Raw genomic sequence first — 57671 nt, 5'->3', positions numbered from 1 at the left:
TAATGCCGTAATTGAAAACAATCCACATATTTTTGATAAAAAATTGTGGAGTGATAAAGGACATGGTGAAAATATCCGTGTGATCACGTGTTTAAATGACGATGATGAAGCGGAACGTGTTGTTAAAGATCTCATCACGCATAAATTGATGAATGGTAAAAATTGGAAAGACTATGCGATTTTATATCGTGGTAATTTCCAAGCACGCGTATTAGAAACGCAGCTCCGTCAAATGCAAATCCCTTATAAATTATCAGGTGGGCAATCATTCTTTGCTCGTGCTGAGATTAAAGATGTGATGAGCTATTTACGTCTCATTATTAATCCTGAAGATGATAGTGCTTTCTTACGAATTATTAATACACCGAAGCGTGCAATTGGGCCTGTCACCTTAGAGAAACTGGGACTATTTGCACAAGAAAATACCTTATCGTTATTAACAGCTTCTTCAGATCAACGATTGTCGATGGTATTGCCTAAGAAAGCTGCCACTCAATTACATGAGTTTGCTGACTTTATAGCAACATTTACCCGTGAATTGTTAGACGATGATGAGCCTGTACCTAAAGTTCGTCAAATGATTAACGAAGCAGGCTACATCGATTACGTGCGTGAGCAAGCAGTAACACCTGCTCAAGAAAAAACCAAAATCGATAATATTGAGAGCCTCTATACCAGTATCCAAAATCTGATTAATCGTACTGATGATGTCGATGAAAAGAATATTGAAAGTGTGATTCGTAAACTGGTATTGCTCGATATGTTAGAGCAGCAGCAAGAAGAAGAGGACACGGATAAAGTGAACTTATTGACGCTACATGCTGCAAAAGGATTGGAATTTCCTTATGTGTATATGATTGGCTTGGAAGAAGAGCTATTACCACATAAAAACTCGATTGCTTCAGAAACCATCGAAGAAGAACGCCGTTTAATGTATGTGGGCATTACCCGTGCTCGACAAGGGCTTACCTTGACACTTGCTGAGCAGCGTAAAAACGGTGGTCAAATGCGTCAAATGACCCCAAGCCGTTTCTTAGACGAATTACCACAAGATGATCTAGAGTGGCATGGTCGTAAAAAGAAACTCGCACCGAATGTTGATCCGAAAGAGCAAGCTCAGCAATATCTCGCAAATTTAAAAGCATTATTGAAACGTTAAGAAATAGTAAGTAGGAAGTTGTAATGAAAGTTCAAGTTAAAGTATTAGATGCTCGTTTAGGTCAAGAATGGGCGTTGCCTTCTTATGCCACAACGGGTTCAGCAGGTTTAGATTTACGTGCCTGTTTAGATACTGCAATTGATATTGCGGCTGGTGAAACGGTCTTAGTCAAAACAGGTTTAGCAATCTATATCGAAGATCCAAACTTTGCAGGTTTAATTTTACCGCGTTCAGGTCTTGGTCATAAACATGGTATTGTATTAGGAAACTTGGTCGGTTTGATTGATTCCGATTATCAAGGTGAATTGATGATTTCTGTTTGGAATCGTGGGCAAAATACATTCCGATTAGAACCAGGCGAACGTTTGGCTCAATACGTTTTAGTTCCTGTGGTACAAGCTGAATTTGAACAAGTGCAAGAATTTGTTGCGACTGAACGTGGTGCAGGTGGTTTTGGACATACAGGTCAACACTAATACTGCTTTCATTATCAATTTAAATGCAATGCTTTGCTTAAAAGCATTGCATTTTTGATATTGATTGTTCTTTGGATTTGTATTAAAAAGCAGCTGACAAATTATTTTAATTTTTTTGAACAAGGGTTAACTAATTTCTTAATAGTTCTGTTTTTTTTGAATCAGCTAATGATTATAAAAATAGGGGTTCACTGTGAATACAAAATATACATTTCCTCTGAGTATTTTTCGTGCTTATGATATTCGCGGAAAATTAAATCATTTAACACCTCATGTAATTCATTCAATTGGCTATGCTTTAGCACAACAATATAAAAATGCAGGACAATATCAAGTCGTTATTGGGTATGACGCACGTCTAACGAGTCCGACTTATGCCAATATTATTCAACAGATTTTTCAAACACAGGGTTTAACAGTCACCAACATTGGATGTTGCTCATCGCCCATGATGTACTATATCGCGCGTGATTTTGGTGGGAACGGAATTATGGTAACTGCAAGCCATAATCCTAAATCTGATAATGGAATTAAATGGATTTTACAAGGAGAACCACCTAGCCCTGAGATTATTCAACAGGTCGGTTTAGCAGCTCAATTTGCGTTAGAAACAATTGAAAAGAATAGTGATCTACAAGAATTATCGCATCATATTATTCCTGAATTTTGTTTAAAATATCAACAATCCTTATTGAGTGATATTCAGCTAAAACGCCCTTTAAAAGTTGCATTAGATGGTTTACATGGTGCAGCAGGTCGTTGTGCAAAGTTGGTTTTAGAAAAGTTAGGTTGTCAGGTTATCGCTTTACGTTGTGAAGCCAATGGGAATTTTCCTGATCATGCACCTGATCCCTCACATGCAAAACATTTAAAACAGTTGCAAGCGGCTATTCTTTCGGAAAAAGCAGATATTGGTATTGCCTTGGATGGTGATGGTGATCGAGTCGTTATTGTGGATGAGCTTGCCCATATTATTAGTCCAGACCGCTTATTGTCTTTATTCGCACAAATTTGTTTAAAACAGCATCCTCAAAAAGAAATCGTATTTGATGTGAAATGTTCACAAATGGTGGCTGAGACGGTACAAAAACTTCATGGCCAAGCCAAAATGATTCGTACAGGAAGTAGTTTCTTGCGCGCATATTTATCTCAATCAAAAGGCAATGCCGTATTTGGGGGAGAGTATGCGGGTCATTATGTATTTAATGATGGCCGTGGTTTTGGTTATGACGATGGTCTATATGCGGCGTTAAGAGTCATGGAATACCTGACTCAATCAGACGAAGCAAACCTTTCTGCATTATTAGCAATTTACCCTGAACGTTATTGTATTGAAGATACCTATATCAGTACCCATGATATAAACCCTAAACAAGTTTTAAATGATATTGAAATTCAAAGTCATCGTTTAGGCGCTCGTTTAAGTAAAATAGATGGTGTAAGACTTGATTTTGATGATGGTTTTGGCATTATTCGAGCATCTAATACGGGTGAGTATTTCACAGTTCGTTTTGATGCAGATAATCCAAGCCGATTAAGTGAAATCCGCCAAGAATTTGTTTCTATGATGCAAGAGCAATATCCGCAAATTGCACAAGAACTCGCACAAGCTTAATAAGGAGACACGCATGCCACATGAGCATATCGGCATTGATAAAGCAAAAATTTTGATTGAAGCTTTGCCGTATATTCAACGTTTTGCAGGTAAAACGTTGGTTGTAAAATATGGTGGCAATGCAATGACTGATCCAGAGCTTGAAAGCTCATTTGCACGTGACATTGTGCTATTAAAAACAGTGGGCTTAAATCCAATTGTTGTACATGGTGGTGGTCCGCAAGTTGACTCTTTATTAAAACGTTTAGGACAAGAGTCTGATCGTATTGATGGGATGCGTGTCACTGACCAAGCCACGATGGAAGTGGTAGAAATGGTGTTGGGTGGTAGTGTCAATAAATCGATTGTTAATCTGATTAACCAACATGGTGGTCGTGCAATTGGTTTAACAGGTAAAGATGGTAATTTACTTCGTGCCCGTAAATTGCTTATGGAAAAACAAGAAGCTGATGGCTCAATTTCTCAAATTGATTTGGGTATGGTCGGTGAAGTGACAGGCGTTAAAACCGATGTGTTGGAAATGTTTACCCAAGGTGATTTTATTCCTGTGATCGCACCATTAGGTGTGGATGAAGAAGGGAATACTTATAATATCAATGCTGATCTTGTCGCTGGAAAAGTTGCAGAAGCATTAGGTGCTGAAAAACTTATTCTATTAACCAATATCACAGGCGTATTAGATGAAAATAAAAACTTATTAACTGGATTAAGTACGCAAGAAGTAGATCGTTTAATTGAAACAGGCGTTATCTACGGTGGCATGATTCCTAAAGTGGGTTGTGCGCTGGATGCAGTGAAAGGTGGGGTCGTGAGTGCACATATTGTAGATGGTCGAGTACCCCATGCAACATTATTAGAGATTTTTACTGACCACGGGGTTGGAACGCTGATTACCAATCGTGCGAAGCACTAAAGATTAAAAAAGACCTCATGAAGGTCTTTTTTTTCGTCATGATCTGTTCACGTTATAGTCATTTCAATGTCATTTAATCGATTTAAGGTAACTCTAGACATAAGGAGCTTTCATTATGCTAGAAAAATTAAATCATTATCGTCAGACATTAACTTCACCTTTACGCCAAAAACCATCACAAAATCAATTTCGTTTTGGGTGGGTGGACAATCTAAAAGAATTACAAGAAGTACAACGTTTTAGAGCAAATCAATTCTCTCATCAATTTGGTATCTCTTTTGAAGATGGTCTCGATCAAGATCTCTATGACTTTGGTTGTGAGCATGCTGTATTACGTGAGAAATGGACTGGTGAAATTGTTGCCTATACACGCCTTAAATTATTTCAGGGGCATGAGATTGGGCAAAGCTATAGCGCTAAAGAGTTTGATGTTGTTCCTAACCTTTCGCATTTGCCAAGTATTCTAGAAATAGGTCGTACCTGCGTACATCCACAATTCCGTTCTGGAAAAGCCTTATCAATGCTCTGGTTAAATTTGGTGCCAAAGGTGTTGTGGTCAATGCGTGCTAAGTACCTTATGGGATGTGTCAGTATTCATCTTGAAGATAATTTAGCGCGTGCCTATTACACTCATCGTCAGATTCAGCAATTGGGTGATCACCAAATTATTGATATTCGTTCAAAACGTGCATTCGAACCTGAGAGACCAGAATATAGCTTCCCACAAGATGAACGGATGCCAAAATTATTTGATACATATCTAGGTATGCAATCTAAGCTCTCTAAACAAGCATTTTATGATGAAGATTTCAAATGTTTAGATTATTTTGTTTTCTTAGAAATTAACAAAATTGCCACTTCTTTTGTCATGAATAAAATGGTGCAGCGATAGTTATATCATTGTTAGTCTAATACTGAGCACATATTGAGATTTACAAGATATCTAAACTTCATGCACAATAGGCTTAGATGTTAGATAGTTAGAAGATATGTGCCAGCTATTAGGAATGAATTGCGCTACACCAACAGATATTACTTTTTCCTTTCGTGGATTTTCTCAACGAGCTGGCGTTACGTCTGATCATTGTGATGGCTTTGGTATCGCATTTTTTGAAGACAAAGCATGTCGGTTATTTGTTGATAATCAATCTGCAGTTGAATCACCAATTGCAGATTTAGTTCGTAATTATCCTATTAAATCTCGTAATGTGATTGCACATATCCGAAAAGCAACACAAGGCAAAATTACGCTAGAAAACTCACATCCATTTCTACGTGAGTTATGGGGGCGGCATTGGATTTTTGCGCATAACGGTGATCTACACGATTTTAATCCTCAGCTTAGTGGTCGCTTTGAACCGGTCGGTAATACAGACAGTGAACGTGCTTTTTGTTATTTATTAGATCAAATGGTTGAAGCGTTTGGATATACAGAACCGTGTATAGAGAAAGTTTTTTCTCTGTTAGAACGGATTTCACCTGAAATTGCTGAACATGGCACCTTTAATTTTTGCCTATCCAATGGGCAAGCATTATTTAGTTATGCGACAACTAAACTGCATTGGTTAGTAAGAGAATATCCATTTCAACCTGCGCATTTAATTGATTTAGACGTCAAAGTAGATTTTAGCGAGGTAACGACACCTGAAGATCGTGTTGCTGGGCGAATTCAAACATGAGGTGCGACAGTTTGAAAAGTCTTATGATAATCAACAAGCTGAGCAAATTTCTCTAATGGTGTAAGCCAATCTAACGCTTTTCTAGGACGAGTATTCAGTGACATGGCAACTTGATTTAAATAATGCTGATCTGCCTGATTTAAATCAATCCCTTTAGGTAAATATTGCCTAATTAAACCATTCATATTTTCGCATGTGCCTTTTTGCCAGGGTGAATGTGGGTCACAGAAATATACATCTATGCCTAAATCTTCTTCAAGTATTTTATGTTCTGCCATCTCGCGTCCACGGTCATAGGTCAACGTTTTACGCAGTTCTGCAGGTAAATATTTCAGAGCTTCAGTTAAAGCCTTGCGCACTGATTCTGCCTTTGCATCAGGTAATGTTGCCAAGATACAGAGCCGTGTATTTCGTTCAATAAGTGTTGCTATCGAACTTTTATTGTCTTTACCTTTAATTAAATCAGCTTCCCAATGACCCGGTATTTTTCTTTCTTGAACTTCGGCTGGGCGCTCATGAATAGTTTTAATATCCTGTAATATAGAATCTTTTTTAGGTTCACCGTTAGCTTTTCGCTTTTTATTTTCATGACGCAGACAGGATAATAAGTCTTTTTTCAACTCACCCTTTGGTAATGCTCGTATAGTTGAGTAAATCGTTGTATGGCTTACATTCATTGTTTGATCCAAATCAGGAAATGTCTTTAAACGCTTCGATATTTGCTGAGGAGACCATAAACAACGGATCGCTTCAACAATAAATCTCCAGAGAATTGAGTCGATTTTGAGTTTTCTGTGACCACGTCTACGTCTAGCGAAGGTGTTATCAGAAGCATATCGAGCTTGATAAACGTCATTGATGCTATTTCTTTTAAGTTCACGATAGATCGTACTAGGATGTCTTTTAATAAGTTCAGCAAATTTTCTGGGTGAAAAGCCTTCTTTTCTTGACTCAAGCATTAATGCAGTACGATCTTCAAAGTTAAGATGATGGTATGACAATTTTATATACTCCATAAACCCTTTAAATTAATTAGGTGGTTTATGTCGCACTTCAAGTTTTACTCTGCCCTGTTATCACGACTGAACCGCTCACACATAATGAATCATGGACTGCATATCAGCCAGGCGAAATGATTTTATTTCAGCATGGGAAACCTATTAAATATGCACTCACACGTGTTGAACGTTTAATTCGAGAAGCAGACAATCCACTGTTAAAACGAATCACCAAAGCAGATCAATATTAATTAGGTATAATCAAAATTAATACATGATATATACCTTTTTTATAATATAAATTCCTTAACTTTTTATATTTAAATTCCATTTTGAGTTTGGTTTTAAAATTGGTTAAAAAATACTTGAGTATTTTGATTGGGTAAAATATTTAAATAAATATAAAACAATAAGTTAATTTATTTTATTGAAAATATTTAAAATCTGACAAAAATACTGTGTTTTTATTTAATTACTTAGTCGATATTATGTCCTTATTCAATAAAGCACATTGGTTTTAGGAATCGATATGGGCATGAAATGGTCTACCGAATATAATACAGGAATAGAGGTAATCGATGATCAGCATCGACGTATTCTGGATTATATTAATGAAATCGCTGATTTAAAATATTCCCATGATCGTGTAAAAATGAAAAGTGTATTAGATAATATTATTGACTATACACAATCACATTTTACCTTTGAAGAAAGTTTACAAGAAGAAGCAAACTATAAGTATCGTGTACCTCACAAGCGTGTGCATGACTTATTTATTAAAAAAATAGAAGCTTATCGCGAGCGCTTTGAACTGGGTCATGAAATTGATAAAGAATTGCATGAAGCTCTCTCTAAATGGTTAATTAATCATATTCGCCATGATGATGCAGATTATGTTGGTGCAGTAAGAGAAAATATGATTGGCATTATTAAAGAAAATGAAAAGAAAAAAGGCAAGAATTGGTTTTCACGGTTCTTTGCTTAACAATAAAATAATAACAATAAGACCTCTTATAGTAGAAAAATAATAAGGTGAAGATGAGTAAAAAATAAGAGGTTAGATTTACATAATAATAACTAGGCGCGGCAGGTCATCTCTATGGTGATTTGCCTTTTTCTTTGGGCATCTTTTGTTTTGATTTTCAGACGTGACAAAGGCAAAATAGATTGAATATTTCATTGTAAGCTCCATAAAGAAGCACAATGAGTTCTAAGCTTTTTAAGGAATGCAGTATGCAGGACACAACTCTGTCACGCTGGCTTACACCAGTGATGGCGTTTTGCTTATCTTTTGTCATGATTAGCACATTAGCACCAACAGTGGGTATTCAAATTGATCGTCAATTTGATTTTTGGTTATTGTGGCTAGGAACCATGCTTTTATTAGCACTACCGATTGGTTTTCTTGAAATTGCCTTAGCGAAACGTTCACAGATGACCGCTTTACAAGCACTTTCTACTTTAACGCGTGATGCTGATGCTTCCCCGAAATGGCGTTTAGTAGGTTGGTTCGCTGTTGTTTTTGTTCCTTTCTTTGCAGGCAGTATGATAAATACCTCTGCTCACATTGTGACTGAGCAGCTTGGATTAGATCTTGCTGTTCAAATCCTTTTCGCTGTTTTTGCCGTTATAGCGCTTGGTTTATCTTTTATACCGCGCCAATTTTTAATTGGACTTACAACAATTGGAGTCATTGCTGCTTTCATTGGTGCAAATGTGATGGGCACTCAGTTAACGACTTGGCACTGGACAGGTATTGAGTTTAAAGAGTGGGGCAATGCTACAGTGCTCGCTTTAGTCGCAAGTGGTCTAGGTCTAGGATTGTATTGGCAAAGTAGCTTAGCGACAGTGAAAAAACAACAAGCGGTCACAAGTTCAGTCTTTCCGATCTGGGTCGCGCAGCTTATTGCTGTCATTGCATTTGGTTTCTTCTCTACCCAAGCGCAACTTCCAGCATTAGCGTGGGTTTTTGCTGCGATAATGTCCGCTGCATTATTGATTCAATGTGCTAAAGAGCAGTTAGCACAACGCCAACTTGCAATCATTATTCAATGGGGCATTATTCTCGCGGCAATTGCAGTTTGGGCTGTGCCACAAGTTGACCAAATTTTTAATACTCTATTGATGATTTGGGGATTAGTGATTTGTTTAATTTATGCCGTTTTTGCAGGCTGGGTTATGAAGATTAGCCATCTTCGTAAGGCCATGGGCTTTAGTAACGAATTATTTTATAACGTATGGCGTATTGCGGTACGTTTAGTTTTACCGCTTTCAATTTTGATTGCGATTGTCGCAGTTATTGGGCAAGTTTTATAATGGAACAGAAACAGGTTTGGGTTGCATTTGCGACACCTGAACAGCAATTTATGATTGCCGTTCCATTCAATGAAGGAATGACTGCACAACAAGCGATTGATGCAAGTGGTTTGGCAGAACAGGTAAAACTTCCAGAGCTTTTAAATCTTGGTGTATTTGGTAGCAAGATTGAGGTAGATACTGTTTTGCAAGTGGGTGATCGAGTAGAGATTTATCGTCCATTGACGATTAATCCTAAAGATATTCGACGCAAGCGTGCCGCAAAGAACCCCGTTGGACGTTTTATTAAGGGTAATCGTTTCAGACCATCAAGTTCATAAATAAAACCCCTCACGAATGATTCGGTGAGGGGTTTCTTTTTTTTGGAAACTATTTATAGTGGTGGCGCAGTCAGAATCGCTTCTTTTGATGCTGGTAAACCAGGTTGTGATTCGGGAATCGTATCTAAACCTTCTAGACGTTCTACATTGCCATTCGCATCGAAATAAACTTTTAAGTGTTGACCACGCACTGCCGGTATTTTTGCTTTTTTAGCATAAGTACCTGGTGTGTAGTTGTAGATATAGTCCCAACGTAATGGATTTAATGGATCTGTAACAGTTGGACTACCCAGTAAGAAACGGACTTGCTGAAAGCTCATGCCGACTTGTACTTGTGATGCTTGTGCTTTAGTTAATGGTGTTCCCTGTGGAATATCGACTTTATAAACACCAAAGACTGAACAACCGCTAAGTACTGAAGTGACGAATAACGCCAGCATGATTTTTTGCATTTTGCTACACTATCCTGATAAATGATGATGCATTTGGTTCAAGGATAGATCATACTGCATCTAAACTCTATTGCCTATTCCAACTTAAGATTTGTTGAGAGACCTTTTTAAATGCCTATTTCCAATCAAGACTTACGCAAAGCTGGACTTAAAGTCACCCTTCCTCGTATTAAGATTTTGGAATTGTTAGAAAATTCAAAACAACATCATTTAAGTGCTGAAGATATTTATAAAACTTTGCTTGAACAAGGTGAAGATGTTGGTTTAGCAACTGTTTACCGAGTGTTAACACAATTTGAAGCGGCTGGCATTATCCAACGTCATCATTTTGAAAATAATCATTCAGTTTTTGAAATCATGCAAGAAGATCATCATGATCACCTTGTTTGCTTAAATTGCAACAAAGTTGTTGAATTTACGAATGATATTATTGAGAAAGAGCAACATGCTGTTGCAGATCAGCATAATTTTGCCTTAACAGGTCATTCATTAAACTTATACGGTTATTGTAGTGATTCTGAATGCCAAGATGCTTATCGTAAAAAATGAGTTTGATTTAGTTAAATCTTAGTACTTTACTAAAATTAAACAAATAAAAAGGAAGGTTTTAAAAAACCTTCCTTTTTTTAATGTCTTAATTCGAATTATTGACCATCAAAGGTAATATTTCGGCTCGCACTCAATAACTGATCTGTACCTTCTTCTGAAAGTTTAATTGTGAGACGTAAGTCATTTGGCGAGTCAGCATGCTTCAGTGCATCTTTATACGTAATTTCACCTGCTTTATATAAATCAAATAATGCTTGGTCAAAAGTCTGCATACCCAACTCACGAGAGCGCTTCATGAGATCTTTGATTTCGTGGACTTCACCTTTGCGTATGTAATCTGCCAAAAGTGGTGTATTAATCAGAATCTCAATTGCTGCACGACGTGAATTACCATCTGGCGTTGGAATCAACTGTTGAGCAACCATCGCCTTGAGATTAAGTGATAAATCCATATGCAATTGAGGATGACGATCTGCTTCAAAGAAGTGGACAATGCGATCTAGTGCTTGGTTCGCATTATTTGCGTGTAGTGTTGCAAGTACTAAGTGACCTGTTTCCGCAAAAGCAATCGCATAGTCCATGGTTTCTCGAGAACGAATCTCACCAATCAAGATCACATCAGGTGCTTGGCGAAGCGTATTTTTTAATGCGACTTCAAATGAATCTGTATCAATCCCGACTTCACGTTGAGTGACAATACAACCCGCATGTTGATGTACGAATTCAATTGGGTCTTCAATGGTAATAATATGACCCTTTGAATTTTGGTTACGGTAACCAATCATCGAAGCTAATGAGGTTGATTTACCTGTACCTGTTGCGCCTACAAAGATAATGATACCGCGTTTGGTCATGGCGAGTTCTTTCAGCACGCTAGGGAGCTTGAGTTCATCCATGGTTGGAATGACAGTTTCAATACGACGTAAAACCATTCCAGGCATATCACGTTGTTGAAAGGCACTTACACGGAAACGGGCTGTTTTCTCACGATTGACGATCGCAAAATTACACTCTCTTGTTTCAGCGAATTCTTTACGCTGCTTATCTGACATAATTGAATGAAGTAACTGACCAACGACTTCACCTGAGAGTTTAGACTTTGAAACAGGCACAATTTGACCGTTGATCTTCATTGAAGGTTCAACATCTGCAGTCACAAATAAATCAGATGCACTTTGTTGAATCATTAAATTGAGTAAATCATTAAAATCCATGATATTTCTCTAATCCGTTTATTATTATAGGAATGACTCAGGTTGTTTTGCTGCAGTACGGGCAACTTGAGGGCTAATAACGCCTTTTGAAACTAGGGTCTTCAGACTTTGGTCAAGTGTAGTCATACCGTAGTTTGCACCCGTTTGGATAGCAGAATACATCTGAGCTACTTTATTTTCACGTACAAGGTTACGAATTGCTGGAATTCCAATCATGATTTCATGTGCTGCAACACGACCACCACCATTTTTCTTCAATAATGTTTGTGAAATAACGGCTTGTAGTGATTCAGAAAGCATGGCACGAACCATATCTTTTTCTTCGGCAGGGAATACGTCGATGACACGGTCAATTGTTTTCGCTGCAGAGGTCGTATGCAGTGTACCAAAAACCAAGTGACCTGTTTCAGCCGCAGTTAACGCAAGTCGAATGGTTTCTAAGTCACGCATCTCACCGACAAGAATAATGTCAGGGTCTTCACGAAGTGCAGAACGAAGTGCTTGGTTAAAGCCATGAGTATCACGATGCACTTCACGTTGGTTAATCAAACATTTTTTAGATTGGTGTACAAATTCAATCGGGTCTTCAACTGTTAAAATATGGTCATAACGGTTTTCATTAATATAATCAATCATCGCAGCGAGCGTCGTTGATTTACCAGAACCCGTAGGTCCTGTAACCAAAACGATACCACGTGGATAATCACAAATTTCTTTAAAAATTGAACCTAAACCAAGGTCTTCCATGGTTAAAACTTTAGATGGAATGGTACGGAATACCGCGCCAGCGCCACGGTTTTGGTTAAATGCGTTCACACGGAAACGTGCAATATTAGGCACTTCAAATGAAAAGTCAGTTTCTAGATCTTCTTCATAATCACGACGTTGTTTATCATTCATGATGTCATACACTAAGCGGTGTACATCTTTATGTTCTAGTGCTGGTAAATTAATACGACGGACTTCACCATCTACACGAATCATTGGTGGCATACCTGATGAAAGATGTAAGTCTGAAGCACCGTTTTTAACTGCAAATGCTAGTAATTCTGTAATATCCATGATTTCCCCGAAACAATCAAAATGCCTCATTCTTTTATAGAATAATATACGGCTTTCACTCTGTGTTACCAACATATTATAGAATGTGAGAGAAAAAAGATTTTGTAAGTGAGAACTGTGTCAATGAATAAATCTGAGCAATTCCGCCAATCTGTTTTAAATCAAATAGAGCAAGCTTGCCAGCAGGTGAAACGTGATCCTTCGACTGTACAATTGTTGGCTGTTTCAAAGACTCATCCGAGCCAAACCTTACGAGAAATGTATACTGTTGGTCAGCGTTGTTTTGGTGAAAATTATTTGCAAGAAGCCTTGACTAAAATTGATGAATTACAAGATTTAGATATTGAATGGCATTTTATTGGTCATGTACAACGCAATAAAACCAAGCATTTAGCAGAAACATTTGATTGGGTGCATGGAGTCGATCGCTTCATTATTGCAGAACGTTTATCCAAGCAACGTTTAGAAAATCAAAAACCCTTAAATATCTGTATTCAGGTAAATATTGATGGGCAAAATTCTAAAGATGGTTGCCAACCAAATGAGGTTTTAGAATTGGTTCATCAAATCAGTCAGCTTCCAAATATCCGTTTGCGTGGATTGATGGTGATTCCAGCACCTGAAAATCATGCCGCATTTGCTGATGCTAAAGTGCTATTTGAGCAAGTGAAAGCTCAACATGCACAGCCGCAAGACTGGGATACATTAAGTATGGGCATGTCTGCCGATCTCGAAGCTGCGATTGCAGCAGGTTCAACCATGGTTAGAGTAGGCACAGCATTGTTTGGTGCAAGAGGATGAGCGAGGAAAAGCAAAGCTACCTCGTTTCACGATGTCTTGCGAAGCTATGTTTCTCATTTGCCCGAAGCGCGAGACGAGAAACTATGTTTCGGGTAACTGGTTAAGCCCTGTATCAGCCCACTAGCTCAATCCGACTTGAACCCGAACCTATTGGCTGTACCTGAATCTGTACAGGAATACGCTCATGCATTTCCTGAATATGCGAGATCAATACCACTTTACGGCCTTGGCTTTGCAGTTGATCTAGCGCATTCATCACCATATGCAAGGATGAAGCATCCAGTGTGCCAAAACCTTCATCAATAAACAGTGATTCGATTTTCATGGAACCTGAAGCCATATTGGCAATTGCCAAGGAAATCGCAAGGGCAGTCAGGAAAGACTCACCACCAGACAGTGAAGCCACTGAACGGGTTTCTCCATCCATATCATGGTCAATGATGGCTAGGCTGAGCGAGTTTTCCAGGCGTTTTAAGGTATAACGCTGCGATAGCATTGCTAATTGTTGATTGGCATATTCCAGCAAAATATCTAGATTATATTGCTGAGCTAAGTCACGGAAATCTTTACCTTTGGAATCGCCAATTAAACTAGAAATCTTATTCCAACGGTGTTCCTGCTGCTGAATCTGCTGGATTTGATCTGCAAATTGTTTTTGCTTGGCAAGGTTTTGTTGATGTACTTCTAATTTCAGTTTGAACTGATCACGTTGTTCGGCTTGCTGTTGTAGCTTCTCATGATTGAGATGGATGTACTCAATCAACTGGGTGTGTTCGATGGGTGGCTGTTGTTGCTGATGTATCTGTAATTGCTGTTGCAGCGTTTTCAATGCAGAGGCGGCCTCATTGAGTAAGCGTTCTGCATGTTGTAGTGATGTTCGAATGTGCTGTTCTTGCTCAGCACGAATAGCAAGTAAGTCAGCTAATTGATGCTCTTCAAACTCAGGATGCTGGCTTAACCATGCTCGAATTTCAGTTTTAGATTGAGTAAGAGTAGATTGTTGCTGTTGTTGTTGAGCCTTGAGCTGTTCCAGTTCATTTTTCTGCTGTTCATAGATTTGACGAGTCTGTTCAAAACGCTGCTTGATTTGCTGATATTGATTTTGGAGTTGCTGACGCTGTTGATCGTGTTGGTTTAACCATTCATTGGCTTTCAGTTCGGTTAAACCTGTCATCACTACAATTAGTTGATGCGCTGACTCTGTATTTTGTTTGCCTTTAAGCTCGACATCTTTGAGTTGCTGGCTAAACTCCGCATGTTGAGTGTTCAAGCTTGTTAAATTGGTCTTTAATAGATTCAGTTGCTGTTCAAGCTGCTGTTGTTGTTTGCTGAGTGTTTCAGCTTGTTCAATCTGTTGAATACGTTGCTGTAAACGTTGTGCTAGCTGTTGAGCAGAACTTAGCGTTTGCTGTTGCCATAAGTTTTGTTCATCGCTGCTCAGGCAATCTACAACATGCTGAATCTGTTGCTGTAACTGCTGTACGCTTTCGAGTTGATATCGGATATTTTGAATCGTTTGAGTCAGGTGATAGTGGTCTTTATTGGCCTGATGCAGTTGCTGTAACTCAATTTCAATCTGCTGTTTGAACTGGGTTGCCTCATTGATGTATTGCTGTTGAACGGTAGTGATTTTCGCATGCGACTGAGTTAAATCTAGGAGGATCTCGAACTGTGCGGCATGTTTGACTAACTCCTGATGTTGCAGTTTGAATTTGTCATCTGCTTGTTGCACTGCGGATTGCAATTGAGTCAGTTCGGTACGAATCTGGGTAAATTGCTGCTGTGTGTTTTGCCAAAGTTGAAAGCATTGTTGCTCTTGTTGAATGGCCTGTTGTTCTTGCTGTTGTTGCAGCTCATACAAGGCTTTGGAAAGCTGACTTGCATCATCACGATAGGGATGTTCGGTGCTACCACAGACCAGACAGGCTTCTCCGTGTTTGAGTTCTGCACGGAGATGTTCAATATTTTCAGCATGTAATAAACGTTGTTGTTGCAATATCTGCTGCAATTTTTCCCGTTCATTTTTGGCAGATTGGAATGCGCCTTGGCTAGTTTGCAGTTGTTGGTCAAGTTGCTGATGTTGTTGCTGTGTGTTGCTGAGTTGATGGGCTAGTGCTTCACGGTCTTTGTTAAGTTCAAAATAATGCTGTAACTTTTGCTGAATCAGATCTAGTTGATTCAGTTGGGCTTGTTGCTGTTCTCTAAGTTTTTGTTTCTGTTCAAGCTGGCTTTCAATCTGTTGTGGTGTACCAAATTTTTGAATGAGCTCATTCAATACGATCTGATCTTGTTCAAGTTTGGATTGTGCCTGTTGAATCGAACCTAAATTTTGTTCGACTTTTTGGTATTGCAGAATAAATTGCTGCAGCTGCTGAAGATGTGCATTCAAGCCCTTATCTAAAGTGGAGAATTGTGCGCTCTGTTGCAGTTGATCAGAGCAGCTTTGTTGTTGTATCGATAAGCTATGGTGACTTTGTTCAAACTGCTGTTGCTGCTCAAGTAATGGTTGTTGTTGCGCTTCGTTTTGGTTTAAGCGGAGTTTGGTTTTCTTATATTCATCGGCAATGTATTCACGTTCCTGTACATATTTACGCACTTGAGTGAGTTCATGCTGATGGTTTTGTTCAAAACTCTGAAATTGCTGTAAGGCTGTTTCAGCCTGCGTATAAGCCGTTTTTTCTTGCTCAAATTGGCTGCTTACAGCGGTAAATTGCTGTTGCTTGTGTTGAATCTGCGGTTCAAGCTGTTGCAGTGCTTTTTCCAGTTGTTGCTGTTGGAATACAATCGGACGAATGCCTGAAAAGGTTTCAAGTTGGTTGAGTCGATTGCGATCTGCGGCTAAAGCCTGATGTGCTTGAATTTGAATCTCATGCTGTTGTTGTTTTAGTGTGATTTCAGTTTCGAGTTTCTGTCGCTGTTCAAACCATTGTTGCTGTTGATTAAGCTGAACTTTGTCGGCTTCCAACTGTTGAACCTGTTGTTGTATCTGCTGGAATTGGGTCTGTAATTCAGCAACTTCTTCATCTGAACGGATTTCAATATGACCGAGCACATTTTCCAATTGCTTGCGTTGGTTGCTGATTTCACGGGTCTTTTCAAAAGCCAGTTGTCCAATTTTGGCAAAAATACTGGAGTTGGTCAGATATTCTAATAATTCACCACGTTCATTATCGCGTGCCTTTAAAAAAGCGGTGACTTCAGACTGCGCCAACAGTACCGCACGGGTGAATTGCTCAAAACTGAGTTGGGTAATCTGTTGAATATGGGCTTCAACCGCTTTGGTTTTATCTGCAATCACTACACCGTCGGTCAGGCATTTGAGTGAGCGTTGCACACTTTGCAGTTTGCCACTGGCATTTTCACGGGCACGTTTAATTTCCCAACGTGCGAGATAATGTTTCTGATCTTGTGCTACAAAACACAGTTCGGCAAAACCATGTCCTGTGCCGCGACGTAGAACCGTTAAAGGGGAGTTGGTGAGTAGTTCCGAACCATCGACATCTAACAGTTTGCCGTCACTTTCTTTGAGGCGGGGAATCTTATTAAATAAGGCCAGACACATGGCATCTAAAATCGTGGATTTACCCGCGCCCGTTTTTCCGACAATGGCGATCAGTCCCGCACTGGCCAAAGGCTCAGTTTCAAAATCAATAAAATGCTCATCTGCCAGAGATGCCAAATTTTTCAGTCGAATTGATAAAATTTTCATGGCAGGTCCTTAAACAGTCTGATCATCTTCAAGTTGCTTTTGTGCTTCTGCGACCAAACTCATAAAGTCTTTGGTAACTTCATCATCGGCGTGATAGCCCTTTTTCTCCCAAATTTGCTGAAATAGTTTTTCGGGTGTCGGTGGTTCTAAGCTAATGTTCTGCTTGCTCTCTGCATTGCTTTCATTGGAGAGATATTGTCTGGAAATCCGCACCAGTCGATAACGATCTTTGGGCAATGCATCTTCAAATTGTTGTCGTAGATTCGGCTGTGGTGGTGTCGAGGTATGATATTCGATATCGACATATTCACGATGCTCGAGATTTTCGATCGGTTCATTTGGTAGATTGCGCAGATGTTGCATGACCACACTGAGTTCATCTTTAATTTTATGCAGTTGAATACTTCTGGGGATCGGCAAAGCTTCAAAGTTAAACGAATCTTCACTTTTTGTAGGATCAATGCTGACTTCAACCACTTGGTGCTTATAGTTGATTTCACTAAATGACAAAGGAATCGGTGAACCACTATAACGAATATGTGGATGCTGTACTTTTTGCGGTTTATGCAAATGCCCTAGTGCTACATAATCAATGCTATCATCGAACAGAGCTGTAGATAGTGCTTCTTCATTACCAATAATAATCGGTCGTTCTGAATCCGAAGTTTCACCACCTTGCATATGCGCATGTGACATCAGAATCAGGGCCTGATCATCGGTTTTACGGCGTTTGGCTTCTTCGATTAACTGTTGGTGTAAATAAGCAATCGCATTTTGGCTGTTGGTGGTGTGTTCATTAAAGCCTGTGATTTCAACTGAACGTAGGAATGGTAGGGCAATACACCACGCCACAATCTGCTTTTGTTCATCATAAATTGGCAAAATTAAACGTTCTAAATCGAGGCTTTTATCTTGATTCCAACGAATCACACCAACCGTTTTAGCATTGTATTTTGCTAATAAGGGCTCGACTTGTTCAATGCGATAGCCCGAATCATGATTGCCTGCAATCATCAAAGTTTGCATCTGTGGGGCAAGTTCATGTGCATCGGCAAGGAATTGATAGAGTTGTTTTTGTGCCTGTGAGCTGGGGTTAATCACATCAAAAATATCACCCGCAATAAGTAATGCATGCGGCTGTTTGGCTTTGATCTGCTCAAGTAACCATGCCAGAAATTGTTCATGTTCATAGTGGCGGGAATGATTATAAAAAAACTGCCCCAAATGCCAGTCAGACGTATGAAAAAAACGCACGGTCATAAATGAATCTAAAAATAAAATGAACCTGAATAAGGTAGCACGGATTCAGCCAAAAAGTAGAGCCTTGTAGCGTTGAATAACATAGACAAGATATGTCTTGATCATTCGGAAATGATCAACTAGTTTGTTACCAACATTATTACTAAAAAACAGGAATTAAAAGAATGAGTTTAGGAAAAGTAAGCCGTGAAATCATGGACCATATTATGTTGATTGGCTTAGACCGAGTGGCAAAACGAAATGCCTTTGATAGCCATATGATTGAGGATTTATCTCTGGCTTTAACCGAATATGAAAATAATCCTAAACTACGTTGTGCCGTGATTTTTGCACATGGCGACCATTTCACGGCAGGTCTGGACTTGGTGGAATTACAACCCAAAATTCCTCAAGGGATTTTTAGTTTTGAAGAAGGGCAAATTAACCCTTGGGGTGTTGGAGGGCGGCATCGAACCAAGCCTGTTGTTGTAGCTGTACAAGGGATTTGTTACACCGCTGGGGTAGAGTTGATGTTGAATGCAGATGTTGTCGTCGCGAGCGAAGACACGATTTTTGGTCAGCTTGAAGTATTACGCGGAATAATGCCTTTTGGTGGAGCAACAGCGCGTTTTGTTCAGGCTGCAGGTTGGCAAAAAGCCATGCCGTATTTATTGACAGGGAAAACTTTTGATGCCCAAAAAGCCAATGAACTAAATTTGCTTTCTGAGATTGTTGCTAAGGGCACACAGCTTAATCGGGCTATCGAGATTGCCCAAGAAATCTGTATTGCTGCACCACTTGCATTACAGGCATTGTTGGCTTCAGCAACTGATGCTGTTACTCAGGGAGAGGTTTTCGCATTTCAGAATATGGACAGTTATCTCAAGCCATTGTTTGCATCGCAAGATGCTCAAGAAGGTGTACGTGCGATGCTTGAGAGACGTCTTCCTCAATTTAAAGGTGAGTAAGCGTTGGTTTGAGTTCATCTGAAGTTTATTTTGCTTATCGACGGAGTTCTTTAGATTTTTCTTCTTTCAGGTTTATATTGTGATTGTATTCTTTTCAATGCATGAAATAAGTAGTGGTGTCTTTCTGGAGCGAGTCCAAGACCAAACGTGATAGGCTGATTTGCCTCAATGACAATTTGGGCCTGTTGTTTATTGGATGAGTTAGTTGAACGGTTTTCTCTAATTCGACTAACGTCATTCCAATTAAAATATTTTGATTTTCCTATTCTGCCAATTCCCGTAAATACACGTCCACCTTGTTGATTAATGGTGAGCTCAATTTTACCAAATAGCATCATCAGTGTAAGCGAACCAAAAATGATGGTTCCAATCAGAAATGGGATACCAAATAGACTTTGTAAGAGACTAAATTGCTGTTTTGCGATTTGAGTTCCATAGATTCCACCTAGTGAACCACCAGACCAAATCAACATAAAAGGCACTAGAAAGAAAGCAATCGGGCTTCTCAGCGTTGCGCCTAGTTTAATTTCTTGCATATTATTTTTATACCAAGTACCGCTTGGGGGTTGATTGATATCAAACGCATATGATGGCGTATCAAAATTTTCAGAAACACGAAAAATATGATTGCAAACTTGGCATTTCCCCATATCCGTTTGGATATTGATATTTTCATTTACAACGTCAACCTGACAGTTTGGACATTTCATTTTTATAGTGCTTAAATTGCTTAATTTTATGAAATTTTAGTATAGCATTATCATTTTGCATTCTCATCAATTTCACATATACCGAAGACATTTTTATCTAAATCAAGAAAGTAACCTTGCCAACAACGGTTTGGGATAGCAAATTTTTCCATAGCGACTTTGCCTCCCAAACTTAAAATTTTACTAGCAGTTTCATCAAAGTTTTTAACTTCAATAGTACAAGTAAACGCATTTGTTCCGTTGCCAGCTGAAAATGGAGCAACAGGTTATTATATTAAACTGCAGTATAATGTTAATAATCTTAAACGGTCGTTTGATGATAGATTAATTTTTGCATATTCTAAATTAGAGCAAACATTGGATGTTCTTGATTGAAATCTTATTTGTCTTTAATTCAGTAGTACGGAATCATAACTTCTTACTTTTTTGTTTAATTTCGCTAATTAGTGATAAAATTTTACTTTCATCTCTAAAGTCTTTATATAAACGATTTATATTATCTTGTCGTGTTGAAGGAGACACTCGACGAAACAATCTGATTTCTAAAAATCTTTTAATACTATCGATATCCTGTTCATCACTAGGTAGTACAAATTCTTTACTTTCAATTATTTTCGGCAGGTCAAAGAAATTGATCATTTCATCCATGATGATTAGGTTCTCATGGTCAATAACTTCACTTATACGTCTAAAATGAGGAGAGTTTTCATCTTCTTTTTCGGTAATAAAAATATAATGAGTCGAAAGTTGTTTAAGGGATGCGATTAGCTTTTCTGAGTAGAATGGGCCAACGGATATTACTTCAAACTTTTCATATCCTAATTTATTGTGTTCATTCCCAATTAATTCAATAAATAGTTCAACAGATTTCCCTTCAACATATATGTTTAAGGTATTCTGAAGTGCTTGAGGGTGCTTTGCTGTAGCTGCTTGTTCTAGCTTAGGATAGAGTTTATCTATTCCATTTATATTTGAGACTCTTGGAATTAATGGTATCCAGCCATTAGAGTCACCACAAATACAATTAATTGTTGCATTTGGTGTATTGTAATAAAACGCAAGTAATGCTCCTATACCTCCATAACCTAGTCCACGATATTTCGATAGTTTCTCGAAATAAGACTTTCTAGTTGCAAAGGTCAAACCTTCATAGAAAATGGAATCTAGCGATTTGACAGTATCTTTCTCATCGAATTCTAATGCAGAAAAAACATCTGCTAATTCAGTTTCCTGAACTTTTTTAATTCCTGATTTAAAACCAATAGCAGTGAGTACAAAAATATTTTTGACTCCAAGCGCAAATACTCTTTCAGCAATTTCTTTTAGTTCTTGTGAGGCTTGGTCACCTGTTCCGATGAAGTCATCGACTAATACTAAATTTTCGACTTTTCCTTCCTCAAGATATCTAATATTTTCAGCATCAAGAAAATTTGCTGATGCTAATTCATTAATAAGTCTAAAATTATATGCGATCATTGCACCACTCTTTGCTCCACCTCCAATTGAAGCATACATAGTATTTTTGAGAGACAAAGAAATTCCTTTATTTTTAGCTTGCCTATTTAATTTTGAATAGGCTATAGATAATGCTGAATTAAGTTCTTCGGGGCCAATGATATTTAAGTTTTTTATGATTCTAAAAGCAATGTCAAAATCTTCATTATCAAATTGTAGCATCCAAGTTACTACTTCATTTAAATCTTTCTTAATAGACCAACAATTAATAATTTTTTCAATTTCTATTAATTTATTTTCAATTTCAATTGGATACTTCATTTTAATCAACACATATCGCATTGATAATTATTTTATTAGATTAATTGTCTGTTGAATAGATATAGATAATTAAAAAATAAAAACCGACGATTCGAGTGATGATAAATCGTCGGTCAAAATCTTTTTCAACGGCTTTGGCTACTAACAAAGCCATTGTCAAAGATGGAGAGTCATAATGAAAGGTCACCGAAAAATATTGCGGATGCCGTGCAATGAACATTCGGTTGCTGCGACCTTGTACCCTATATAACGCTGCTAGGTGTGGATTGGTTGACATAAAAATGAAAAAAAAGTGAAAAAAATTTATAATTATTTTTGAAGTAGATTAGATTTGGTTTATTTACATGATTTCATTGCGTTTGTACTACCTTTGGTTTTTTATTGTGTGCTTGATTTCTAGCCTAATCGCTGGAGTCATCGCTGCAATTTTACCTAATAGCATTGGGGGAGTGCTTACAGCCATTCCTTATCTAATTGCAATGATTTTTGTTTTATTCAAATTTCTAAAAAAACAACATCGTGCACCAACCCTCTCGGAAAAGAAACGATTAAGCCTTGGATTTAGCCTCATTTTTTGGGGTTACAATGCATGTGGTTTACTCTTAGGATTGTTTATTTTTGCACGTAAAGATCCAGAAATTTGGCAAAATTTTATTTTATATTTCAAGCAACCTATGTTTTTAATTACTGTTGTTGCAATTTGGTTGATGATCGCAGCACCGTTATTTTTAATTACGTATTGGTTTTATGGCGCACAAGCACAACGAATGGCAAATAAGATGTTTAACGGGTAATAAAGTTCACTTGTAATTCACCTGTATTCTGCTAAAACTTTTAATACGATTCATTTTTGATAGATCAGTCCATGAAAAAAATGACGGTATTGGTGACAGGTGCAAGTGGGTTTATTGGTTCTCATCTTTTACCTTTTCTATTGAAAAATAATTTTCAAGTGATTGCACTGACACGACAAAAAAATAAAGCTTCATATGATTCAGATTTAACATGGGTGAATGATTTAGATGAAATTAAAGTCATTGAAATTGACTATGTGATCAATTTGGCTGGTGAAAATATTGGTCAAAAACGCTGGACTGATCAAAGAAAAAAACAACTGATACAAAGCCGAGTGGCCATGACGGAGAAACTTTATCAGTGGTTACAGCAAAAAAGCATCTTCCCCCAATGTATTATTTCTGGCTCAGCTATTGGCTATTACGGGATTGATCCTCAAGAAATGTGGGCGGCGATCTGTGACGAAAATACACCACCACAAGTCATCTTTATGTCAGAGCTTTGTCAGGCTTGGGAACAAACAGCACTTAAATTTACTCAACAAAATACTAAAATTATTCGCTTAGGGGTGGTGTTTGGTGATGGCGGAATCTTGCCGCAAATGTTGTTACCGATTCGATTGAATATGATTGCTAAAATTGGCTCAGGCAAACAACCTGTTGTTTGGATTCATATTCAAGATGTTTTAAGAGCAATTATTTTTTTACTTCAATTACAGGCTGATCAAAAAGTTTACAATTTAGTTGCTCCAGAACAAATCAATCAACAAGGTTTTGTTGATGTTGCTGCACGAGTTTTGAAACGTAAACCTTTTATAACGATGCCTAAATGCGTGTTTGAATTAGCATTAGGCGAACAATCACAATTAATTTTAAATGGTCAATATGTAACGCCTCAGGCATTATTCAAGCATGGTTTTAAATTTCAGTACCCCAATTTAGAGCAAGCCTTAACCGAAATTTTATTGGATCACTAAATTTTTTTTCTGCAAACGACTTGGTGAATAGGCACTTGGGTCAACAATAGGCGCTTGTTTTAAAATGAGTTGGCGTAACAATTGCGCCGAACCAGCACCCATACACAGCCCATTACGGAAATGCCCAAAATTGGCCCACAGGTTTCCAATTTCAGGCATGGCACCGATGTAGGGAATACCGTGTGGCGAACTTGGACGTAACCCAGCCCAGCGTTGCACAATCGGGAACTGTTCCAGCTCAGGCACCATTTCCAGACACGCCGTTAAAATATCCTGCTGCGTTTGCTCATCCACAGCCGTACTAAAACCACAGTCAGCCATACTCGAACCACAGACAATATGACCATCCTGACGTGGAATCAGGTACATCACCCGATTCATACACATGGTAGGTAACCAGTTTTCAGGTGTTTTGAACAGCAGCATTTGCCCCTGTATCGGCTGTACAGGAATTTGTCGATGTATGTGTTCTTCCCAATATTGACTCCATGCGCCCGAGGTCAGAACAACATGATCAGCATGAAAAACTTGACCATTTGAAGTTTGTATTCCGTGTACCGTTTTATTTTTAACAATCAGTTGATCAATTGAGCAGTGCTCAAAAAAACGAACGAAAGGATGCTGTTTAAGATAGCTGATGAGAGATTGTAATAAACGAGGATTACGTACATTCGACAGTTGCGGAAAATGGATGGCTTGTTGAAATTTTTCTGAAATATGCGGATTAATTTGTTCAAGTTGTTTGCGTTCTAACAAATTGCACTGTTGCATGGGTTCTTGATATTGACTGGCATAATTCAGTCCTACATCAAAGTCTTCCTGATCGAAAATCAGCATGCCTGTATTGTGGATTTGAAAATCAATCTCCGTGATAGGCAGAAGTTTTTCATTCCACATTTGATACAGCGATTTACCGTATTGAGCAAGATGATTAACTTCTGGTGCATAACGCCACGGGTACATCGGGGAAAGAATTCCACCGCCTGCCCATGAGGCAGCCTGACCTGCTTGTTGTTGATCAAAAATATCAACAGAGCAACCTTGTTCAGCAAGTTCTAACGCTGACATCAAGCCGCTAATACCCGCACCAATAATGGCAATATGCATAAAAAATTAAACCAATTTCAAAATTCACCTCTTTGATATTAAAGAGGTGAGGAGTGTTTTAGCTCAGTAAGGGAGATTGCTATCTCATCTCTTTGAGTTTACGTGCAGCATCTTCGGCAAAATAGGTCCAAATACCATCTGCACCCGCACGACGACAGCACATCAATGACTCTAAAATCACGCTTTCAGATAACCAGCCATTTTGAATCGCACCTGCAAGCATGGCGTATTCACCACTAACTTGGTAGACAAAAGTAGGTACACCAAAGGTATCTTTCACTTCACGAACGACATCCAGATAAGGCATACCCGGTTTTACAATCACCATATCTGCACCTTCCTGAATATCAAGTGCAATTTCATGCAATGCCTCGGCACGATTGCCGACATCCATTTGATAATTATATTTATTTGCACCTTTTAAATTACTTGCTGAACCCACTGCATCACGGAAAGGGCCATAGAAGCTTGAGGCATATTTTGCTGAATACGCCATGATATTGGTATAGATAAAACCATTTTGTTCAAGTGCTTGACGAATCGCACCAATACGTCCATCCATCATGTCACTTGGTGCAACGACATCAGCACCCGCTTGTGCATGGCTGAGGGCTTGTTTGACTAGGCATTCAACGGTTTCATCATTTAAAACATAGCCAGTTTCATCAATAATACCGTCTTGACCATGAGTGGTATAAGGATCAAGTGCGCCATCGGTAATCAATACCATTTCTGGTAATTCTTTTTTCAGTAAGCGGCAAGTGGCTTGAACCAAACCATCTTCATGCCATGCAGCTTCCGCCGTTAAACTTTTGTCTTCTTGTGGGGTTACTGGAAATAAAGCAAGCTTTGAAACACCGAGTTCGAGCAAAGTTTCTGCTTTTTTGAGTAATAAATCAGCAGATAGACGCTGCACATTTGGCATGCTTGGAATATCTTGAGTTTGTTGTTGTCCCGGTAATACAAATACTGGATAAATCAAATGATTAGCTGTAAGTTGTGTTTCACTGACCATGGCACGAAGTTGGTCATTTTTACGGATACGGCGCATGCGAGTCGCGGGAAAAGCGGGACGATTGAACGTATAAGTCATAACAATCTCGATGTTCAGTATTACACTATAGGAATAATTGAAATATTTAAGTCATGCTAGGGAGAGCTTAGCGGCTAAGTTCAATTAAATATCCTCGCTATTGTAGCCCCATAATTTTAGATTTGTACAAAATAATGGGATGTTTATCGTTCCTTTGGATTCAGGCAGCGTATGAATGATGTAAAGAAAAACTGGACAGGCAATATTCAGTTAGGTGCTAAAGCCGATCATGACGTGGTATTAAAGCAGCTTTGTAAAGCATTTAATTCTTCACCATTTTTTAAGCATTGTGGCATGAGCATGCGCGTTGTTGATGATCAAATTGAAGGTTATATCGAAATGCAGCCTGAGTTGGTGGGTAATGTAGCCTTCCAAATTTTGCATGGCGGTGTTGCAGCGACATTACTAGATAGTATTGGTGGCGTTGTTGCAATGGAACAACTTTATCGTCGTGCGACCCCAGAAGATCTTCCTGACACGATTAAGAAAGTATCGCGTTTAGCAACCGTAGATATGCGTGTTGATTATCTTGCTCCGGGTCGTGGTCAGTTTTTTACTGCACGTGCGGAAACATTACGTTTAGGACGCAAAGGTTGTACGATGCGTATGACCATGCTCAATGATGAAGCTAAGCCAATTGCAACGGCAATTGCTTCTTACGCATTCTAAGTATGATGTTCAATATGAAAGCGTCTTTTGACGCTTTTTTTATTGTTTACATGAAAGTAAAATAAAAAATTATCAAAATATAAGAATTGAACGCATCAGTTATTTTTTTTATTCTCGCCATATGATTTTTTATCGTTAAAATGCGATTTAAATTTTTGTTTGTATTTTGATCTTAGGTTTTAACAATTGGTTAAGTTAAAAAAACTAGACTGATCGGCTGATTAAACCAAAAGTTAAAAATCCCTTTAATTTTTCAGGAATAACATATGACTGACGCCCAAGCTAATCAACAAGATATTGCTGCTGATTCGGCATCAGATGATGCAATGAAAGCAAAACGTAAAAAGTTTTTAGGATTTTTCGCACTTATTCTTATCCTTGCAGCAATTTTGTATGCTATTTGGGCGTTGTTCTTTAATCATGCTGTCAGTACCGATAATGCTTATGTTGGTGCGGAAACGGCACAAATCACCTCAATGGTGAGTGGACAAGTCGCTGAAGTTTTGGTGAAAGATACCCAACAAGTTAAAAAGGGTGATGTTCTCGTTCGTGTAGATGAGCGTGATGCCAAAATCCAGTTGGCACAAGCACAAGCTGAGTTGGCAAAAGCGCAACGTCAATACAAGCAAAGCCAAGCGAATAGTAGCTCATTGAATTCTCAAGTTGTGGTTCGCAATGATGAAATTAATAGTGCACAAGCACAAGTAAGTAAAGCACAAGCAGATTTTGATAAAGCGAACTTAGAATTAAAGCGTCGTAATGAACTTGCCGCTTCAGGAGCGATTTCTAAAGAGGAATTGAGCAAAGCGCAAAGTGCAGTATCGACGGCAAAAGCAAGCTTAGATTTAGCTCAAGCGGGTTTAGCCCAAGCAACCTCAAGCCGTAAAGCCGCAGAAAGTACACTTGCTGCAAATGAAGCATTGATTCAAGGCTTCAATGAAGCGTCCACACCTGATGTTTTGGTTGCAAAAGCCCATGTTGAGCAAGCAACGCTTGATTTAGAGCGTACCGTTATTCGTGCGCCTGTTGATGGTGTGGTGACACGCAAGAATATTCAAATTGGGCAACGTGTTGCACCAGGTACTGTGATGATGTCAGTGGTGCCTGTATCTGCACTGTATGTCGATGCAAACTATAAAGAAAGTCAGCTTGCTAAAGTGAAAGCAGGGCAGAAAGTAACGCTTCGTTCAGACCTATATGGTGATGATGTGGTTTATCACGGGACAGTTCAGGGCTTCTCTGGTGGGACAGGTGCCGCATTTGCCTTGATTCCAGCACAGAATGCGACAGGAAACTGGATTAAAGTAGTACAGCGTTTACCTGTACGTATTACGCTTGATCCCAAAGAACTTGCAGAACATCCATTGCGTGTAGGGTTGTCGATGCAAGCGGACATTGATCTCGCATCGAAGTAATCAGCCATGAAAACGCAGAATCCTTTTGCAGAACTCAGCGGTGGGCGGTTAATGCTCGCCGCATTTGTCATTGCACTTTCCAACTTTATGGTGGTGCTTGATACCACCATTGCCAACGTTTCAGTCCCCCATATTACAGGGAACTTAGCTGTTTCTAGTTCACAAGGGACGTGGGTGATTACCTCTTACGCCGTTGCTGAAGCCATCTGTGTTCCACTTACAGGTTGGCTAGCTGGACGTTTTGGGACAGTCAGAGTTTTTGTCTTTGGGTTAATTGGTTTCACCATCTTTTCATTCCTATGTGGTTTGGCGACCTCACTGGAAATGCTGGTTTTTTTCCGTATTGGACAAGGGCTTTGCGGTGGCCCATTAATGCCACTGAGCCAAACCTTGTTGATGCGAATTTTCCCACCTGAAAAACACTCACAAGCCATGGGAATGTGGGCCATGACCACCGTGGTTGGACCAATTCTGGGGCCGATTTTGGGCGGACTGATTAGTGATAATCTGTCTTGGCATTGGATTTTCTTTATTAATATCCCTGTTGGAATTTTCTGTGTATTGGCAGCCATCCGCTTGCTGTCTGTAGCAGAAACTAAAACTGAGAAATTACGAATTGATGCAGTTGGTTTAGGTTTGTTAGTGCTGTGGATTGGTGCTTTACAATTGATGCTAGACCTTGGGCATGAGCGAGATTGGTTTAATAGTACCAGTATTATTGTATTGGCATTAACGGCAGTTGTGGGTTTTATTGTTTTCATGATTTGGGAACTCACAGAAAAGCATCCTGTGGTTAACCTGTATGTGTTCCGACACCGTGGTTTTGCAGTTTCTGTGCTGGCACTCGCTTTTGGTTTTGGTTCGTTCTTTGGCAGTATTGTCCTGATTCCTCAATGGCTACAAATTAACTTGGGTTATACCGCCACGTGGGCAGGGTATCTGACTGCAACTATGGGTTTTGGTAGTTTGACGATGTCGCCAATTGTTGCCAAGTTATCAACTAAATATGACCCAAGAGCATTGGCAAGTTTTGGATTAGCATTGTTGGGTGTGGTTACGGTCATGCGAGCTTTTTGGGTTACAGATGCAGACTTTATGTCATTAGCATGGCCGCAGATTTTGCAGGGCTTTGCGGTACCATTCTTCTTTATTCCACTGTCGAATATTGCAATGGGCTCAGTTTTGCCGCAGGAAATGGCATCTGCCGCAGGTCTGATGAACTTCCTGAGAACTATGGCAGGAGCGATTGGTGCTTCAATTGCAGTGACGATTTGGGATGATCACACGAAGGTAGCTCGTAGTGAAATGGTGAATAATTTGCACCCACAAGAAGTCCAAAACACCTTATTGCAAAATGGTTTTTCACCTGATGCAACACTCGCCACGATTGCAAATTTAGTTGATAAAGAAGCGATTACGATTTCGGCGAATCATGTGTTTATGATTTTGGCTATTGTATTTATCTTTGCCAGTGCCTTGATTTGGATGAGTCCCAAACCGAAGCAGATTACAGGTGGGCCAGCACCGCATTAACTTAAATAGATGGTTATTTCCAAAAAACTCGGACTTATTCATCCGAGTTTTTTATTTCAATCTGATATGAATGTTTATTTCGTCTTTGGGTTTTTTAAGTCACTCCTAAAAAGTAAACAAGTATTTACATCGTAGTTGCCACGATTTATTACCATCAGGTTTGACACGAAAATATAAGCCGTTGCCGTCTAGCTCCCGATATTCTTTTAATTCAGGCTCAAGGGTTGCAAGTACGGTGTCTGATAGCGGTCTACGTTTGATTTCTGTTCTTTTCATGGCTTGTACACCAGCGGATTCAATAAATCTTGCAATGTACATGGTAGTGTATACGGCGTATGTACACTGTAGCTAGTTATATTTGGTTATGTTTAGGCAAAAAAGGATTAAACCCTTTAGATTCAAGCCTTTATCTTTTAAAACTTGGCATATTTTGCGATGGCGTCAATTGAACAAAATTAATAAGTTATTGTTTATAAATAATAAAAATATTATTAAAAAGTTAGGGATACAAACTGGGATACAAATTATGTGCTGCTAGGCTGTTTTCTTGTCGGGTTTGGTGGGGAAAAGGGGAGTTCAACTCAAGATTTAAACTCGCTCGCACGCGCGCGTTTTTCTTGATTCTCTAGCACTTCAACAATTGTTTGTTGTGTTTTTTGGCTTCCATCATTTTATTGAAGTGAAGTATTTAAGCTGCTCACCATGATTGGTGGCTTAGGTGGGATTAGATTTAGAATCTTATCCATTGTGAGTAGCTTAAAGATACTCACTAACTATCTTTGAGCTAGTCGCTTGCATGGGTTTCGGTGATTACCGAAACGATAACGTAATCCTAAATTAACTTAGCCGTCCAAGTGGCTGATTAAGTAGCTTGGTTGTTTAGATGCGCTCAAATTTGAGCATATCCCCCAGTGGGGGGTAGTCCTATGTTCAGGTTATTTGCAGAAGTAAACCGCCCGAATAATCGCATTGTAGTTCTATTGGGATTTTAAGCCTTAAAACCACAATTCAATCCATCCCTCGCGTGCGCGCGCGTAGTTGTTGCGAAACTCAACTTTACGCACTGGAGAAAGTTAAGCGTTAACCTCAATTTGAGGATAGCCACACTGTATGACTGTACGAAAGTTCGTAGTTCATTACTGAGCGCAATTTTGTGCTTACCTTATAAAACAAGGATTTAGCCAACGCAATTTTGCTTCGGCCTACTGTTAGTAAATGTTAGTTTTTCGGACTGCTTTAAAAAAGAAAACCTGATAAACCTAAGATTCAGAACGGCGTAAATCCTAAGTAATCCTAAGGTCAAAACCTGACATTCACCTAATGCCCATCCGATTTAAATAGACAATAAACATTTGCAGCCTTTCCTGCTCTCTTTTTTCCAGTTCTCGTACAAGTGCGGAAAATTTCCTGTAGCGCATGTTTTTAGGCTTTTGATATATCGGCCAATCTCTAACGTCTTGTGACCATTGCAATCGACTCCTTAGCCGTCTGACGCGTAGTAGGGGAATATTCGACTTATTCCATTGTTGTGATATGTAGTTGAGTTGGTGGCATTGTCTGCAAGCGTACGCCCTGCATTTAAAATATAGTTTGGTACAGCGTTTACCGCATGAGCATAAAAACCAAAATCTAGCGCCGCCGTAGTTACAAGGTGAATGAGTTAAGCTCAGGTTATAACTACCGTAGTCGTTGCTTGCGGTGATGCTGATATTTTTATACTTTTTCAGGTCATCAGCACTGAATAAACTTTTTAGATTAAGTTGCTTAATACTTATAAAGCTGTAATTTTCCACGCTACCTTTTGACATAAAGCGCACTAATTCCCCTAATTATTTAGGCTCTAAAATAATGATATTGATTGTATCTGCTTTAACATTATTTTAACTTTTGAAAATCGGCTTATAACTAGGTAAATCCTTTATATATAAGCCTTTGCAGTGATTTTTTAACTTTAACAACTTTAACTTATTTGCTAAAACAGAAATTTTTTTATGAGTGAGTAGGTCGGTGGTGTCCGATCTATGTCATCACTCAACTTGATAGCTCCCCCCAGTGGTTAGCACTCAATCAACACTTGCACTCCTATAAAAAGAGAATGTTTGTTGCACGTAGTGATACAAGATAGGTATTCGTTAAAAACGGCGTAAACCTTGCAGCATATATACGGACCGTAATCGGACCGTGCCGATCTAAAGCAGCATTTGCGAAACAATCCTATGAAAGACAAAAACGGTTCAATTTCCCGTCTATAAAAAAGACTATAGGGGGGAGGTAAAATTTTAAAAAATTCATTATTTTTCTAGACCGCCCAGTACCACACTCACAAAAAAAATCTGATTTTCAAAAATAAGTTAAAAAGTTAAAGCTCATTTGTTTAACTCATTGATCTATTTGGCTAGGTATATCAATTGGGAGTGTTAAAAGTTAAAGCTGTGTTAAAACTACACGGTGGTTTTATTAGTCATTTTTATAATCAACTTTTTATTTTTACCTTTTTGCAAAACTCACCCTATGAAAGAGGCGTTTTTATCTAATCAGGCTGCATGAATCTAAAGCTGTTTATTCTATTGTCACGATTTCCATGATAGTTGAATCTGCATGATTATCTTGACCATTCAGCCAATAAAAAAGCCCCAGTTATAGAGGCTGTTTATATTAATTTGCTGTTTGTTGTATTTGTTCAGTGGCTTGCTTCTTAAATTCTGGATTATCTTTGACTTGATATAGCCATATTCCAAGCTGAAAAAGTGTGACAATACCTGCACCAATAATACCTGCCAGCACATTCTCGCCCACGCCTTTAATAAAGCCTTTTTTAGATGCTTTTACTATTTCATCATCTCTTAAACGCTTTTTATAGCCCTCTAATTCTTCAAAAATGGCATTATCAATAAAATCATTAACTCTGCTTTCCGCAATTTCACGATACTGTTGAATACGCAAGGCAGAATCAGATGCTAGGGTGAATTGTTTTAATTCTGCCTCACTTGGCTCGTTGCCATGTGTAATTTTAAATTGTTCAATCCAATCTAATTTTTCTTTTTTATATATTGTATAAGCAACCATGCCGACAAAGTCTTTGTCGTCAGTCACTAATTTGGTAAAGGTTTGATGTCTACTCATTGACTGATTAGCCTTTGCTAACGGCTCTAGCATAAGCGTTATTAATTTCTTGAGCAGAATAACGGCGATTTAAAATATCGTGTTGAATGCTGGCGGGTAAACTAGATACATCAGCCTTTTTTCCCTCAATCATATTTTGGTTAGCTTTACGAATTGAAGAAAGGCTTACACCTTTAAAAAACATTTTCATAAAAACTCTCCCTCTAAGACTGGGTGTGAATATGTCTAATCAATAGAGCCTAAAAAAGCCCATTATTTAGGGCTAATTGGTATAAGAGTGCCACACTGTTACTCTTATGAGTTCATTGTATTCTAATACAAATAAAAAACAACGATACGATACAAAAATATGCACATATACGGACAGGTATAGATTACGAAAAAGCTCCCCATATTTAGGGAGCTTCGATTAAAGCAACTGTAGAACATCCGCCCGAACTTCGACTATCTCCCGATCTGCACCACTTTGGTCTTTCCATTTCCTTGTTCTCAAGCTGCCCTCAATATAAACCTTGCTGCCTTTCTTGAGATACTTACTCGCAATCTCGGCTAAACGTCCGTTGGTGCTGATTCTGTGCCACTCTGTCGCTTCTTTGCGCTCTCCAGTGGTCTTGTCCTTCCAGTGGTCGGTAGTTGCAACGCTGAATGTCGTAACGCTACCGCCGTTGGAGAATTGCTTAGTTTCAGGGTCACGACCTAGCACACCCATTAAAATTACTTTGTTCACGTTTGGCATTGTTCAACTCTCAAATATATTTCATTTATCTAAAAAGCTGACTAAATGACTAAATTGCTCTGTAACTATTGATATATAAGGCTTTTCGTTCAGCAGTCACCCAAAACCGCTATGACTAAATGACTAAACGAAAAAATTAATGATTAAATCCATTTAGTCACTTAGTCACTTAGTCACTTAGTCAAAACGTGACTGCTAAGTGAAAAGCCTTGCCCTGTAAGGCTTTCAGGCTTATTTAGTCATTTAGTCACGATTCCAGTAATAAGGGATTAATTACAACGTATCGAGTACGCCCTAGTGATTCAATCTTGATGTGGTGTGAATCCTCTAGTTGCTGAATAACCATTTCCAAAAGGGTTTTGTTTTTCTGCATCGGTCTAGGGCATGAGGTTTGTATATATGAGTAAGTAAGTCTGTCTGTTTTTTGCTGCACACATTTACCGACAACCCACTTAATCAGCTTTTCAGCATCACTTTCCGCTTTAACCTCAATTTCTGCATACATTGCCCATTCATTTAATGAATGCTTAACGACCTCACAAGCTCCTTGTAGGGTTTTACCATCAATCTGTTGCAATCCCTCAAAATAAGCAAATACCGTTGCTAAACGGCGTGCCAATTGGCTTGCACGGCTCGCAAACGCTTGTAGGTACTCAAAACGCTTTCCTACACGTTGTAGCGACTCAATGACGTTATAAAACTCTGTATCAATCGCTATGGCTTCATTATTCATAGGAATGACATAACGCCCATTATGCAATTCATGCTCTGTCTGTACCTGTGGGCAGCTATCGAGCAATGATTCGCACCGTGTCCAGTAAGCAATAAGCCTGTGGTCTTTGTTGGCGTTTTTGTTGCGATATGCTGCATTTTGTAGGCGTGTGCCTGCCAAGTTTTCAGGAATAGTTAAGAGGAATCTAGGTAAAAAGCCTTGCCCTCTTAGCACTGGGTCTTTTAAAGCATTGTCTAAAACTTCATGCTGACCTTGTAAATTAAACGTCACCCGAACGTCATGCGCCCGACCACTGCCATTGAGGTTTGATTTTGAGCGTGTACGTTCCACATATCCATCATCAAACAATTTCGTATAACCGCCTAGTGCTTGGTTACGTGTATCGGCTTTCATGGTACGCCCACCGAAAAATTGACCTGCTTCATCACTTGAGATTGAAGCATTTTTCAAGATTCCATCAATAAACAATCCTGCAATAGATTCAAGGGTAATGTCACTGTATAGAGTGCTTGGGTCACTCGGTGGTGGATTCTCTGCACAGTACGCTTCACGGTCTTTTTTTGGTAATCCTGCTAGACCGCTTTTCCATTGCTCTAACTCGGTTCGATATATTTCGTACTGCTTGCGCTCATAGTCTAAAATCGCCCGATCTGCTAGATTTTTGCTTGTACTCTTACGGCTTCCGCTTTGCCCCTCAGTCAGTAGAAACAAGCTACATGGTTCGCCGTGTGCTTTGAATCTATCGGGTGCATTTACTTTAGCTTGGGCAATATGTGACATTGCACCAATAACACATTGCGCCGTCATTGCAATTGGTGATTGCACATGCTCGGAAATAGCCAAAACCGCTTCTTTTGCCAATAAGGGCAGTGCATCAATAGGGTAAGGGTTGCTTGCTACTGATTCCTCTTGTTGTAGTGGCAGCAACTCGCCCCAGTGTTGAGAATCTGCATCTTGATTGAATGCACCTGATTCAATAATCTGCTTCCGTTTCTCAAGAAAAAATGTTTCTATTTGCTGAGAGGTAAACGCTCTAAAAGAATCATCCACTTGAACAAATAAATCAGAATTATCTTTAGGTGCAGACTTGCCCGCAATCAATCTAAAAACATTTTCAGGCATACCACTGTTTAAAATCTTGTATGCTTCATCTAAACTTTGATGCAGCAAAACCGCTTTGCCTGCCTTAGCAAGTTGAACAAATAAATCCATATCATTTGTACCGACTACATACGATAAATGAGGTTTATTTAAACTGCTTGCAAATACTCCAGCTTCACCAATCAAAAACGATACTTTCTGAGAATCAATTTCTTTGTGGGGTGTCTGCTCTGTGTCGTATTTTTTGGCGATACCTCTGATTGCATAGCCTATAACCTCGCTCAATTGGGTTGGATTTATGAGCGTGTAGGCTTCGCAATTTTCACAGTTATAACTAGGCAATTTAGAACAAATATAGCTCTCAGGCTTAACTTTGAGATTGCGCTCATCAATACAATTTGTCGCAAAATCTTCTAGCTGAAAAAACTCTACCCGATGCCCTGTTACTGGGTCGATATTGACCACTATAGGCGTTGGTTTATTTAAAATATCGGGGTGTTTTGCATTCATACCTCACCCCCTTGAGATTTCCATTCTTTTTCGTATTGTTTTGCCATTTCTGCATGATAGCTATGACGTTCTTCTGCTAGGTATGAGTACATATCTAAAACTGTACGCAAGTCATCAAAATAGATTTGATGTACACCTTGTTTCTGTAGTTTTTTGCTTAGGTCTATGAAGTCACGGCGAATACGATCAATGGCCGTTTGCATCCAGTTCATATCGTATTCAGCTAGCGACTGAATGTCGTGCATGTCACCAGCATCGTATTTTTTAGGTGTATTTGTAGAATTGATTTGATTAGGCATGATGATTGCCTCCTAAGACTTTTGAGTTTTGAGAAGTTCCACCAGATTTAAAACTGGTGAGGGGATTCACTCTTGCGGTCTTAGACGCACCCAACATATTCGCCATTGCTGACTTATTTTGTTGTGTCATCCCCTCATAGAGGGAGTGCAGCCTTGTTTGCATGGCTGTGATGCTTGCGCTGTTTAAATGCAAAGATTGAGAGCCGATGCAGTTAAGAGGCACAAAAAAACCTGAATGACGTTCAGGGGTAACGCTAAGACTTTTTGAGAGGTCTACAGCATAAGCGGAACGTCCACAGCTTGCAATAATAAATATCGCCAGTAGCCATATTAGAATCAATTTAAAAAGGTTTGAATAAAGTTCTTTCATGCTCACAACTCCTCTTGTAGGATTTCTAGAACTTCAATCATTTGTGCTTTGATTTCTGACATTGAGAAGTTTTTTCCCTCCTCAATATCAATAATTAAGCCGACTGCAACATCATAGATATTCGCTAACCGCAATTCGTCATCTGTAAAGGGGAGGTCATCCACCACGCTTGCAGATTTAAAATCTATAATTTCGCTCATGCTGCCACCTCTTTAACAAGCTCATAACGTGCATGTCTGCCAATGCCTGACTTATTGCGCTCGTTATGGGTCACAATGTCATAGCCTGCATTTCGTAAACGCTGAATAATTGCGCTTAGTCGGTAGCAGTTGAATAGGTCGATAGCCTCAGCTTGTGAAAGGGTTTTGCCTTGCTTGAGGTGTGCTAGGACTTGTTTTACTTGGGTGTTATTCATTGATTAAGCCTCCATAGCTGCAAGGCTTAAACGCTGCTTGTTGTGCCACTCTACAAGCTCGGTATAGTCGAAATAGACTGGTGCTTGTTTGGTGTCGCCAGTCTTAATAGGTCGGGGAAATGTGGCATCTGTACGCACGATATGGCGCAATGATTCACGGCTTACATCAAGAATTTGGCAAGCTGTTTTGAATTGAACACGGATTGGATTAATCGTCATTTATGCACCTACATGGCTAAATATTGTTAGTGCATAAAAGCAAATTTAATAAGGTGTCATACAAGTGTCACTTGTATAAAAAAAGGTGTCACTTAGAAGTGACACCTATATTTAATTTACTGAATAATAACTATTTTTTAGGGTTCGTTATAGCGCAAATTCTTTTAACAAGATTTACTTGTGTGACATTTTTGTTTTTTAGAATATTCGTTATAGCTGGGGTGTGTTCTTGATGCGGATATTCATTTTCTAGATATTTAGCTTCCCATGCTTGCACTGCTAACAATAATTCAGGTGCATGATTTTTATGTGCTGGGTCAAGTGATGGATGAAGCTCATTATTAATGGATGGGATATTTTTGCTTAAAGCATCAGATAATTGGCTCTCCAGCTCACTAATGCGGTTCTGTAACTCAATAGCTGTTTTATCTCTATCTTCAATCTCTTTTCTAAGTCGTGAAATTTCAGCATTTAGATTTTCAATGTTTGGTTCGTTTTGTTGGATGGTTGGATTTCCACAGCCTATAGGTTCTTGTATTGGTAGATTGTCGTTAAATCCCTCAATAATTTTTCCTTTACTTTGTAAATAAAGTTTTAGTTGATGTGAGGGAATCAAATTTTCAGGGAGGCTACCCGCCCAAATTGCAGAGTTAATAAAGTTATATGCTTCATTAAAATTATGGTGGTTTTGATCAAAATTTGTATCATTAAAACATCTATTAATTTGAATAGGGCTATCCCCACTCAATAAGCATGAAGCCTCTATTAATGAGAATGTATCATTTAAATAAAATAAAGGAGGCTCAAAGGTTTTAGGTTTTAGTTCGTCCTTGTTAAGTTCTTGCATATCCTCGATAAAAGTATCTTTTTCCTGCTTGCTCAACCATAAGAGTGCTTTGCCTGTTAAATAGTCTGTGTAATCACTAGGTGAAATATTTAATTCCTGAATTGGTTGAAAACTAAAAAAATCCGACCTTAACCAGTAGTAACGTTCAAGCTCTTCTTTATCATATATCAGATTAAAATCGGTTTGTTTACATTCAAAATTTCCTAATCCTCTTTCTAATATATCAGTCGTTACCTCATACATACCATCATGCAAACCGCCCTGATAATCACAATGATAAATCTCATCTAGATAACCTTTACTAAATGTCTCAATATTAAAATTAAAACTTCTTAGCAATAGGAATTTGCAAATATTAGGCAAGCTGTTATTTGTTTTATCTGCTAATAGGTTTAGGGCATCAATGGCATTTATATATTCACTATTTCTTTGTTCTAAATCTTCAAATAGGTTCATCATGCCTCCCACAGCATCCCCGAAAAAGTAGCTAGGTAAACAAGTTGGGTACTTGCTTGTCGGCTGGCCTGCCTATACCTAGCAAAACAAATATAATCTATATTTCCCTATATTTGTGCATTTATTGGCTAGTAGTGCGACAAACCTTGTCACAGTGCTTTTTTGAATTGAATAATGCTCTGATCTGCAATTTCTTCTAAATGATTGGCGTACCATTGCATCATGCTTGCTCGGTCATCTAAATATTGAGCCTTGTTATATACGCCTGCTACACCGTCCTTTACGTGTGCCAGTGCTGCTTCAATATGGCGTTCATCAAAGCCACGATTGTTTAACAAGGTACTCGCAATATGTCTAAATCCGTGTGGGGTTTGTCTGCCCTCATAACCCATACGGCGCAAAGCCATAATGAAAACTGTGTCTGACTTTGGCTTGCTCTTGTCCGATCTGCTCGGAAATAAGTATTCAGAATTGGTTTCATAGCTTTGTAATTCTTTTAATAGGGTAGTGGCTTGAGTTGGCAACGGTACAAGATGCTCACGGCGTTTCTTCATGCGCTCGGCTGGGATATTCCATAAGCCTTGCTCTAAATCAAATTCTTGCCACTTGGCTTGTCTTAGTTCAGTTGGTCGGCAAAACAACATAGCTAAAAGTTGCAAGCCTATACGCACATCCATAGTTGGATAATTATTGATAGCTCTTAATAGTGGGGGTAACTCAGGTTCAGCCACATGCAACATATTTTGTTTTTTGCCTTGTTGTAGATATTTTTGAATACCCTCAACTGGATTGTAGTCCATTCGACCAGTGACCTTTGCAAAATCGTATATATCACGGCACATGGCACGCATACGGCTTACTTGCTCAAAAATACCTTTTTCTTGCTGAATACTTTTTAACAAGTTCATCCATTCAATAGGCTTTATGGTGGTGTACAAGCGTTTCCCAAAAATCGGGAATATGTGTTTTTCTAATGCACTCTTATTTCGGGTCATGGTGTCCTGTACCCATGATTCCTTTTTTGTGTCTAACCATTCACGCGCCAATACCTCAAAGGTGGCATTGTTCTGTTCTATTTCTTTGCGCTTGCGTTCTTGTTTGGTGATGATAGGGTTATCGCCCTTTGAAATATCGTTTAAAAGTTCTTGCGCTTTTTTACGTGCTAACTGTCCTGATATTTCAGGATAGCCACCAATACCTAACCATGACCATTTACCATCAGCTTTTTTGTATCGTAGTTGCCACGATCTATTACCATCAGGTTTGACACGAAAATATAAGCCGTTGCCGTCTAGCTCCCGATATTCTTTTGATTCAGGCTCAAGGGTTGCAAGTACGGTGTCTGCTAGTGGTCTGCGTTTTATGTCTGTTCGTTTCATTTTCTTGTATCCCTGCCAGTTCAATAAATATGAGGGGATACACGCTAGGATACATGGCATGTATCCCTGTGGCTAGTTATATTTAGTTATGTTTAGGCAAGAAAAAAGGCTCAAACCCTTTAGATTCAAGCCTTTATCTTTTAAAACTTGGCATATTTTGCCATGTTTTGTTAGGTATTTGGTGGAGATGGCGGGAGTTGAACCCGCGTCCGCCAGCACTACACTCGAGAATACTACATGCTTAGATATCGTCTATTGTTTTAACACCAAGCGACCCGACGAACAGGGTAAAAGGTGCGATCCTCTAAGTTTGGTATAAAGCCCCGAGGCTTGACTTTATACGGACTTGTGTGCGTGCGCTTCGGTCGGGTTCACTGACCACAAGTATTCAGTGAAGCGGACAAGCTGCCCTTAGGCAGCTAGAGCGTAAGTTTCGTCGTTTGCGACTATTAAAATGCAAATTTTATTTACGAGAGAAAATGCGCTCTCGGCATGCATCTATGAGCTTCATCACCAGCGTCGAAGCCAATAACATCCCCATATATGAAAGAGCATCATAGCATAAATATTGAAAATTTAAATCTAAATTTACCGGCTTTGAGATTTGTGGTTAAAAACCGATCTAATTGAAATTATAAATTAATTGCATGTCTTTAAGAATTGGCTTTTTAACGTTTAGTTAAATTGGAACTTCAAAGAAGCAATATACATTTAAATCTCTTCATTAAAACAATAGCATATGACTCGGCAGCTTAGGTTCATGCCAACCAACACCTAAAGCCCGAATAAGATCTACGCTAGCAATCATTCGACTGCCATGAAGCTGTGCAGCGAGTTGCTCTTGCTGCAAAATTCCAGTCCGAATCAATCACATCCAGATAGCTGATACTGCCTTCACGATAACGCAAATGTGAAAGCTGATTGGCATGTAGGAATGATGCAAGTGCTTGTACGTGTGCCTGTATTTGCTGATCCAGAATACGCTGATCAGATAGTTCATATACTGATTAAATCCTTATTTTACATTTTCAATACTAGTTATATACAGCGCTACAAATTTAAAGAAATATGAATATGCGAACATATTCAAACTGGTTAATTTTTATGATTTTACGGTTCATAAAAACTATTTATCAGTTTTTCGCTGTTTATTTGATCGCACTTTTTGCCTGTATCACCTATGAGTTTTTTTTAAATTAACTAATTTAAGATACGTGGGTTCAAGCGATGATACTGTTTTTTAAGTGTTGAATCGCAGCATATGCATTCTTTGTTTGATTAATCAGTTGGAATCGTTTTGAAATTCTATTCTCATTTACTTTAACTAGAACGAAGTTTAGGTATTAATCGTAATAACGGGAGTTTTATGTTTTCACCCTATATCCATGCATTTGCATTGTTTTTTTCATTACTGAATCCGTTCCTGATGAGTGTCTACATGGTCGGGATGATTCGGAATACCGATGTAAAAGTATTTAATAAAGCATTGATTCAAGGGAGCTTAATTGCTTTTGCTGTTTTTGCATTATTTGCATGGGGGGGCGAGAATATTTTTAGTCGCTACCTAAATGTAAGATTTGAATCTTTCCAAATATTTGGTGGACTAATTTTTCTTGTCATTGGTTATCGTTATGTGTTTCAGGGTGCAGAAACAATCGGTGAAATGCGTGGGGCTCCTGAGCATTTAGCAGGTACGATTGCTATGCCTTTTATGATCGGACCAGGAACAATTAGTGCTGCGGTTGTCACAGGCGTGAGTGTTCCATTTGGAGGAGCAATTGCTGTGATTGCCCTCACATTGGCGTTAACTTGCAGTATTCTTATCGCGATGAAATACGGACACGATCATTTACGCTACAAGCATGCGAAGTATATTGATCGTTACTTTGACATTATGGGGCGTTTATCTGCTTTACTGATCGGTACAATTGCTGTCGATATGATCGTTAATGGTGTGATGGGACTCATTCAAGCTACAAATTTAAATTAAATTATTAGATATAAAATTTTGTATGATGAGTATTTATCTGGTTAATAACACATTGTTAATTTTAGATAAAATCTAATAAAAAGGGTCTATATGTAATCCTACTGAAATAATGTTTCGATCTATCATAAAAATAGTTGATGATGTTTTATACATTTATACGTATTTTTACGTTGAGGAATGAACGATAATACACATGTTGTATTCTCCTATGAGTTCTCCTATGTATCCATTAGATCAATTGAACCAAGCACCTGATGATCAGTCAGAGCTTACAATGTCAGTTTTAATGACACCTGATATGGCAAACTTTTCAGGTAATGTTCATGGTGGAGCAATTTTAAAACTGCTTGACCAAGTTGCTTATGCTTGTGCAAGCCGTTATTCAGGCAGTTATGTTGTGACATTGTCTGTTGATAAAGTTAATTTTAAAGAGCCAATTTACGTTGGTGAATTAGTCACATTTTTAGCGAGTGTTAATCATGTAGGACGTACTTCTATGGAAGTCGGCATTCGTGTAGAAGCACAGAATATTCAAAAGCGTACAATCAGACATACCAATACCTGCTATTTCACCATGGTTGCTGTGGATGAGGAGCGTAAACCTAAAGTTGTTCCGACATTAAAATTAGATACGGATTGGAAGCGTTGTCGTTTCGAAGCTGCAGAACAGCGTAAGGATCTACGTTTACAAGAAGTACAGCAACCTTCTTGCAGTATTTTCAAAAAAACTAGCCAGTGTTGATTTATTCATCACATTCCTAGTGATCTAAAAAAAGATCGAACCGCAGCATGGTTCGATCTTTTTTATTTGTAAAGATGAGTCAAATCATTACAAATGTTGTTCTAAAGGGTCTGGAGGAACCTGAAGATCAAATTATTTACTAGCCGTCGGGGCAGCCGATGTTGCTGCATCACTTGCTGTGGTGTCTGTCGTAGCTGGATTTAGAGTTTCAGGTTGCTCTTGATCTGATACCACGACTTTCTCTTCGGTGGTTTTGGTGCTATGTGATTTGTCATGAGCCGAAGCTGCAAATGTTGTTGCCGCTGTTAAAGCAAATGTTGTCGCAATTAAAGTCTTAATGAGTTTCATGTTTGGCATCCATATTTAAACTTAATTAAAAAATTACAGCTTTAATTCGAGAGATGAGTGAGAACAAATCTTGAATTTCTGCATGAGGTTTATGCTAAGTGCCTAAGTTTTTTACAGCAATATTCTTAACAATCTTTTACGGAAAACTTAACAATAGAGCATCATAAAACGTGGCTTTGTGATGCGCTTGTAAAGTTATATGCCTGAACCTATCAATAAAATGTATATAAATATGTATTTTTGATTAAAAAATAATCTGTAATTTTACATGTTTTAAACAAGAGCTTTCTTTTGCAAATAGTTTAATAATTGGATAAAACATTTACATATTGGTTTTAAATAGTATTTTTAGATTAATTTTGTGATTTAATTCACTTTATTTTTATTTTTAATTGAATTGTTTCATGTATTTCATTCTTTATTTTATTTCGCATATTTTTCTCTTTAGAATGAAATAAATTTTTAATGCGAGTAAATCGTGAAGTTTATTGCTCCCAAAATTGTTCCTACTCACATTATTTCTGGTTTTTTAGGTGCAGGTAAAACAACGCTATTGCAGCATTTATTAACTCAAAAGCCTGAAAACGAAGTTTGGGCTGTTCTAATGAATGAGTTTGGGCAAATAGGTGTTGATCAACAACTGATTACCCAACAACAAGGCTATGCTGTCAAAGAACTACTTGGTGGATGCTTGTGTTGTAGCAGTCAACTTCCTATGCAAATTGCACTAGCTCGCTTACTCAGTGAAAGTAAACCGGATCGTTTATTTATAGAACCGACAGGTTTAGGTCATCCTGCACAATTATTGGAACAACTGACGGAGCCACATTGGCAAAGTAGTTTAGCAATGCGTGCTTTGGTGATTGTTGTGGATGGGAGTCGTCTACATGATGAAGATTGGGTGAAACAGAACTTATATACCGATCAACTGAAATCTGCCCAAATCGTAGTCCTCTCGCATATTGATTGTATGTCAGTAGCAGATCATCAAGCCTATGCGGCTTTAAAACAAGAATATGACACTTATGTCCAGCATTGGATTGAAGTTGAGTGTGGCAAAATTGAATTGTCTCAGGTTGATATTATGCAACAACCTGTACAACGTAAGATTCAACCTTTACTCAAGTTACAACAAACACAGGCTATTGAGCCTCCGTTAGAAATAAAACAACTTCCATATCATTATGTAGAAACGGCCCAAGGTTATACCGTTGCAGGTTGGAAATTGCCTAAACGCTGGCAATTTAAATTTTTTGAACTGTTAGATTTGTTGTGTACGCAACAAAATTGGGTCCGTATCAAAGGCATATTTAATACGGATCAAGGTTGGAAAAGTTTTAACTTTAATCCTCAACAATTTAACTATAAGTCTGCCGAAGAGAGTATCGATAATCGAATTGAAATTATTTGCCAATCCGAACAAGATTGGTTGGGGTTTGAAACACAATTATTAAATTGTCGTCTTGATCTAACTGATGCTCAAAATGATTAAAGCCGATATTTTCTGTAATAAAATAGAGTATGCTTAGCGCCAAATTTGAGTACACCGTATTTAAGAGTATTTTTCATGGCGCTAAAAGCAACAATATATAAGGCAGATTTGAATATTGCCAATATGGATCAGCATATCTATGCAGATTATCAGCTAACACTTGCCTTACATCCGTCAGAGACTATTGAACGTTTGATGGTTCGTATTCTTGCTTATGCACGTTATGCCGATGAGCGATTAGAATTCACCAAAGATTTGTTTGAAACGGATGAGCCTGCGTTATGGCAAAAAGATTTAACAGGGCTTTTAGAAAATTGGATTGAAGTCGGTTGTCCATCTGAAGATAAAGTGAAAAAAGCCAGTGCTCGCTGTAAGAAAGTGGCTGTGATTACCTATGGTTCACAAGCTGCTGATTGGTGGCAAAAAAATACCAAGATTAAGACTTTGAGTAATGTGGAAGTTTGGCAATTAGCATCTCAGACTACACAGGCACTTGAAGGCTTATGTGAGCGCACGATGCAATTACAGCTTAATATTATGGATGGAGAATGGACTTTGTTAAGCGATAACGGTCAAGTCGATATTCAATGGTTACAATTGCAATAAATCAGGTTGGGAGAAAAAATGAGCGCTGAATTACAAATTATTGATTTAAAAGTAGGTGAAGGTAAAGAAGCTGTTAAAGGTGCTTTAATCACAACACACTATACAGGGTGGTTGGAAGATGGTACTCAGTTCGATTCTTCAATTGATCGCGGGAATTATTTTGAGACGGTGATTGGTACAGGGCGAGTAATCAAAGGTTGGGATCAAGGCATCATGGGAATGCGCGTTGGTGGGAAGCGTAAATTAATCGTACCTGCACATTTAGCTTATGGCGAACGCAAAATGGGAAAAATTATTCCAGCAAATTCAAATCTGATTTTTGAAATTGAATTATTTGATGTTAAAACTCGCGACGAGTGATTTAGTCTCAATGATGCAAAGCATGATGGCATTGATTTGATTGCTTCATTCATGCTTTGCAAAAAAAAGGTACAAAAACAATACAAATCAAAAAAATGATTTAATCTTAATATATTGATTTTAAATATTTTTATTTAAATCTTCTGTTTTTAACAATCTGCTTAAAATTATTGATTCTATAGAAGGTTCTGTATATCTTTTAAACAAAGAGCAATCCATTTTGAATCAAAGTTTTTACAAAAAATGTGATGTTAATTTACCTTTTGGAAAAATTGCTTTTAATTTTGCCATCCATGATCAGCAGATTCATAAACATGGCGAGGTAAACTATAAAAAATCTATGCTTGTGTTAACGAGCACCAAAAAATTGAGTGAGTGTGGCAGCTATGAATGATTATTTGGATATTACCGCTTCTGAGCTATTAAAAGAATTACATAATTTTTTCTTGATTAATACTTATAATGGCGCTGAAAATGGTTTTTGGGTCAATGAAAAAGCATTGATTGATAAACATTATTGGATGGATGGAGAGAACAAGGTCGAGATTATACGAGAGCTGATTCCTTCACATCAGCATTCACATCCTGACTATCAGATTACCTTATTATCTCCATTAGAAGGGAATATCCTCTTGCTACAATATGATGGCGTGAATAAAAAGATTCAGACATTCCGTCGTGGTGAATGGGTAAATCGCTTATATAAATATTTTTATCAAAAAGAACGTTATTATTTACAACAACTTTCTGAGCATCCAAATTTTCAGCTCATTCAATATTAAGCTTTTATATTTAGCTCACTAGGTTCTTAATACGTATCGTGTTAGGAACCTAATTACATATTGCTAAAATATTGATGTATATTGCGATAAAATTTATAAAATATTTTTTTAAGATTATTTTCAGTTTTTAAAATTATAAATACAATCCTTGCTCCCAGCTGACTCGCTAAAAATCTTATTTGTCCACAAATTGTAAGATGATTCATGCATGATTCGCGCTCAGCCATTTTCGAATATTGAGAAGATATCTCTATGACAACACGTTTAGTGTCTCCGACCTTAAAAACATTTTTAGGTCTAATGATTGGTTTAGTTGCGAATACAGCAACTTTTGCAGAAAATTCCAAAATTGATGCGACAACGTTAACCGTCATTGGTTATCATGAAATTACCGAGCATAAAGATGCACTCATCCCAAGTTATGCAGTAACAGCACAACAATTCAGCGAGCACATTGATTGGTTACAAAATAATGGCTATCACTTTATCAATGTCGATCAACTGATTAAAGCACATCAGGGCAAATATACTTTACCCACTAAACCTGTGTTATTGACAGTAGATGATGGTTATCAGTCTTTTTATCAAAATGCTTATCCAATTGTACGTGCGAAAAAAATTCCAGTTGTATTAGCAGTTGTCGGCTCTTGGTTGGAGCCAAAAGCTAATCAGAAAGTAGACTTTGGTGGGGAAGAGATTACGCGCAATAAAATTTTGAGTTGGAATGAACTCAAAGAAATGCAAAATAGTGGCTTAGTTGAGATTGCAAGCCATAGCTATCATTTGCATCGAGGAGTAAACGCAAACCCTCAAGGTAATTCAGAACCAGCAGCGATTACTCGAATCTATGATTCAAATACGAAAACCTATGAAAGCGATGCAAATTATCAAGCACGTGTTTATCAAGATTTAAAGAAAAATAATGAATTATTGCAGGCACATGGTTTACGTTCACCACGTGTTATGGTTTGGCCTTATGGTCGCTACAATATGCAATTAGTTCAAATTTCTAAACAATTGGGTATGCCGATTACCATTACTTTGGATGATGGCGCTGATCATGCCAAACAATCGATCCAAAATATGGGGCGTATTTTAATTCAAGGAAATATGTCAACCAATGCCTTGGCACAAGAAATTAAGAACCGCGAACTGAATTTGAATGATAATAATCGTCCGCAAAAGATCATGCATGTGGATTTAGATTACATCTATGATCCAGACCCACAACAACAGGAACGCAATTTAGGTAATCTGTTAGATCGTATCAATGCAATGGGAGTCAAGACTGTTTATTTACAAGCATTTTCTGATCCTGATGCAAATGGTTCTGCTGATATGGTGTATTTCCCAAATCGTCATATTCCAATGCGTGCGGATTTATTTAACCGAGTAGCTTGGCAAATTCAAACACGTACGCCAGTACAGCGTTTGTATGCTTGGATGCCTTTACTTGCATGGGAATTACCTAAATCAGACCCAGTGTCAAAGGATTTAGTTGTCACGCAACAAGCAAAAGCAGGCGAGCATTTGAATATGGGGTATATCCGCTTAAGCCCATATTCACCAAAAGCAAGACAAACCATTAAAGAGATTTATCAAGATCTTGCAAAATCAACGCCATTTGATGGCCTGTTATTCCATGATGATGTGACATTATCTGATTATGAAGATGCAAGCCCTCAAGCACTAGCAGCCTATGCGAAACAAGGTTTGCCAACGGATCTGGCCAAAATACGAAATAATGACGACAAGTTACAGAAATGGACTGCTTATAAAACGCGTACCCTAGATGATTTTGCAATGGAGCTCGCAGGTGAGGTGCGTCAATATCAGCCTTATTTGATGACTGCACGTAATTTGTATGCGCAAGTTGCCCTTAACCCGTACGCCGAAAATTGGTATGCACAGTCTTTAGAAGAGTCATTAAGACGTTATGATTTCACTGCAATAATGGCAATGCCGTATATGGAGCAATCGGATCATCCCGAAAAATTTTATACGGATATTATGAATCGGGTGAAACAATATCCAAACGGGATTAAAAAGACAGTGATGGAGTTACAAGCCATTAACTGGCGTAATGATCAGAAGATTCCTTCTGAAGAAATGGCAGCAACAATTAAGTCGCTTTATCAACAAGGTGCGATGCACATTGCATATTATCCTGACGATCCGATTAAAGAACACCCAGATGTGGAAACGATGCGTAAGGCATTTGCTTTAAAATCATCACAATTAGTACCATAACGGAGTAATGTGTCGATGAGTATAATTGCTTTATTATGGGCTTATGCCATTAAGTTTGTTTTCTATTATCCATTATTTATGTCGTATTTATGGATGGTTGGGGCAATTATTTTTTATTGGAAAGAGCGCCAAGATCCTCCATATCAGCAGCCAGCAACTTTGCCTGAATATCCTAAAGTTGCTGTACTCGTTCCTTGTTTTAACGAGGGGGATAACGCAGAAGAAACCATTAGTCATGCTTTGCAATTAGATTATCCAAACTTTGAAGTGATTGCGATTAATGATGGTAGTTCTGATAACACGGGCGAAGTGCTGGATCGTCTCGCGATGCAGCATGAAAAATTACGTGTGGTACATCTTGCTCAAAACCAAGGTAAAGCGATGGGACTGCAAGCGGGCAGTTTAATGACTGATGCTGAGTTCTTGATAGGTATTGATGGTGATGCGTTACTAGATCCTCATGCTGCTAAATGGATGATGCGTCATTTTCTAGAAGACTCAACAGTTGCAGCAGTTACAGGTAATCCACGTATTCGTACACGTTCAACTTTATTGGGACGTATACAGGTCGGTGAGTTTTCTTCAATTGTTGGCATGATTAAACGTGCACAACGTACTTTTGGCCGTTTATTTACAGTATCGGGTGTAATTACTGCATTTCGTAAAAGTGCCGTACATCAAGTTGATTATTGGTCTCCAAATATGTTGACTGAAGATATTGATATCACTTGGAAATTACAACGCGCAGGTTGGGATGTTCGTTTTGAACCAAATGCTTTGGTTTGGATTTTGATGCCAGAGACTTTTAATGGTTTATGGAAGCAACGTTTACGTTGGGCGATGGGTGGGGCACAAGTTCTGATTAAGAATATTGATGTGTTCTTTAAGCCAAAACTTAATTTTCTCTGGCCTTTAATGTTGGAGCTTTGCTTAACATTAGTATGGTCATATTTGATGTTGATTATGGCTGTCATGTGGTTGTTACATTTTGTATTTACAATCCCAGCCCTTGCTATCGTTAGTTCACCATTTTTACCATACGGTAGTGGAATTTTATTAGGTGCGACCTGTTTAATTCAGTTTGCTTTAAGCAAATGGATGGATAGTCGTTATGAGCCAAGCCTAGGGAAAAATTATTATTGGATGATTTGGTACCCATTTGTGTTTTGGTTAATTACGATTACTGCTACAATCGTCGCCTTTCCAAAGGTACTGTTGCGTGGTGATGAAAAACGCGCCCGTTGGATTAGCCCAGATCGTGGAATTCGCTGAGTCGCAAGATTCATTTTGCTGAGACTAGAAATGAAAGCAAATAGTTTGATTATCGATGTTCGTCGCCAACTCCCATGGCATAAGCGTTATTTTTCTACGACCACAACAGCAATGATGTGGGCAGGTTGGCTGCTATTATGGCGACCATTTATTTTAGTTTGGGTGTTAATTGAACTGCAAAAAACGCATCTTGCACAACGTTTAATGGCTGCATTCAGTCAAGGTCTTGAGCACGGAATTACAGCACTTTTCATGTGTGCGGTAGCATTATTATTATGGGGGCTTTTACCTTCAAAACGCGTACATAAAAAACATGCAATTGAAAAAGCACTACCTGATTATGCACGTTATTTTGAGTTGCCTGAACAAGAAATTCAAGCTGGTCGCCAACAAAAAGTAACCACGCTGCATCATGATGAAAATGGTAAGATTATTAGAGTTGAATAAAATTTATTCGATTGAGAAGTATAAATGCCTTAATTTTAATTAAGGCATTTTTTTATGCTTGTCTTAAATTTTAGACATAAAAAAACCAGCTTACGCTGGATTTTTATTTGCACCATATTTCATTAGTTGAAAAATGGTGCCCGAGGCCAGACTCGAACTGGCACGCTTTGTGGGCGGGGGATTTTAAATCCCCTGTGTCTACCGATTTCACCACTCGGGCATGTGCGCAATAATAGAGGAGACTTTAAAACTTGGCAAGAGTAAAAAGTATTAATTGCTTTCTTTTCAATCAATTCATGTGTTTATCAGATAAAAATTAAGCATTGTCATATAATTTTCATGATTATTTCATCAAACTGAGATCAAACTTTCATTTAAGCAACTTAGTTTTAATTACTTAAAGTAATAAAATTAAGGTAGCTATCCAAATGACAGCAAAAATTTCACGACGGGAACTCATTCAAAAAAGTTTATTCGGATTTGGGGCATTGTCTTTATCTGCGGGATTTACAGGATGTAATGACAGTTCAGATCAAGAAACAGCGACATTACAAGTTAATTTTGAACATGGCGTTGCCAGCGGTGATCCACTACAGGATCGCGTGATTTTGTGGACACGCTTAACACCAAGTGATAGCAGTGCACGGTTGCAAGTCACTTGGGAAATTGCGTTAGATCAGCAATTCAAGCAAATTATTAAAACCGATAAAGTCACTACTGCTGCTGCGCAAGACTTTACTGTAAAGGTGGATGCAACTGGATTAAAACCAAATCAAAGCTATTTTTATCGTTTTGTTTTCGGTGATAAAATTTCGCCAGTAGGTCAGACTAAAACCTTGCCGACCAGTACATCAAAGGTTAGTTTTGCTGTGTGCTCGTGTTCTAATTATCCAGCAGGCTATTTTTATGTTTACCGTGAAATGGCAAAACAAAATGTAGATGTCGTGATTCATCTAGGCGATTATATTTATGAATATGGCGCTGATGGTTATGCGACAGAAGATGCAGCGAAATTAGGGCGTACGCTTCCTGCGAATAATGATAAAGAAATTATTAAACTGGATGACTATCGCAAACGCTATGCTTTATATCGTAAAGATAAAGACTTACAAGCTTTACATCATCGCCATCCTTTTATTGTGATTTGGGATGATCATGAATTAGCAAATGATGCATGGCGAGAAGGGGCGGAAAATCATACTGAAGAAACAGCAAATGCAAAGAATGAAGGTAAATTCTCTGAAAGAAAATTAGCAGCATTGCAAGCTTATTTTGAATGGATGCCGATTCGTCCAATTGATGATCAGCATATCAAGATTTATCGACAGTTTGATTTTGGTAATCTCGTTCAGCTTACTATGTTGGATACACGTATTATCGCGCGTGATCAGCAATTAGATTATGTAGATTATATGACCGCAAATGGTTTGAATGCTGCAAAATTCCAAGCGGACTTAACCAACCCTGCACGTACTTTAATGGGGTATACCCAACGGGATTGGCTACTCGGAAAACTTCAACAATCTAATGCAACATGGAATGTTTTAGGTCAACAAATATTAATGGCGAAAATGTTGATTCCTGCTGAGTTGTTACTTTCTTTGGCTGAAATAACTTCAGGCAATCCAACTGCCGACACCTTAAATAAAATGAATACGCAAATTACTGAGCTAGTCACCTTAAAGATGCGTTTAAAGCAAGGTGATCCGAGCTTAACCAGTCAGGAAAAAGCTCGTATCCTCACCGTTGCACCTTATAACTTAGATGCATGGGATGGTTATTTTGTTGAGCGTGAAATTTTATACGGCACTTTGGCACAATTAAATAAAAAAGTTGTGGTGTTGGCAGGGGATACCCATAATGCATGGTCTTCTAATTTATATAGTAAAGATGGTGCATTTGTAGGTGTGGAATTGGCAACCAGTTCAGTTTCTTCACCAGGTCTGGAAAAATATTTAAATATTCCATTGGCTCGGTTACAGCAGTTTGAATTTGCATTTACCACCTTGATTGATGAGCTGAACTATTGCAACTTAAACCAACGAGGTTATCTCATGGTTCAGTTTGATGAAACTCAGGTACAGTCACAGTGGGTTTATGTGGATTCAATCAAAAAATCTGAATATAGCATTGATACAGCCAGACAATATCAGCTCAGTTTTGATAAGAATTTGTTGCCAGTGAAAGCAGGGCAGCAAGTTGCGTAAACGATTGATACATCGAGCCAAACGTTAATGTTTGGCTTTTTTATTCTTAAATTTCAGACATAAAAAAACCAGCATTAAGCTGGAATTTTTAGCACCAAATTTCATTTGCTGAAAAATGGTGCCCGAGGCCAGACTCGAACTGGCACGCTTTGTGGGCGGGGGATTTTAAATCCCCTGTGTCTACCGATTTCACCACTCGGGCTTTAAAACCAAATTTGGAGGCGGGGGTCGGAATCGAACCGGCGTACACGGAGTTGCAGTCCGCTGCATGACCATTCTGCCACCCCGCCATCATTTGGTGATGCACATATTAGCAACCTTTAGAAAAAAAACAATAGTGTTTGCCGTGAATATGCACATAAAAACAACATCTAAAAGAATATTGGTCAAATTATCATGTATTATTTACGCAATTGATTCATACCCACTTTGGAGATGCGCTGTGGCATTGGTTTTAGACGGTCGTGCGTTGGCAACACAAATCGAAGCTGATTTGTTGGTTCGTGTAGAAGCATTAAAAGCAAAAACGGGACGTACCCCAATTTTGGCAACAATTTTGGTTGGTGATGATGGTGCATCGGCAACGTATGTGCGTATGAAAGGCAACGCTTGCCGCCGTGTCGGTATGGATTCATTGAAAGTTGAGCTTTCTAAAGAAACAACTACAGAACAATTGCTTGCTGAAATTCAAAAATTAAATGCGGATCCTGATGTACACGGTATTTTGTTGCAGCACCCAGTGCCTGAACAAATTGATGAAAGAGCATGTTTTGATGCCATTTCATTAGCTAAAGATGTGGATGGCGTGACTTGTCTAGGTTTTGGTCGTATGGCAATGGGCGAGGCTGCATATGGTTCAGCAACTCCAGCTGGCATCATGACCATTTTGCAAGAAAACAAGATCGAGATCGCGGGTAAACATGCAGTTGTGGTCGGTCGCTCAGCGATTTTAGGCAAACCAATGGCAATGATGTTATTACAGGCGAATGCGACAGTAACTATTTGCCACTCACGTACTCAAAACTTAGCTGAATTGGTAAAACAAGCAGATATCATTGTCGGTGCGGTGGGTAAAGCTGAGTTGATTCAAAAAGACTGGATCAAGCAAGGTGCAGTTGTTGTAGATGCAGGTTTCCACCCGCGTGATGGCGGTGGTGTCGGTGATATTCAATTAGTGGGAATTGAAGAGATTGCTTCTGCTTATACACCAGTTCCAGGTGGTGTGGGGCCAATGACGATTACGACTTTGATTCGTCAAACTGTTGAAGCTGCTGAAAAAGCATTAGTTTAAAGATTAATAGCCCCTCGATAAGAGGGGTTTTTTAGAATTAAAGATATATGAGTTGTACATTTCAATTTGCGAAAGCCCCTGAACAATTGCTTCAAGCATTACATGAAGTCATCCCTAATACGGATCTACTAGCACAGCAGCTTCCTGAAACACCTATATCGTTATGGTTGATTCCACCAGTTTTTCCAACGGATCGTTTGGATGATGAGGTGATTCGTCGTATTTGGAATGAGACACCGTATTGGATTTTCTGTTGGGCATCTGGTTTAGCGATGGCACAGTGGTTACTCGCTGAGCCACATCATGTTAAAGATAAAGTGGTCTTGGATTTTGGTGCAGGTTCGGGCGTAGTTGCAATTGCTGCAAAAATGGCAGGTGCGAAGCGTGTGATCTGTTGTGATATTGATCCAGTAAGTCTTGAGTCATGTCGTGAAAATGCTTTGTTGAATGATGTTGAACTTGAATATTTGGATGATTTATATAAAGCCGAGCAAGTGGATGTATTGCTCGCTGCGGATGTCCTGTATGACCAATGCAATCGTTTCTTCTTAGATGAGTTTCTTAAGTTCGCACCTGAAGTTTGGGTTGCCGATAGCCGAGTTAAAAACTTTAGTCACCCTCAATATATGAAAATTGATGAACGTAGTGCAACGACTTGGCCTGATTTGGATGAATCCAAAGAGTTTAGAAATGTGAGTTTCTACTGCACAAAATAAATAATGTTTAATCTAAAAATAATCAGTGTTGAGACTATCAAATCTCAACACTATTTTCCTCTTACTCATGCTAAAACATTCAGTTGAAATAGAAATAATCTTCAAAAGGAAAGAAAATGAATATTCAACAGGTTGATGATAATAAACATGGGATATTTAAGCTGTTCAACGGTGAAACAGTAGCTGGTGAAATGGCTTATACATGGGCTGGGATACTTGTTAATTATTGATCACACTGATGTGAATGATCAATTTCGAGGGCAAGGATTAGGTCGAAAACTTTTAAATGAGTTAGTTACTTTTGCAAGAAGTCGCAACATTAAAGTCATTCCTTTATACCCATTTGCAAAGTCGGTTTTCGATAAAGACCTATCAACTCTTGATGTCTTGAAGATATAAAATATATAGGATGTATAAAGCTAAAGAAAAACTTATGCATCCATGATTATTATTTATTCAGAACAAGTATAGCGAATGACTTTAAGTGTAGTCGGGCGTGCTTCAAGTGCTTGGCGTGTTGCATATCCTTCACTGTTATTGAAATCAGGTGAATTAGAAAGTCCAAAAGTTGCACGACTATTTCTAAGTTTTACGCCGTATTGTTCTTGTTGTGTAGGATTCATAATTTCATTCAAACTGAGTATTGAAATTTTATAAGTTTTTCCTACGCCTAAAACTTGGTTGCATGCATGTTGTAATTTCTTTTGATCTAAATCTTGATTGGTACGTCCTGCAAGGGTGTAAGCAATCGTGGTTGAAGTTGTTGTTTTATTTTCTATTTGGTAACCCGTCACCCCGTTAAATTTGTGTGGTGTACTTTGACATGCAGTGATCACAAGTGCACTTGTAACGATAATGAATAAATTGGTTTTTTTCATATCTATAATCCTATTATTTCCATAATTAGTATGGCATAAAATAAGGTTGTTATTGTGAGTAATCTTTGAAATTGGCGCTATTCATCGTATTGAGGTTCAAAGTTAAAGAAAGAATTTTCGTTTTCGAACAATTTTGCATATAATCTGCCAAGTTTTTTTATTTAATACAGAAGTCGTTGCTTTATTGCAGTATTTTTGCCCGTTTTAACGGGCATTTAGTTTATTGGTCTGCTATAAGGCAAGTCTGGATAGGTGTGTCATGATCTCTACAGATAGTCAAAAAAAATATGTGGTTGCGTTTGACCAAGGTACAACAAGTTCACGAGCAATCGTGTTGGATCATGATGCAAATGTTATTAGTATTGCTCAGCGCGAGTTCACGCAAATCTACCCACAACCAGGTTGGGTTGAGCATGATCCTATGGAAATATGGGCAACTCAAAGTGCAGTTTGGGTTGAGGCGCTAGCACAAGCGGGTATTTCAAGTGACCAAATTGCTGCAATCGGGATTACTAACCAACGTGAAACCACGATCATTTGGGATAAGAAAACTGGTAAGCCGATTTATAATGCTATTGTTTGGCAAAGCCGTCAAAGCAATGAAATTTGTAATCAGTTACATCAAGATGGTTGGGATGATTATGTTCGAAAAGTAACGGGCCTAGTCATCGATCCATATTTTTCAGCAACAAAAATAAAATGGATTCTGGATCGTGTTGAAGGAAGTCGTGAGCGTGCAGAGCGCGGTGAGCTTTTGTTTGGTACGGTGGATACGTGGTTGATTTGGAAATTGACCAATGGTCAAGTTCATGTGACAGATTATACCAATGCTTCACGTACCATGCTGTTTAATATAGAAAAATTGGAATGGGATGACAAACTTTTAGAAGCCTTAAATATTCCTAAAGTCATGTTACCTGAGGTTCGTAGTTCTTCTGAAGTCTATGGATACACACATACCATTAGCGGTCAGGAAGTTGGAATTCCAATTGCAGGTATTGCGGGGGATCAACAAGCTGCATTATTTGGACAAATGTGTGTAGAAGTCGGGCAGGCCAAGAATACCTATGGGACAGGTTGTTTCTTATTGATGAACACAGGGAAGCGTATAGTTCAATCTGAACATGGTTTGTTGACTACCATTGCATGTGGTGCAAAAGGTGAAGTGAATTACGCTCTAGAAGGTGCTGTGTTTAATGGTGGATCATGTGTGCAATGGTTGCGTGACGAACTCAAAGCGATTAATGATTCGTATGATTCTGAATATTACGCAACCAAAGTGAAAGATAGTAATGGCGTATATGTTGTGCCTGCTTTTACAGGTTTGGGTGCGCCGTATTGGGACCCAACCGCACGTGGTGCGATCTTGGGTATTACACGTGGTGTGAGTATTGAGCATATTATTCGTGCGACCTTAGAGTCAATTGCTTATCAAACACGCGATGTATTAGATGCAATGCAACAAGACTCTGGCGAAAAGTTGCGCACACTCCGCGTAGATGGTGGTGTAACAGCGAATAACTTCTTGATGCAATTCCAAGCGGATATTCTTTCGACTTCAGTTGAACGTCCAGCAATGAAAGAAACCACAGGCATGGGAGCCGCATTTTTGGCTGGTTTAGCTGTCGGTTTCTGGTCGGATTTAAATGAATTGAAGAGTAGAATGTCGATCGAACGAACCTTTATACCTGAATGCAGTCAGGATCAAACTGAAAAATTGTATAAAGGTTGGTTAAAAGCTGTCGGACGTACTCGAGATTGGGCAGAAGATTAAGCTAAAATAGCCGGATTTAATATGCCGTAAATAACACAGGATTGATGAGCATGAGCTTGATACTGCGCCAACAAAAAACCCTCGAATTAGTACGAGAGCGTGGTTATATTAGTATTGAAGAACTTGCTCAACATTTCGATGTTACACCACAAACGATTCGTCGTGATATTAATCAATTAGCGGATGAAGGCCTTTTGCGCCGTTATCATGGCGGCGCTGCGCATGATTCAAGTGTTGAAAATACAGAATATACGATGCGTGTCGGGCATATGCTTGAGCAAAAAAGAACAATTGCTGAAGCTGTTGCTGCTGCCGTTCCAAATCACGCTTCTTTATTTATTAATATTGGCACCACAACCGAAGCGATTGCTCATGCACTACTGAATCACACGGGCTTAAAAGTCATTACTAATAACCTGAATGTTGCAAAGACCCTGAGCACAAAAGAGGATTTTGAAGTTCTGATTGCCAGTGGCCGTGTTCGTCCAGATGGTGGTGTCATTGGTCAAGCAACCGCTGATTTTTTCAAACAGTTTAAAGCAGATTATGCGCTTATCGGGATTAGTGGAATTGAAGAAGATGGCACATTGCTTGATTTTGATTTTCAGGAAGTGTGTGTCTCTCAAGAAATTCTTTCAAGTGCACGCCAAGTTTTTTTAGCCGCGGATAGCAGTAAATTTGGGCGTAATGCGATGATTCGATTAGGTTCACTTAAGCAAGTGGATTGTATTTTTACTGATCAACAGCCAAATGAGCAATTTATAAAAACCATCCGAGAGTTAGA

53 protein-coding genes, 3 tRNA genes, 1 other RNA gene and 6 pseudogenes (2 of these 63 only partly in view) are annotated in these 57671 nt (G+C 38.6%); 33 read left to right on the top strand and 30 right to left on the bottom strand.

The window, feature by feature from the left end:
- From rep to F908_RS04705, 6 genes and pseudogenes are all read left to right on the top strand, one after another.
- Window positions 1-1159 carry the 3' portion of a DNA helicase Rep gene (gene rep, locus F908_RS04730; RefSeq protein ID WP_005158248.1) on the top strand. Its footprint begins 881 nt before the window's first position, so only the last 1159 of its 2040 coding nucleotides appear in the window; the start codon falls outside the window, past its left edge; the stop codon is at window positions 1157-1159.
- A gap of 23 nt (window positions 1160-1182) precedes the next feature.
- Window positions 1183-1635, top strand: a complete 453-nt coding sequence (gene dut / locus F908_RS04725) for a dUTP diphosphatase (RefSeq protein ID WP_005158245.1) — start codon at window positions 1183-1185, stop codon at window positions 1633-1635.
- Between the two features lie 193 nt (window positions 1636-1828).
- Window positions 1829-3250, top strand: a complete 1422-nt coding sequence (locus F908_RS04720) for a phosphomannomutase/phosphoglucomutase (RefSeq protein ID WP_005158243.1) — start codon at window positions 1829-1831, stop codon at window positions 3248-3250.
- A gap of 13 nt (window positions 3251-3263) precedes the next feature.
- On the top strand, window positions 3264-4163 hold the full coding sequence (argB, locus tag F908_RS04715) for an acetylglutamate kinase (protein WP_004663435.1): 900 nt from the start codon (window positions 3264-3266) through the stop codon (window positions 4161-4163).
- Window positions 4164-4278: 115 nt separating this feature from the next.
- Window positions 4279-5055, top strand: a complete 777-nt coding sequence (locus F908_RS04710) for a GNAT family N-acetyltransferase (protein ID WP_005158241.1) — start codon at window positions 4279-4281, stop codon at window positions 5053-5055.
- A 97-nt stretch (window positions 5056-5152) separates the two neighbouring features.
- Window positions 5153-5824, top strand: a pseudogene (locus F908_RS04705) (class II glutamine amidotransferase); the annotation flags it as partial.
- A gap of 8 nt (window positions 5825-5832) precedes the next feature.
- Here the strand turns inward: F908_RS04705 and F908_RS04700 are convergent.
- Complete coding sequence (locus F908_RS04700) at window positions 5833-6801, bottom strand: IS30 family transposase (RefSeq protein WP_265596596.1); 969 nt, start codon at window positions 6799-6801, stop codon at window positions 5833-5835.
- Window positions 6802-6914: 113 nt separating this feature from the next.
- On the opposite strand from F908_RS04700, the pseudogene F908_RS04695 reads away from it, so the two are divergent.
- From F908_RS04695 to F908_RS04680, 4 genes and pseudogenes are all read left to right on the top strand, one after another.
- Window positions 6915-7091: pseudogene (locus F908_RS04695) on the top strand (class II glutamine amidotransferase); the annotation flags it as partial.
- A gap of 278 nt (window positions 7092-7369) precedes the next feature.
- On the top strand, window positions 7370-7825 hold the full coding sequence (locus tag F908_RS04690) for a bacteriohemerythrin (protein ID WP_004663432.1): 456 nt from the start codon (window positions 7370-7372) through the stop codon (window positions 7823-7825).
- A 248-nt stretch (window positions 7826-8073) separates the two neighbouring features.
- A complete protein-coding gene (locus F908_RS04685) occupies window positions 8074-9156 on the top strand; it encodes a hypothetical protein (protein WP_005158234.1) in 1083 nt (360 codons plus the stop codon).
- A complete protein-coding gene (locus tag F908_RS04680) occupies window positions 9156-9476 on the top strand; it encodes an RnfH family protein (RefSeq protein ID WP_005158232.1) in 321 nt (106 codons plus the stop codon). The genes F908_RS04685 and F908_RS04680 overlap by 1 nt, the downstream gene beginning before the upstream one ends.
- Before the next feature lie 53 nt (window positions 9477-9529).
- On the opposite strand, the gene F908_RS04675 is transcribed toward F908_RS04680, so the two are convergent.
- Window positions 9530-9928: an outer membrane protein assembly factor BamE gene (locus F908_RS04675; RefSeq protein ID WP_004663429.1), complete on the bottom strand. Its 399-nt coding sequence runs from the start codon at window positions 9926-9928 to the stop codon at window positions 9530-9532.
- Between the two features lie 111 nt (window positions 9929-10039).
- Here F908_RS04675 and fur point away from each other — a divergent pair, with 111 nt between their 5' ends.
- Window positions 10040-10477 carry a ferric iron uptake transcriptional regulator gene (gene fur, locus F908_RS04670; RefSeq protein WP_004663428.1) on the top strand — a complete coding sequence of 146 codons (438 nt, stop codon included), beginning with the start codon at window positions 10040-10042 and terminating at the stop codon, window positions 10475-10477.
- Window positions 10478-10572: 95 nt separating this feature from the next.
- On the opposite strand, the gene F908_RS04665 is transcribed toward fur, so the two are convergent.
- Window positions 10573-11691 carry a PilT/PilU family type 4a pilus ATPase gene (locus F908_RS04665; protein WP_005158228.1) on the bottom strand — a complete coding sequence of 373 codons (1119 nt, stop codon included), beginning with the start codon at window positions 11689-11691 and terminating at the stop codon, window positions 10573-10575.
- 24 nt (window positions 11692-11715) lie between these two features.
- Window positions 11716-12753 (bottom strand): type IV pilus twitching motility protein PilT, encoded by a 1038-nt coding sequence (locus F908_RS04660; RefSeq protein WP_034601609.1) that lies wholly within the window; start codon window positions 12751-12753, stop codon window positions 11716-11718.
- A gap of 123 nt (window positions 12754-12876) precedes the next feature.
- On the opposite strand from F908_RS04660, the gene F908_RS04655 reads away from it, so the two are divergent.
- Window positions 12877-13554: a YggS family pyridoxal phosphate-dependent enzyme gene (locus F908_RS04655; RefSeq protein ID WP_005158226.1), complete on the top strand. Its 678-nt coding sequence runs from the start codon at window positions 12877-12879 to the stop codon at window positions 13552-13554.
- Window positions 13555-13666: 112 nt separating this feature from the next.
- On the opposite strand, the gene F908_RS04650 is transcribed toward F908_RS04655, so the two are convergent.
- Both F908_RS04650 and F908_RS04645 read right to left on the bottom strand, forming a co-directional pair.
- Entirely contained in the window at window positions 13667-17263 is a 3597-nt protein-coding gene (locus F908_RS04650; protein WP_005158224.1) for an AAA family ATPase, read from the bottom strand.
- A 9-nt stretch (window positions 17264-17272) separates the two neighbouring features.
- On the bottom strand, window positions 17273-18523 hold the full coding sequence (locus tag F908_RS04645; protein ID WP_005158222.1) for an exonuclease SbcCD subunit D: 1251 nt from the start codon (window positions 18521-18523) through the stop codon (window positions 17273-17275).
- A gap of 164 nt (window positions 18524-18687) precedes the next feature.
- On the opposite strand from F908_RS04645, the gene F908_RS04640 reads away from it, so the two are divergent.
- The gene (locus F908_RS04640) at window positions 18688-19470 is read left to right on the top strand and encodes a crotonase/enoyl-CoA hydratase family protein (protein WP_005158221.1); all 783 of its coding nucleotides are present in this window, start codon (window positions 18688-18690) and stop codon (window positions 19468-19470) included.
- 50 nt (window positions 19471-19520) lie between these two features.
- On the opposite strand, the gene F908_RS04635 is transcribed toward F908_RS04640, so the two are convergent.
- The 3 genes and pseudogenes from F908_RS04635 to F908_RS04625 all read right to left on the bottom strand — a co-directional run bounded on the left by F908_RS04635 (window position 19521) and on the right by F908_RS04625 (window position 21956).
- Window positions 19521-20180, bottom strand: coding sequence for a hypothetical protein (locus F908_RS04635; protein ID WP_005158219.1), 660 nt, complete (start codon window positions 20178-20180; stop codon window positions 19521-19523).
- Between the two features lie 50 nt (window positions 20181-20230).
- Window positions 20231-20425 (bottom strand): annotated as a pseudogene (locus tag F908_RS15890) (VOC family protein); the annotation flags it as partial.
- Window positions 20426-20588: 163 nt separating this feature from the next.
- Entirely contained in the window at window positions 20589-21956 is a 1368-nt protein-coding gene (locus tag F908_RS04625) for a phosphoribosyltransferase (RefSeq protein ID WP_034602634.1), read from the bottom strand.
- Between the two features lie 344 nt (window positions 21957-22300).
- On the opposite strand from F908_RS04625, the gene F908_RS04620 reads away from it, so the two are divergent.
- Together F908_RS04620 and F908_RS04615 are read left to right on the top strand one after the other, a co-directional pair.
- Window positions 22301-22750, top strand: coding sequence for an ABZJ_00895 family protein (locus tag F908_RS04620; RefSeq protein WP_005158208.1), 450 nt, complete (start codon window positions 22301-22303; stop codon window positions 22748-22750).
- 71 nt (window positions 22751-22821) lie between these two features.
- Window positions 22822-23727 carry a TIGR01777 family oxidoreductase gene (locus F908_RS04615; protein ID WP_005158206.1) on the top strand — a complete coding sequence of 302 codons (906 nt, stop codon included), beginning with the start codon at window positions 22822-22824 and terminating at the stop codon, window positions 23725-23727.
- On the opposite strand, the gene thiO is transcribed toward F908_RS04615, so the two are convergent.
- Together thiO and hemB are read right to left on the bottom strand one after the other, a co-directional pair.
- Complete coding sequence (thiO, locus tag F908_RS04610; RefSeq protein WP_005158200.1) at window positions 23713-24834, bottom strand: glycine oxidase ThiO; 1122 nt, start codon at window positions 24832-24834, stop codon at window positions 23713-23715. The two genes, F908_RS04615 and thiO, sit on opposite strands and share 15 nt — an antisense overlap.
- Before the next feature lie 79 nt (window positions 24835-24913).
- Entirely contained in the window at window positions 24914-25927 is a 1014-nt protein-coding gene (gene hemB / locus F908_RS04605) for a porphobilinogen synthase (protein WP_005158198.1), read from the bottom strand.
- Between the two features lie 171 nt (window positions 25928-26098).
- Here hemB and F908_RS04600 point away from each other — a divergent pair, with 171 nt between their 5' ends.
- From F908_RS04600 to F908_RS04590, 3 genes are all read left to right on the top strand, one after another.
- The gene (locus F908_RS04600; protein WP_004663409.1) at window positions 26099-26596 is read left to right on the top strand and encodes a thioesterase family protein; all 498 of its coding nucleotides are present in this window, start codon (window positions 26099-26101) and stop codon (window positions 26594-26596) included.
- A gap of 266 nt (window positions 26597-26862) precedes the next feature.
- A complete protein-coding gene (locus tag F908_RS04595) occupies window positions 26863-28011 on the top strand; it encodes an HlyD family secretion protein (protein ID WP_005158195.1) in 1149 nt (382 codons plus the stop codon).
- A gap of 6 nt (window positions 28012-28017) precedes the next feature.
- A complete protein-coding gene (locus F908_RS04590) occupies window positions 28018-29544 on the top strand; it encodes a DHA2 family efflux MFS transporter permease subunit (protein WP_005158194.1) in 1527 nt (508 codons plus the stop codon).
- 123 nt (window positions 29545-29667) lie between these two features.
- Here the strand turns inward: F908_RS04590 and F908_RS16225 are convergent.
- From F908_RS16225 to F908_RS15405, 14 genes and pseudogenes are all read right to left on the bottom strand, one after another.
- Window positions 29668-29820: pseudogene (locus F908_RS16225) on the bottom strand (Arm DNA-binding domain-containing protein); the annotation flags it as partial.
- 2379 nt (window positions 29821-32199) lie between these two features.
- Window positions 32200-32667, bottom strand: coding sequence for a hypothetical protein (locus tag F908_RS04580; protein ID WP_005158186.1), 468 nt, complete (start codon window positions 32665-32667; stop codon window positions 32200-32202).
- A gap of 7 nt (window positions 32668-32674) precedes the next feature.
- Window positions 32675-32857, bottom strand: coding sequence for a hypothetical protein (locus F908_RS04575; protein ID WP_005158182.1), 183 nt, complete (start codon window positions 32855-32857; stop codon window positions 32675-32677).
- 219 nt (window positions 32858-33076) lie between these two features.
- Window positions 33077-33403 carry a single-stranded DNA-binding protein gene (gene ssb / locus F908_RS04570; protein ID WP_005158180.1) on the bottom strand — a complete coding sequence of 109 codons (327 nt, stop codon included), beginning with the start codon at window positions 33401-33403 and terminating at the stop codon, window positions 33077-33079.
- A gap of 247 nt (window positions 33404-33650) precedes the next feature.
- The gene (locus F908_RS04565; RefSeq protein WP_005158178.1) at window positions 33651-35747 is read right to left on the bottom strand and encodes a DUF3987 domain-containing protein; all 2097 of its coding nucleotides are present in this window, start codon (window positions 35745-35747) and stop codon (window positions 33651-33653) included.
- On the bottom strand, window positions 35744-36046 hold the full coding sequence (locus tag F908_RS04560; RefSeq protein ID WP_005158174.1) for a hypothetical protein: 303 nt from the start codon (window positions 36044-36046) through the stop codon (window positions 35744-35746). The genes F908_RS04565 and F908_RS04560 overlap by 4 nt, the downstream gene beginning before the upstream one ends.
- On the bottom strand, window positions 36039-36416 hold the full coding sequence (locus F908_RS04555) for a hypothetical protein (protein ID WP_005158162.1): 378 nt from the start codon (window positions 36414-36416) through the stop codon (window positions 36039-36041). The genes F908_RS04560 and F908_RS04555 overlap by 8 nt, the downstream gene beginning before the upstream one ends.
- Before the next feature lie 2 nt (window positions 36417-36418).
- Complete coding sequence (locus tag F908_RS04550; protein ID WP_005158159.1) at window positions 36419-36616, bottom strand: hypothetical protein; 198 nt, start codon at window positions 36614-36616, stop codon at window positions 36419-36421.
- Window positions 36613-36831, bottom strand: coding sequence for a helix-turn-helix domain-containing protein (locus F908_RS04545; RefSeq protein WP_005158157.1), 219 nt, complete (start codon window positions 36829-36831; stop codon window positions 36613-36615). Before F908_RS04545 ends, F908_RS04550 begins: the two co-directional genes overlap by 4 nt.
- A gap of 3 nt (window positions 36832-36834) precedes the next feature.
- Window positions 36835-37050, bottom strand: a complete 216-nt coding sequence (locus F908_RS04540) for a hypothetical protein (protein ID WP_005158155.1) — start codon at window positions 37048-37050, stop codon at window positions 36835-36837.
- Between the two features lie 130 nt (window positions 37051-37180).
- Window positions 37181-38365, bottom strand: coding sequence for a hypothetical protein (locus F908_RS04535; RefSeq protein WP_171063532.1), 1185 nt, complete (start codon window positions 38363-38365; stop codon window positions 37181-37183).
- 137 nt (window positions 38366-38502) lie between these two features.
- The gene (locus F908_RS04530) at window positions 38503-39732 is read right to left on the bottom strand and encodes a tyrosine-type recombinase/integrase (RefSeq protein WP_034602633.1); all 1230 of its coding nucleotides are present in this window, start codon (window positions 39730-39732) and stop codon (window positions 38503-38505) included.
- Between the two features lie 179 nt (window positions 39733-39911).
- Window positions 39912-40271, bottom strand: a transfer-messenger RNA (tmRNA) gene (ssrA, locus tag F908_RS15410).
- A 185-nt stretch (window positions 40272-40456) separates the two neighbouring features.
- Window positions 40457-40727, bottom strand: a pseudogene (locus F908_RS15405) (hypothetical protein); the annotation flags it as partial.
- Window positions 40728-41098: 371 nt separating this feature from the next.
- Between F908_RS15405 and F908_RS04525 the strand changes: the two are divergent.
- Both F908_RS04525 and F908_RS04520 read left to right on the top strand, forming a co-directional pair.
- The gene (locus tag F908_RS04525; RefSeq protein ID WP_005158146.1) at window positions 41099-41722 is read left to right on the top strand and encodes a MarC family protein; all 624 of its coding nucleotides are present in this window, start codon (window positions 41099-41101) and stop codon (window positions 41720-41722) included.
- Window positions 41723-41942: 220 nt separating this feature from the next.
- Window positions 41943-42464, top strand: coding sequence for an acyl-CoA thioesterase (locus F908_RS04520; RefSeq protein ID WP_005158145.1), 522 nt, complete (start codon window positions 41943-41945; stop codon window positions 42462-42464).
- Between the two features lie 132 nt (window positions 42465-42596).
- Here F908_RS04520 and F908_RS04515 read toward each other — a convergent pair whose 3' ends face one another.
- Window positions 42597-42812: a hypothetical protein gene (locus tag F908_RS04515; protein ID WP_005158144.1), complete on the bottom strand. Its 216-nt coding sequence runs from the start codon at window positions 42810-42812 to the stop codon at window positions 42597-42599.
- A gap of 478 nt (window positions 42813-43290) precedes the next feature.
- Between F908_RS04515 and F908_RS04510 the strand changes: the two genes are divergently transcribed.
- The 7 genes from F908_RS04510 (at window position 43291) to pgaD (ending at window position 50021) form a co-directional block, all read left to right on the top strand.
- Window positions 43291-44304, top strand: coding sequence for a CobW family GTP-binding protein (locus F908_RS04510; protein WP_005158143.1), 1014 nt, complete (start codon window positions 43291-43293; stop codon window positions 44302-44304).
- Window positions 44305-44379: 75 nt separating this feature from the next.
- On the top strand, window positions 44380-44910 hold the full coding sequence (locus F908_RS04505) for a YaeQ family protein (RefSeq protein ID WP_005158142.1): 531 nt from the start codon (window positions 44380-44382) through the stop codon (window positions 44908-44910).
- A gap of 18 nt (window positions 44911-44928) precedes the next feature.
- Window positions 44929-45270, top strand: coding sequence for an FKBP-type peptidyl-prolyl cis-trans isomerase (locus F908_RS04500; protein WP_005158141.1), 342 nt, complete (start codon window positions 44929-44931; stop codon window positions 45268-45270).
- A 386-nt stretch (window positions 45271-45656) separates the two neighbouring features.
- On the top strand, window positions 45657-46052 hold the full coding sequence (locus F908_RS04495) for a hypothetical protein (RefSeq protein WP_005158138.1): 396 nt from the start codon (window positions 45657-45659) through the stop codon (window positions 46050-46052).
- 252 nt (window positions 46053-46304) lie between these two features.
- Complete coding sequence (gene pgaB, locus F908_RS04490) at window positions 46305-48302, top strand: poly-beta-1,6-N-acetyl-D-glucosamine N-deacetylase PgaB (RefSeq protein WP_005158137.1); 1998 nt, start codon at window positions 46305-46307, stop codon at window positions 48300-48302.
- Window positions 48303-48317: 15 nt separating this feature from the next.
- A complete protein-coding gene (gene pgaC / locus F908_RS04485) occupies window positions 48318-49574 on the top strand; it encodes a poly-beta-1,6-N-acetyl-D-glucosamine synthase (protein WP_005158135.1) in 1257 nt (418 codons plus the stop codon).
- A 30-nt stretch (window positions 49575-49604) separates the two neighbouring features.
- Entirely contained in the window at window positions 49605-50021 is a 417-nt protein-coding gene (pgaD, locus tag F908_RS04480; RefSeq protein ID WP_005158127.1) for a poly-beta-1,6-N-acetyl-D-glucosamine biosynthesis protein PgaD, read from the top strand.
- Window positions 50022-50155: 134 nt separating this feature from the next.
- Here the strand turns inward: pgaD and F908_RS04475 are convergent.
- Window positions 50156-50241 (bottom strand) — tRNA-Leu (locus F908_RS04475).
- A 208-nt stretch (window positions 50242-50449) separates the two neighbouring features.
- On the opposite strand from F908_RS04475, the gene F908_RS04470 reads away from it, so the two are divergent.
- Complete coding sequence (locus F908_RS04470) at window positions 50450-52228, top strand: alkaline phosphatase D family protein (RefSeq protein ID WP_005158124.1); 1779 nt, start codon at window positions 50450-50452, stop codon at window positions 52226-52228.
- Between the two features lie 116 nt (window positions 52229-52344).
- Here the strand turns inward: F908_RS04470 and F908_RS04465 are convergent.
- Together F908_RS04465 and F908_RS04460 are read right to left on the bottom strand one after the other, a co-directional pair.
- A tRNA-Leu gene (locus tag F908_RS04465) sits at window positions 52345-52430 on the bottom strand.
- Between the two features lie 14 nt (window positions 52431-52444).
- Window positions 52445-52518, bottom strand: a tRNA-Cys gene (locus F908_RS04460).
- Between the two features lie 152 nt (window positions 52519-52670).
- On the opposite strand from F908_RS04460, the gene folD reads away from it, so the two are divergent.
- The 3 genes and pseudogenes from folD (at window position 52671) to F908_RS04445 (ending at window position 54634) form a co-directional block, all read left to right on the top strand.
- Window positions 52671-53519, top strand: a complete 849-nt coding sequence (folD, locus tag F908_RS04455) for a bifunctional methylenetetrahydrofolate dehydrogenase/methenyltetrahydrofolate cyclohydrolase FolD (RefSeq protein ID WP_005158123.1) — start codon at window positions 52671-52673, stop codon at window positions 53517-53519.
- Between the two features lie 47 nt (window positions 53520-53566).
- Window positions 53567-54235: a class I SAM-dependent methyltransferase gene (locus F908_RS04450; protein WP_005158121.1), complete on the top strand. Its 669-nt coding sequence runs from the start codon at window positions 53567-53569 to the stop codon at window positions 54233-54235.
- A 116-nt stretch (window positions 54236-54351) separates the two neighbouring features.
- Window positions 54352-54634 (top strand): annotated as a pseudogene (locus F908_RS04445) (GNAT family N-acetyltransferase).
- Window positions 54635-54687: 53 nt separating this feature from the next.
- On the opposite strand, the gene F908_RS04440 reads toward F908_RS04445, so the two are convergent.
- Complete coding sequence (locus tag F908_RS04440) at window positions 54688-55113, bottom strand: hypothetical protein (RefSeq protein ID WP_005158117.1); 426 nt, start codon at window positions 55111-55113, stop codon at window positions 54688-54690.
- 259 nt (window positions 55114-55372) lie between these two features.
- Between F908_RS04440 and glpK the strand changes: the two genes are divergently transcribed.
- Both glpK and F908_RS04430 read left to right on the top strand, forming a co-directional pair.
- Window positions 55373-56887, top strand: coding sequence for a glycerol kinase GlpK (gene glpK / locus F908_RS04435; RefSeq protein WP_005158115.1), 1515 nt, complete (start codon window positions 55373-55375; stop codon window positions 56885-56887).
- A gap of 50 nt (window positions 56888-56937) precedes the next feature.
- A protein-coding gene (locus F908_RS04430; protein ID WP_005158113.1) for a DeoR/GlpR family DNA-binding transcription regulator crosses the window boundary here: on the top strand, window positions 56938-57671 show its 5' portion. 25 nt of this gene lie beyond the right edge of the window; 734 of the gene's 759 nt are visible here — the first part of the coding sequence; the start codon lies at window positions 56938-56940; the stop codon falls past the right edge of the window.

Origin of the sequence: Acinetobacter sp. NIPH 284 (assembly GCF_000369425.1) — a bacterium.
GTDB lineage: Bacteria > Pseudomonadota > Gammaproteobacteria > Pseudomonadales > Moraxellaceae > Acinetobacter.
Note: the sequence above shows the minus strand (reverse complement) of the source record. Positions and strands in the feature narration are given on the sequence as shown.

Excerpts from the sequence above, each read along its gene's own strand:
- dut (WP_005158245.1), top strand. The coding sequence starts at position 1,183 with ATGAAAGTTCAAGTTAAAGTATTAGATGCTCGTTTAGGTCAAGAATGG.
- argB (WP_004663435.1), top strand. The coding sequence starts at position 3,264 with ATGCCACATGAGCATATCGGCATTGATAAAGCAAAAATTTTGATTGAA.
- F908_RS04710 (WP_005158241.1), top strand. The coding sequence starts at position 4,279 with ATGCTAGAAAAATTAAATCATTATCGTCAGACATTAACTTCACCTTTA.
- F908_RS04700 (WP_265596596.1), bottom strand. The coding sequence starts at position 6,801 with ATGCTTGAGTCAAGAAAAGAAGGCTTTTCACCCAGAAAATTTGCTGAA.
- F908_RS04690 (WP_004663432.1), top strand. The coding sequence starts at position 7,370 with ATGGGCATGAAATGGTCTACCGAATATAATACAGGAATAGAGGTAATC.
- F908_RS04685 (WP_005158234.1), top strand. The coding sequence starts at position 8,074 with ATGCAGGACACAACTCTGTCACGCTGGCTTACACCAGTGATGGCGTTT.
- F908_RS04680 (WP_005158232.1), top strand. The coding sequence starts at position 9,156 with ATGGAACAGAAACAGGTTTGGGTTGCATTTGCGACACCTGAACAGCAA.
- F908_RS04675 (WP_004663429.1), bottom strand. The coding sequence starts at position 9,928 with ATGCAAAAAATCATGCTGGCGTTATTCGTCACTTCAGTACTTAGCGGT.
- fur (WP_004663428.1), top strand. The coding sequence starts at position 10,040 with ATGCCTATTTCCAATCAAGACTTACGCAAAGCTGGACTTAAAGTCACC.
- F908_RS04665 (WP_005158228.1), bottom strand. The coding sequence starts at position 11,691 with ATGGATTTTAATGATTTACTCAATTTAATGATTCAACAAAGTGCATCT.
- F908_RS04660 (WP_034601609.1), bottom strand. The coding sequence starts at position 12,753 with ATGGATATTACAGAATTACTAGCATTTGCAGTTAAAAACGGTGCTTCA.
- F908_RS04655 (WP_005158226.1), top strand. The coding sequence starts at position 12,877 with ATGAATAAATCTGAGCAATTCCGCCAATCTGTTTTAAATCAAATAGAG.
- F908_RS04650 (WP_005158224.1), bottom strand. The coding sequence starts at position 17,263 with ATGAAAATTTTATCAATTCGACTGAAAAATTTGGCATCTCTGGCAGAT.
- F908_RS04645 (WP_005158222.1), bottom strand. The coding sequence starts at position 18,523 with ATGACCGTGCGTTTTTTTCATACGTCTGACTGGCATTTGGGGCAGTTT.
- F908_RS04640 (WP_005158221.1), top strand. The coding sequence starts at position 18,688 with ATGAGTTTAGGAAAAGTAAGCCGTGAAATCATGGACCATATTATGTTG.
- F908_RS04635 (WP_005158219.1), bottom strand. The coding sequence starts at position 20,180 with ATGAAATGTCCAAACTGTCAGGTTGACGTTGTAAATGAAAATATCAAT.
- F908_RS04625 (WP_034602634.1), bottom strand. The coding sequence starts at position 21,956 with ATGAAGTATCCAATTGAAATTGAAAATAAATTAATAGAAATTGAAAAA.
- F908_RS04620 (WP_005158208.1), top strand. The coding sequence starts at position 22,301 with ATGATTTCATTGCGTTTGTACTACCTTTGGTTTTTTATTGTGTGCTTG.
- F908_RS04615 (WP_005158206.1), top strand. The coding sequence starts at position 22,822 with ATGAAAAAAATGACGGTATTGGTGACAGGTGCAAGTGGGTTTATTGGT.
- thiO (WP_005158200.1), bottom strand. The coding sequence starts at position 24,834 with ATGCATATTGCCATTATTGGTGCGGGTATTAGCGGCTTGATGTCAGCG.
- hemB (WP_005158198.1), bottom strand. The coding sequence starts at position 25,927 with ATGACTTATACGTTCAATCGTCCCGCTTTTCCCGCGACTCGCATGCGC.
- F908_RS04600 (WP_004663409.1), top strand. The coding sequence starts at position 26,099 with ATGAATGATGTAAAGAAAAACTGGACAGGCAATATTCAGTTAGGTGCT.
- F908_RS04595 (WP_005158195.1), top strand. The coding sequence starts at position 26,863 with ATGACTGACGCCCAAGCTAATCAACAAGATATTGCTGCTGATTCGGCA.
- F908_RS04590 (WP_005158194.1), top strand. The coding sequence starts at position 28,018 with ATGAAAACGCAGAATCCTTTTGCAGAACTCAGCGGTGGGCGGTTAATG.
- F908_RS04580 (WP_005158186.1), bottom strand. The coding sequence starts at position 32,667 with ATGAGTAGACATCAAACCTTTACCAAATTAGTGACTGACGACAAAGAC.
- F908_RS04575 (WP_005158182.1), bottom strand. The coding sequence starts at position 32,857 with ATGAAAATGTTTTTTAAAGGTGTAAGCCTTTCTTCAATTCGTAAAGCT.
- ssb (WP_005158180.1), bottom strand. The coding sequence starts at position 33,403 with ATGCCAAACGTGAACAAAGTAATTTTAATGGGTGTGCTAGGTCGTGAC.
- F908_RS04565 (WP_005158178.1), bottom strand. The coding sequence starts at position 35,747 with ATGAATGCAAAACACCCCGATATTTTAAATAAACCAACGCCTATAGTG.
- F908_RS04560 (WP_005158174.1), bottom strand. The coding sequence starts at position 36,046 with ATGCCTAATCAAATCAATTCTACAAATACACCTAAAAAATACGATGCT.
- F908_RS04555 (WP_005158162.1), bottom strand. The coding sequence starts at position 36,416 with ATGAAAGAACTTTATTCAAACCTTTTTAAATTGATTCTAATATGGCTA.
- F908_RS04550 (WP_005158159.1), bottom strand. The coding sequence starts at position 36,616 with ATGAGCGAAATTATAGATTTTAAATCTGCAAGCGTGGTGGATGACCTC.
- F908_RS04545 (WP_005158157.1), bottom strand. The coding sequence starts at position 36,831 with ATGAATAACACCCAAGTAAAACAAGTCCTAGCACACCTCAAGCAAGGC.
- F908_RS04540 (WP_005158155.1), bottom strand. The coding sequence starts at position 37,050 with ATGACGATTAATCCAATCCGTGTTCAATTCAAAACAGCTTGCCAAATT.
- F908_RS04530 (WP_034602633.1), bottom strand. The coding sequence starts at position 39,732 with ATGAAACGAACAGACATAAAACGCAGACCACTAGCAGACACCGTACTT.
- F908_RS04525 (WP_005158146.1), top strand. The coding sequence starts at position 41,099 with ATGTTTTCACCCTATATCCATGCATTTGCATTGTTTTTTTCATTACTG.
- F908_RS04520 (WP_005158145.1), top strand. The coding sequence starts at position 41,943 with ATGTATCCATTAGATCAATTGAACCAAGCACCTGATGATCAGTCAGAG.
- F908_RS04515 (WP_005158144.1), bottom strand. The coding sequence starts at position 42,812 with ATGAAACTCATTAAGACTTTAATTGCGACAACATTTGCTTTAACAGCG.
- F908_RS04505 (WP_005158142.1), top strand. The coding sequence starts at position 44,380 with ATGGCGCTAAAAGCAACAATATATAAGGCAGATTTGAATATTGCCAAT.
- F908_RS04500 (WP_005158141.1), top strand. The coding sequence starts at position 44,929 with ATGAGCGCTGAATTACAAATTATTGATTTAAAAGTAGGTGAAGGTAAA.
- F908_RS04495 (WP_005158138.1), top strand. The coding sequence starts at position 45,657 with ATGAATGATTATTTGGATATTACCGCTTCTGAGCTATTAAAAGAATTA.
- pgaB (WP_005158137.1), top strand. The coding sequence starts at position 46,305 with ATGACAACACGTTTAGTGTCTCCGACCTTAAAAACATTTTTAGGTCTA.
- pgaC (WP_005158135.1), top strand. The coding sequence starts at position 48,318 with ATGAGTATAATTGCTTTATTATGGGCTTATGCCATTAAGTTTGTTTTC.
- pgaD (WP_005158127.1), top strand. The coding sequence starts at position 49,605 with ATGAAAGCAAATAGTTTGATTATCGATGTTCGTCGCCAACTCCCATGG.
- F908_RS04470 (WP_005158124.1), top strand. The coding sequence starts at position 50,450 with ATGACAGCAAAAATTTCACGACGGGAACTCATTCAAAAAAGTTTATTC.
- F908_RS04450 (WP_005158121.1), top strand. The coding sequence starts at position 53,567 with ATGAGTTGTACATTTCAATTTGCGAAAGCCCCTGAACAATTGCTTCAA.
- F908_RS04440 (WP_005158117.1), bottom strand. The coding sequence starts at position 55,113 with ATGAAAAAAACCAATTTATTCATTATCGTTACAAGTGCACTTGTGATC.
- glpK (WP_005158115.1), top strand. The coding sequence starts at position 55,373 with ATGATCTCTACAGATAGTCAAAAAAAATATGTGGTTGCGTTTGACCAA.